Source organism: Brucella intermedia LMG 3301, from assembly GCF_000182645.1.
In the GTDB taxonomy this organism is placed as follows: domain Bacteria; phylum Pseudomonadota; class Alphaproteobacteria; order Rhizobiales; family Rhizobiaceae; genus Brucella; species Brucella intermedia.
The window spans coordinates 1,404,365-1,462,035 of record NZ_ACQA01000002.1 but is presented as its reverse complement, the minus strand read 5'-3'; the positions used below and the strand labels follow the sequence as shown (position 1 = coordinate 1,462,035).

Below are 57,671 nucleotides of genomic sequence, written 5' to 3'. Positions count from 1 at the left end.
TGGTCGTCCCCGTTACCATCCCTCGGTCCTTTTCCTGGAAGGTGCTTCCATTTCATCAACGTGACAGCCGGATTGATCATCCAACTTCAATCGATGCTGAAATGACAGAGTTCAATGTCACTTTTATTACATTTTACTCCTGTCCGGGATGCGAGGACTCCAAAACATGCGGTCCTTAATAGTAAATGTCATTAATATTACATTTTTATTCGCTAATCGATTCACCCAGATATTGCTATTTTAACCCCACGATTTCCTCGCCTCATTCAACCTGGAAATGAGAGATGGATCAGAGTGATCAGGCGCATAAGGACATAACGACTACCATGAGCGAACTTTCCGGTCCCGGTGGCAAGAAGAAGGAAATCCGGCAGCAGGCATTGTTGCAATGGATTGAAAACAGCCATTATGTTTCTCTTGAAGAGATCGCAGAACGGTTCCATGTCACCACCCAGACGGCGCGGCGCGACATTGCGGACCTGGAACATCGGGGCAAAGTCCGGAAACTGCATGGCGGCGTGTCGCAACTGACGCCGCTCGATCCCGTGACCTACCGTCAGCGCAGACATGATCGGGCCGACGAGAAGGTGCGAATTGCCGAAGCTGTCGTCGCGCTCATTCCCGATGGCGCCACCGTTTTCCTCGATACCGGCACAACATGTGAAGCGATTGCCAATGCGCTCGTCAGCAGGGAGCGGCTGCACCTCGTCACGTACAGCTTGCGATCCGCCGCCATCATCAGCGAGAAGACGGATTTCACGCTCGCTGTTCCCGGCGGCTTCGTGCGCCCTATCGATGGGGGAATGTTTCAGGAAGACACACCGGAATTCATTCGGCGTTTCAAATTCGACTATGCAATCATCTCGGTGAGCGGCATCGATGATGACGGCGATCTATGCGATGACGACCATACCGAAGTCGCCGTCGTTTCCGCAGCGCTTGGACAAGCTGCACACAAATTGCTCGCAGTCGACAGCTCAAAGTTCGGCAGGCGCGCCATGGTGAAGCTTGGTTCGGTTCGCGACGTAAGCGCCCTGGTAACGAATGAAACGCCAGCCCCGATTTTGGCCCGCATACTCGAGGAAGCCAATATCCCTGTCATTCTCTCGTGACCAGCGTACCGGTTGGGCACTTAAGCATTGGATGAGTTTTTGGTTCGGCCGACAATCGGGTTGTCGGCCAGCTACGCCTGTGCCGCGCTCACCTTGGTCCGCAGGGCATCGGTCTACACCGGATTAAATCCAGCAAATGCCCGTAAATGACCAAGGTCAGGCAGCCTCACCGCGCCTCAACCAATTTCCAGCCATTGCCGGAGGGATCGCGGAAACTCGCATCGACGCTGCCGAAGCGGCTGATCGGTTCCTGAATGAATTCGACGCCTTTTGCCGCGAATGCCTCATGCGTAGCGTGGCAGTCCTTGACCACCATCACCAGCGGCGGCATCGCGCCCTTCGCGACGACCTCGTCAAGCAATCGCGCGGTCGTCTCATCTACAGTGGGCGGCTGGGGCCGGAACAGCCCAAGCTGGAAGTGAGGCTGGTCCCGGGTGCTGCACTGTCAGCCAGCGGTAGTCTCCGTTCTTGACGTCGGTGTGAACGGCAAACCCAAGTTTTCCTACATAGAAATCAATGGCCTCATCCTGGTCACGCACGTAAATGCCCGCCACCCCTACTCCCTGGTCCATCACTGCTCTCTCCATGACTGCTCTCCTGTTGTCATGGGTTCTGTGTATCAGCCTTATCTTGGCGCCGCTTCTCCGAAACTGCTATTGTGAGGTCCGGGCGATACGCTGCACTGACAAAGCAATGTGGCACGTGCTCCAGCCTGTGCGAACCCGCCCGCTCGCGGGCACGAAGGTCGGAGGGGTTTTCGCCCGTGATATCGCGGAAAACGCGCCCGAACGTTCCGAGGCTTGCCCAACCTGTGATAAACGCGATTTCGATCACCGGTTTGTCGGTGTCACGCAGTAATGCCTTCGCGCGCTCGATGCGCCGCGAGAGGAGATAGCGGTGCGGCGGCACGCCAAATGCGATCTTGAACGCGCGGGCGAAATGAGCCTCCGAGACACCGCTCACCTGCGCCAGCCGGCGCACCGGCCAGGGCTCATGCGAGGCGGCATCCAGCCTGTCTTTGGCCCTGAGCAGGCGGCGCAACAGGGCTGGGTCTTGTCGCGGCCTGTTATTGCTCATCATTCCAGGATTTGCCGGATAGGCTGACGTTGAATATCGATGTCATGGCCGTTTCGAAGTTGTTTGCGTTGTCTGCTGCCAAAGAACGCCAGAATTCCTCTTCAACGGAGACTTGTCTATCGCAAATTATCAAAACCGGCCGATCTATATCCGGATAATATCGTCTACTCCAGTGGGCGTCATTCAAAAACAGGAATGGCAGCAATCAGCCGCCAACTCCCGGTTCCATGAGAAGCGCCCGCTGCTGCCGGGTGATGCGCAGCTGCCGTTGCTGGGGGTCGCTGCGCATCGTGATCGCTATTTCGCGCCAAACTGTTCGATCAGTTCTTCCAGACCGACATGGCCCTGAAAGGCTCCGTTGCCCGGCAAGGCCTCGCCCCTTTCCAGCGCCATTGCATGGATGACAGCGGGATCGGCTTCGATACGGCTTCTCACGGCGGCAAGCTTCGGCCAGCGTGCGGCGTCTGCCACCTGGTGAAAGTCCAGCCAGCGGGCAACCCCAACCAGCAGGGCGTCCGCCAGCGTCGGACGGTCGGCGACCAGAAAAAGGGTGGCACCGATCATTTCTTCAAGCCGGTCGTGCCGCTCGATGACGCGTTCGCCACCCCATCGGGTCAGCGCCGATTTCATCGCAGGGTCAGGCGACTGCATTTCCATCGCAGCCCAAAGCGGGCCGAACATGCCGGTAAAGCCGGTGTTGATGAACCCCATCAGCTGATGCATCCGGTCGGCTTCGCGCGACAACGGATCGAAGCTGATCCGCCGCTCGGTGTCGCGCGCCTCCAACCAGGCGGCGATAGCCATGTTTTCGGTCACGACCCGCCCCTCATCCGTGACGAAGGCGGGCGTCTCGACCCGGCGGTTGATCCGCTTGTAAGCAGGCTCCCGCATCTCGGTCAGCATGTCGACCCGGCACAGCCTGTAAGGCTTGCCCAGCCATTCCAGAGCTGCGACAAGTCCCATGGAGCTTCCGGCCGGGAAGCCATATATAAGGATCGGTTCCATGTTTGGTGTTCTCCGTGATGTCTTCTGATCACGCTGCGCAGCGAAGCCGGACCATAAAACATCGCTCCGCCAAGTAAATTACGCACCTTTTTGTAACCAGGAGCTGCCGATGAAAGACCTTGTTTCCCGCTGCCCGATCGAAGAAGTCATGCAGGTCCTGAGCGGCCGCTGGCCGACCCTGCTCATTTATTATCTTCAGGAAGGGACAAAACGGTTCAGCGATCTTCGCCGGGATAATCCCACGATCTCGCACAAGATGCTCACACTGGAACTGCGCAAGCTCGAAGAGGCCGGCATTGTCCGGCGCACCGAGTTCGGCGGTTATCCGCTTCGTGTCGAGTACGACCTGACGCCAGCGGGCGAAAGACTGGTGCCGCTCATCGATGCCCTCGGCGACTGGTGGGAAAACACGGACGAGAATAAAGCAAGCGACGTGAATGAAGGTAGCGAAGCAGGCGGAACCCACTCAGTTCAGCACCTTTGAACAATCTGCCTCCGAGCGGAAAAGGATTCCGGCGGTTTCGCTTTGCGAACAGTGTTAGCGAACCGCTCGCGGAATGGTCCGGTTCAAGGACCGCCACCCTGTAAACAATCAGGCTTATCGCACAGTTGTCAGAGTTCTTCAGAGGCTTACCAGCGCATGAAAAAGCACGCCTCGGAGACCTCATATCCCGCTCTATATCCCGCTGAAAATTATCGCCTTTTGAAGCCGTATTAAACCTAAAACCCCCTTAGGTTTTGTTCGAGCGACGATCGCAAGGGGGCTTTCGATAGGGATTGGGAGGCGGCGCTGCGCGCTCAATCTTCGGAGGTCGGCAGGACCTGACTGATACTGTCCAAGCTAGCCTGATTTGGTTAAGAAATCCACCCCCTGAAAGCACGAAGCGGGACAAGCAGTAAGGGTGAAACCACTCGCTCCCCTCTTCCGGAGAACAGCGCGTGGCCCCAGCGGCAGAACTTCATAGAAGTGAACCCGGCTCAAAACCGGTGCATGCTGAACGCCCCCTTCACCTTCCGCGCAACGCAGCCTCACCGTCTGGATTGATCGGAGGAACTGCACAGGGGTTATTATTCAATATTGGATTTCAGTCCTTCGTTTCCCGACGCTGGCCGCAGCAGCCCGGACCAATATCGGTTACCGCTATTCGCGGCCCAGTTAACAAGCGGACCACCGCAGACCGTCTTGAACGATCGTATCTACGACGGAGAATGAAGGTGGTGCCGACCAGTGGAGACGCCACGGCCTCCCCTCGGCCTCAGACGACCTTAACACGCGTCTTTTGACACGCCGAAATGGGCAGTTCCCCGCGCCGCTTTGTATCATTTCGGCTTCGCAATGATCACGGCGCCGGAACTTAGCAGAGAATCGGCCGAACAAGCTTTGTCCCCTATAAAGCGATGTCGCTCCGGTGTGGAAACAGGACTCTTCTCGATTGAAATTCCAGGCTGGTTCAGGGTTCCGGTTTATAGACCGCCGTCTAAAACCGATAAAAGATCATAAAAACAAAAGGATAGCAGAACCGGCAGCGAATCGATAAAATTTCGCTTAATTTTAATACCGGCGCTAACTCTTTGTTAATTCGGCTGCCCCTTGCGATAGAATAAGAATCGGACATAATGACGGTATTTAGGCGGTATCAGTTCCAATGCCGTCACTAGGGACACCAAGCAAATGAATATCGCAAATCCGGCAGCAGCCTTGTCGTTTGACGACATGATATTATCGCAAGGGCGCGAGATTTCTCGCAAGCTCAATCTGCTGCGTCACGAAAACTTTCCGCCGGATGCGCGCAAGAACATGCTGCGCCAGTTTTCGATGGCCGAGGCTGCCTATTTCCTCGGTGTCTCTCCCAGCAATCTCAAGAAATTACATCTTGAAGGCAAGGGTGTCGAGCCGACCATTCTAACAGGTGGCCGCCGCGCCTATAGTGGCGAGCAGATTCAGGAACTGCGCCAGTGGCTCGACCAGAACGGCCGCGCCGAAGTGAAGCGCTACGTTCCGCATCGTCGCGGCAATGAAAAGCTTCAGGTCATCGGCGTCGTCAACTTCAAGGGCGGTTCCGGGAAGACGACGACGGCTGCGCATCTGGCGCAGCATATGGCGCTGACCGGCCATCGCGTGCTGGCCATCGATCTCGATCCGCAGGCTTCGCTTTCCGCCCTGCACGGCATCCAGCCGGAACTCGACGAGTTTCCGTCGCTTTATGAAGCCATTCGTTACGATTCCGAAAGGAAACCCATCCGTGAGGTTATCCGGCGGACGAACTTCCCCGGCCTCGACATCATTCCCGCCATGCTCGAGCTGCAGGAATATGAATATGACACGCCGCTCGCCATGCAGAATGGCGGCGAGGGCAAGACATTCTGGAACCGCATCGCGCAAGCTCTCGCCGATGTCGACAGCGATTATGACGTCGTGGTCATCGATTGCCCTCCCCAACTTGGCTATCTGACGCTGACGGCGCTTTCCGCAGCGACTTCGGTGCTGATTACCGTTCATCCGCAAATGCTCGACCTGATGTCCATGTCGCAGTTCCTGCTGATGCTCGGCGATATTCTCAAGACGGTCCGTCAGGCCGGCGGCGCGGTGCAGCTCGACTGGTTCCGCTATCTGATCACCCGTTACGAACCGACCGACGTGCCGCAGGCGCAGATGGTCGGCTTCATGCAAAGCATGCTCGCTTCGCATATGCTCAAGCACCAGATGTTGAAATCGACGGCTATCTCCGATGCCGGTCTTACCAAGCAGACGCTTTACGAGGTTGAGCGTTCATCGATGAATCGCGGTACCTATGATCGCGCCATGGAAGCCATGGAAGCGGTCAATTCGGAAATTCGCGGCCTCGTTCATGAGGCATGGGGGCGTTAGACTGCCGTCTAAAGCGGCGAATATTGAATAAAATCAGGTCTCTGACCGGTTTGAGGATACAGGAATGGCACGAAAGAACATATTTGAAAGCGTTATGCGGGACCAACCGGCGGCTGAACAGGCCTCTCAGCCGGTCGAAAACGTATCGCGCCGGTTCGGTGCCGCCAAATCCCTTTCCGCATCGATTGACGAACTGGCAAAGCAGGCGGCCCAGAAGCTCGATGGCGAAACCATTGTCGAGCTTGATCCCGCACAGCTGGATGTCTCTTTCGTGGCGGATCGCCTGCCTGAAACGGATGACGAGGAATATCGCGAACTTCTGGAAGCCATTCGCGAGCGTGGGCAGGACAGTCCTATCCTCGTGCGTCCGCATCCAGAGACCAGCGGCCGCTATATGATCGTCTTCGGCCACCGCCGTGCGCGGGTTGCCCGGGAACTTGGTATCAAGGTCAAGGCGGTCATCAAGCCCCTCGCCGATCTGGAACATATTCTGAGCCAGGGCCAGGAAAACTCCGCCCGCGCCAATCTGAGCTTCATCGAGCGTGTCTTCTTTGCGGCGCGTCTTGAGGCGCTGGGCTTCGAACGTGAAGCCATACAGGCGGCGTTGACGGTAGATTACCAGACCCTGTCGAAGATGCTGACCATTCCGAAGGCCATTCCGGAGCATATTCTCCTGGCCGTGGGTCCGGCCAAGGGTATCGGGCGTGATCGCTGGCTGGAATTGCGCAAGCTGATCGAAATACCGGGCAAGAAGGATGCTGCGGAAGAACTTCTGGCGACTTCGGCCTTTGAAAAGGCGTCGTCTGTCGATCGTTTCGAGCAGCTCTATGGCTATCTGAAAGGCGGAAAGCAGAAGAAACCCGTCACCAAGGCGGCTCTGCGGCCCGGAACCAGCTGGACGGCTTCTGACAAGTCCGTCAGCGCGGTTATCAAACAGAATGGCAAGTCGGCCACATTGGCGCTCAGTGCCGCCAACGGGCCGCGTTTTGCCGAATGGCTTTCTCGCAATCTGGATGAGCTTTATGCGTCGTTCCGCAACGAGGAGAAGTGAGTAGCGTACTGACCAGCGGCTTTGCTGCGGTCTGATTGTGTAAGGCATGTCTTCCCGAAAACCGGAAACGGAAACGGGAACGGGAACGGGAACCGGTTCGGATTAGGACATGCTCAGTTGAATTTGTAAGAGTGTTTGCGTCGAAACTGTTCAGGAAAAGGAACGAGACAGCAAAAGAAAAAGGCCCCCAAACGTCGCCGTGTGGAAGCCCTTCTCATTGGTTTAGCAGCTAGAGAATCGCAAATCCACGAATCACTGTCAAGTGCTATTAGCGTCATTTCGGCGGGTGGATTTCTTTTGCCTTGTGGAAGGTGAAAGAAAATGGAGATTCAATTGGCCTCGACGCCGTTTGGCAGTCGAAGGATGACGCTTGCCTTGCTGGCAAGTCAACAGAACACACGGCAAATTGCGCCTGGAACGGTTGCCGACAAGTGGCAGCTGCATCGCTGGCTGTGTGAGGCAAAGACGCTGTTCGGCCTGAATGATCGCTCTCTGGCGGTTCTTTCGGCGCTCCTGTCATTCTATCCGGAAACGGAACTGAATACGCAGAGCAGCCTGATCGTGTTTCCCTCCAACAAGCAACTGGCATTGCGCGCCCATGGCATGGCGGATGCGACCTTGCGACGTCATCTGGCTGCGCTGGTCGATGCCGGTTTCATCCTTCGGCAGGACAGCCCGAATGGCAAGCGTTATGCGCGTCGCGCCAAGGGCGGAGACGTGCAGATTGCTTTCGGCTTTTCACTGGCGCCGCTTCTGGCCCGTGCCTGTGAACTGGAAACAGCTGCGGAACAGGTGAGGGCGGGAAAGACTGCATTGCGTGAAATGCGCGAGCAGCTGACCTTGCTGCGCCGCGATATCACCAAGCTTGTCGAATTCGCCGCCGAGGAACAGCTTGCCGGTAACTGGCAGGACATCCGTCACCGCTTTCGCCTGATCGTCGACAGCATTCCGCGCCGTGCGGAGCAGGAAGAGCTGGCAGCTTTGGTCGAATCCTTGCAGGCAATTCGTACGGAAATCGATAACGCATTGAAAATTCATGAAAATGTTCAGAATTTGCGCGGCAATGAATCTCAAAATGAGCGGCAGCAAATTGAATCGAATCCAGATTCCCATTTTGAAAAGGCAACGGCTGAATTTATCGACCAGCGCGTAAATGAAATCACCAGCGCTCCAACAGAACCCACGGTTTCGCTCGACATGGTGCTTCGCTCCTGTCCGGAGATCACGGCCTATGCGGTCAGTTCCATTCGGCATTGGCAGGATCTCGCCAATACGGCAGAGAAAGTACGCTCCTTCCTCGGGATCGATGGAAAGCTCTATGATCTCGCAAAGAAGGTTCTTGGACCCTATAATGCGTCGATCGTGATTGCCTATATCCTGCAGCGCTTTGAGCAAATTCAGTCTGCTGGAGGCTATCTGCGCATTTTGACGGAAAAGGCTGCCAATGGCTCTTTCTCGATAAGGCCAATGCTGATGGCCGCGCTCAATGGACAGGTTCGTTAACCATAAAAAGTCCAGTCAGCATGACAAAACTGAACTGCCTTTTAGGTTTCGTATCGTTCATGAAGTTTAACAAGATCAAGGAACCGTAAAAGAGGCCGGGAAGGCTTCCAACCCGCCTTGGAGGTTCATGGGCTGTTGGCTTTGAACATTGCTTGAGAATTGTCAGCGCCGCTTGTGGAGGCGTCGATCAGGGCCGTCGGGCTACCGCTATAAAACGCGCCGGAAAGCATGGGCGGGGAAGAAAACTCAGTCCAGTGCCTGAAAGCGACGACGACGCGAACGGCGGCGAGGGCGCAATGTGTTGAGGTCCTGCGCCTGGTCAGTCTTGTGACGTGGGGGAGGCGACAGAAGGCGCATGATGAAAAGGATGCAGCACCCGATGGTGAATATCCAGAATATCTCATCGGTGAGATCGTTGATCATGACGCAATCCAGAGCAAACCGCTTGTCCGTTTCAAGACGCGCGAAACAATATTCCGCGATCCATATCGCCTTGCGCAACGGTGGCCAAGTCACGAAGCCGTGCTTTATCGCCGCGCCGGTTATGTTGCCCCTGCGGCGGTCCTGTGGATGATGGCAAATGGCGACAAGGCGCTGGTCGCGCACTTCACGCTGATCTGCGATAGATTGCTCATGCTGCCTTTCACGATCCATTGTTTCCGCCCGGTCCTCGCGGCTGAGTTTCGCGAACCGCAAGACATTCTGAGCTGGTCGCTGACCCGTCCGGGTTTCGTCCGGGCGCGCTCCGTCGCCTGGCTGGAAGTGCGCAATGACGATCTGACACTGGATGTGGACCCGGTGCGTTTGCTTGAGGCGAAACTGGCGGAAGCCGGCTATGGCGAAGCGGTGCAGATGATGACGTCGCGCAACGTGGAGAAGCATCATGTCGCAACACGGCGCTCCGGCGAGGCACATGCCGCCTGCCTTGCCACTGTCGGCCTGACCAATGCGGGGAGGGTGGGGGAACGCGCGCAGATGATTATGCCCGCCGGAACCATCAATCTTCTGGTTCATATCGACAGGCCCTTGTCGGTCGCGGCCCATTTGGAGGCAATGTCGATTGCCGCCGAGGCCCGCACCGCAGCCATCATGGAACTTGGGCTCGATGTCGGCGGCAGGGTCTCGACAGGGACCGGCACGGATTGCATCGCGGTTTCCGCGCCGCCTGGTGAGCGGGGAGACGGGGCATCCTACGCAGGCTTGCATACGGATATAGGCGCCGCCCTCGGTGGCGCTGTCTATGACGCAGTGTCCGAAGGCGGCAGGCTCTGGATGAAAGAGCGGGGCTTTTGACCGATCAGGCTTCTGCGACAGCCTCTTTCGGCTTCAGGCGCAGGATGAGCGGCACCAGAACGAGGGCGACGATCGGGAAAACGAGCCAGTTGATGGTTTCCCAGCCGGAGGAATGCAGGAGCGAGCCGGCAAAGAAGGAAGCACAGGCCACGGTGCCGAACATGATGAAATCATTGGCGCCCTGTGCCTTGCCGCGTTCAGCCGGCGTGTGGCAGTCGGTCACCATGGCGGTCGCGCCGATGAAACCGAAATTCCAGCCGATGCCGAGGAAGATCAGCGCTCCCCAGAAATGGCCGACATCGAAGCCGCCGAGCGCAATGATGGCGGAAAAGGCGATCAACACCAGCCCCAGCGCGGTTATCTTTTCCTTGCCGAAACGGGTGATGAGCCTTCCGGTGAAGAAGCTCGGGGCGAACATGGCAAGCACGTGCCACTGGATGCCGAGGGCTGCATGATCGACGGAATGGCCATGGCCGACCATGGCGATGGGCGCAGCCGTCATCACGAATGTCATCAGTGCATAGGAACAGACGCCGGCGGCCACGGAAAGCATGAAGCGCGGCGAGCGGAGAATTTCGCCGAGAGGACGGCCTGTATCATGGACCACGTTCGGGTCTTTGCGGATCTTAGGCGCACGCAGCATGAAGAGGACGGGGAGGGCGAGCAGGCCCAGAACCGCCTGGCTGAGGAAACTGCCCGCGAACATCGCATCCGGAATGGTATCGCGTGTCCAGATGACGAGCTGCGGCCCGACGATGGCCGCAACGAGCCCGCCGACCATCACCCATGAGATGGCGCGGGCCTTCATGTCGCCGGTCGCCGCATCGGTGGCGGCAAAGCGGTAGCTCTGGACATAGGCGGCATAAAAACCGGCGGTGAGCGTGCCGAGACAGAAGATGAGGAAGGATGCCGCAAAAATGCCTGCGGCTGCGATCACGCCCGCCGAGGCGCCGACAAGCGCGCCGAGCATATAGGCATTGCGGCGTCCGAACTGGCGCATGAAGAAGGCCGCTGGCAGCGTGCCCAGCGCAAGGCCGAGATTGAACAGGCTGACGGGCAGCGTGACGAGGGCGGGATCGGAAGACAGTTTCTGGCCGACCAGGCCACCCAGCGAAATCACGATGGGCGGGCTGGAGGCGCCAAGCGCCTGTGCAATCGTCAGGATAATAATATTGCGCCGTGCGGCCGTCATGTCGGTCATCGTCAACCCCTCAAAGGACGAAATCGGGACGGTTTTATCGGAAAGCGCTTTCGCCAGCAAAATTATTCTACTGGTCCGCAGAATTATTCCTGACAGGTTTTCTTGGCAGCCCGGCATCACGGGAAGGCAAGGACTGTGGCCAAGGACTGGGACCAAGGACTGGGACAATGTCGTCCGTCTGTCATGAACTGCTTCTAATTTGCAGCTTCACTGTTCGATAGGGAGCCAGCAATGTCAGACAATCTTTCCCAGCAAAGTCTGTTCAAGACCAGCCAGTTGGAAGAAGCCGATGCCGATCCGCGCAATCCGTCCGATAACCCCACCATGGGCGAAATCATCAGCCGCCGCTTTTCCCGCCGTGGCTTTCTGCGTGGATCGCTCGCCGTCTCGGCCATTGCGGCAACGGTCAGCCCGCTCGCCCTCATGAGTGCTGGCGATGCGCGCGCCGCATCCGGTTCGGCCTTTTCGTTCAAGGAAGTCGAGGCCGGTGTGGACGCCCATCATCATGTCGCGGAAGGCTATGATGCCGATGTGCTTCTGCGCTGGGGAGACAGGCTTTTCGCTGATGCGCCGGAATTCGACCCGGCGAAACAGTCCGCCGAGGCGCAGGCCCGCCAGTTCGGCTACAATAATGATTATGTCGGCTATATCGCCATCGACGGTTCGCCCGAACACGGGCTGCTGGTCGTCAACCACGAATATACCAATCCGCACCTGATGTTCCCCGGTCTCGTCAAGATCGTCGATGGCAAGGTGGAGCAGGCTCCGCTTTCCAAGGAGCAGGTGGATATCGAAATGGCCGCCCATGGCGGCACGATTGTCGAGATCCGCAAGCAGGACGGCAAATGGCAGCCGGTGCTCGACGGCGCGAAGAACCGCCGTATCACTTCCAATACCGAGATGGTGCTGAGCGGGCCGGTCGCGGGTCATGATCGCGTCAAGACTAATGCCGATCCATCCGGCACCAAGGTCTTCGGCACGATCAACAATTGTGCGGGCGGCGTCACCCCATGGGGCACCTACATCATGGCCGAGGAAAACATCCACGGTTATTTCATTGGTGAACTGCCGGAAGGCCACGCGGAAGCGGCCAATTACAAGCGCATGGGCATTCCCGAAGGCTCGTATGAATGGGGCCGTTTCTACGACCGTTTCGACGTTTCCAAGGAACCGAACGAGCCGAACCGTTTCGGCTGGATCGTCGAGGTGGATGTGTCCGATCCGAACTCCATGCCGAAGAAGCGCACCGCGCTTGGCCGTTTCAAGCACGAGGGAGCGGAATCCATCGTCAGCAAGGATGGGCGCGTGGTCTTCTATCTGGGCGACGACGAACGCTTCGATTATGTCTACAAGTTCGTGACGGCGGGCAAGTTCAACCCTGATGACCGCGCCGCCAATATGGACCTGCTGGATGAAGGCACGCTGCACGTGGCGAAGTTCCATGAGGACGGCAAGGTGGAGTGGATGCCGCTGGTGTTCGGACAGGGTCCGCTCACCGAACAGAACGGTTTCAAGAGCCAGGCCGATGTGCTGATCGAAACCCGCCGCGCTGGCGATCTTCTCGGCGCCACCAAGATGGACCGCCCGGAAGACGTGCAGCCGAACCCGGTCAATGGCCGCGTCTATGTCATGCTCACCAACAATACCAAGCGCAAGGACGATCAGGTGGATGCCGCCAATCCGCGCGCCAAGAACGCCTTCGGCCATATCATCGAGATCGAGGAAGACGGGCAGGATTTTGCCGCCACGACCGGCAAGTGGGAAGTGCTGCTGAAATGCGGCGATCCTTCCGTTGCCGAAGTTGGCGCCAGCTTCTCCACCGATACGACGCGCAATGGCTGGTTCGGCATGCCGGACAATGCCGCCGTCGACAGCGCCGGTCGGCTGTGGGTCGCAACCGATGGCAACAGCAACAAGGATACAGGCCGCACCGACGGGCTTTGGGCCGTCGACACGGAAGGCGATGCGCGCGCAACCTCGAAACTGTTCTACCGCGTGCCGGTGGGCGCGGAAATGTGCGGTCCGCTGTTCGCACCGGACGATGAAACGGCCTTTGTCGCCGTGCAGCATCCGGGCGATGGCGGCGAGGACTGGGACGGTCATGGCCGTCCGTCCTATTATGAGGATCTGTCCACCCGCTGGCCGGACTTCAAGGACGATATGCCGGTGCGGCCTGCCGTGGTGGCCATCACCAAACAGGGCGGCGGCAAGATCGCGGTGTAATACCAAAACTCGATGAGTCAAACTCATCGAGTTTTGGTTAAGCCCGTGCGGCGACTGGGCATTTTCAGGGCGTGATGCGTTAGCATCTCAGCGCCCTGGTAAAATGACCTGATGAGACGGTGGCCCCCGGTGAAAGCCGGGGACCTTCGTCAAAGCTTCATGGAAGCGTCAAGCCAGCGATACAAAGCCAGCCTAATTCCATCCCTGTATTTCCAATCCAACGGGGACTTATCATGATATCGCGTCTTGTCGCCTCTACCATGCTTGCCGGTGCCGTCGCATTGGCGTTTCCGGCCTCCGCTGAAGAAAAGGCTTTTCCCGCAACGCTCAAGGCCCATGCCATCCTGCCGGCGAACACCATCATCGCTGCGCCGGAGGATGCGGCAGAACACCTGAAGACATCCGGCAAGTTCACCACCGCCGACCGCAAGCGCGCCGAGGGCATCGGCACGGTTGAAGGCAAGGACGGCGTGCGCAAGACCGGCCTTTCGGTGCCGTTCGACGGCCAGCCGGTGCAGGGCTTTTCCGGCATCAAGACCATGGAAGACGGCAGCTTCTGGTCGCTGTCCGACAATGGTTTCGGCTCAAAACTCAATTCGCCGGATGCCATGCTGATGCTGCACAATGTCAAGTTCGACTGGGACAAGGGAACGGTGGAGCGCGTAAAGACCGTGTTCCTGAGCGATCCAGACAGGAAGGCTCCGTTTCCCATCGTCATGGAAGGCGCGGAAAAGCGCTATCTGACGGGCGCGGATTTCGACGTGGAATCCATCCAGCCGGTGGCGGACGGTTTCTGGGTCGGCGAGGAATTCGGTCCGTTCCTGTTGAAATTCGACACGGACGGCAAACTCACCGATGTGTTCCCGACTTTCGTCGGCGAGAAGGAAATTGTCTCGCCTGACAATCCGAAGCTCGCTCTGCCCGCCAATCCGAGCCTCAAGCTCCCGGCCTATAATCTGAAGCGTTCCGGCGGCTTCGAAGGTCTTGCCATGTCGAAGGACGGTACGAAGCTTTATGGGCTTCTGGAAGGCCCGCTTTTCGTCGACGGTGCGCCGGAAAAGACCGAGAGCGGCAAGACGGGCCTGCGCGTCATCGAGTTCAGCGTCGCCGACAAGAAGTGGACGGGCCGGTCCTGGCTCTATCCGCTGGCCGAAGGCGGCGAAGCCATCGGCGATTTCAACATGCTGGATGAAACCACGGCGCTGGTCATCGAGCGCGATAATGGCGTCGGCACGGCGGACAAGGCCTGCGCCGATCCGAAGAAGCCGCAGGCAGATTGTTTCGATGTGCCGTCGAAGGTGAAGCGCATCTACAAGATCGCTTTCGACGACAGCAATGTCGGCAAGGACGTGCGCAAGATCGGCTATATCGACCTGCTCGCCATTGCCGACCCGGAAAACAAGCGCCGTCAGGGTGGACGCGAGGGCATTTACGACATGCCGTTCCTGACCATCGAGAATGTGGACCGCGTGGACGAAACGCATATCGTCGTCGGCAATGACAACAATCTGCCGTTCTCGGCAGGCCGCGCGCTCGACAAGGTGGATGACAATGAGTTCGTCCTGCTGGAAGTGGGCGAATTCCTGAAGGCCGAATAGGCCTTCCTCGATTTTCAGCGAGCCGTATGGCGGCCTGTCCCTGCATCGGCAGGCCGCCATTGACCCTGGAGCATTTCCAGTTGGGATTGAATCGCTGGAAATGCTCCATCTCATTGTTTCACGCATTATCCTGCGCAAAACCGCTCCGCACTTTTGCTGGAAATGCTCTGTCTTATCGTTCTCACGCATTATCCCGCGCAAAACCGCTCCACACTTTTGCTGGAAATGCTCTACTTGGTCGTATAGCCGCCATTGACGAGGATGGTCTGCCCGGTCATCCACCAGCCCTCCGAAACCATGAAGCGGATATAGGGAACGATGTCCTCGATATCGGTGAGGCCGGTCTTGGAGAAGCCGGAGAGTGCCGCCGCAGTCCGGTGGTAGGCCACCGCGTCCTCGCCTTCCGCCGGATAGAAGAATGGCGTGTCCATCGGGCCGGGACCAATGGCGGTTACTGAAATGCCGCGTTCGCCGAATTCCTTGGAAGCCGCGCGCGTGAAATGCTCTACCGGGGCCTTGGTGCCTGCATAGGCTGCATAGAACGGCGTGTAGGCGCCCAGCAGCGAGGTTACCAGTGTGCAGATCCTGCCATTGTCGTTGACATGCTTCCCTGCTTCTTTCAGGAAGAAGAAGGCCGACTTGGAATTGACGGCGGTCATCTCGTCATATTCGGCTTCCGAAACTTCGACGATCGGCTTCTTCAAAACCTTGCCCACCGTGTTGATGGCAATGTCGGGACGTCCGATGGCGGCAACCGTATCGGCGAACAGTTTCTCCATCGCACCGGCGGTGGTGAGATCGGCCTGGAAGGAAACCGCTTGCGCGCCTGCGGCCTTCACGGCGGCGACAGTGGCGTCCGCGTCCGCTTTGGACGCTGCGCTGTTATAATGAATTGCGATCGCCTTTGCCCCGTGTTCCGCAAGATCGCGCGCGATCAATCCGCCGAGGTTCTTGGCGCCACCGGCGATGATAACCGTTTTGCCCTTGATGCTGTGGTCCGTCATGGCTTCAACCTTCTTTTCCGATGCGGCTGCGCCATGCAGCCGCTTTCAAATCCGAAGAGTATCGTCTAGGATAGCGCTATAAAGACCGTCATTCTGACAACACCTGTCAGGTTTGACGGACAATGGAGGCAGATTATCTTGGATCGCATCGACCTCTTTCGTATCTTCGCCCGTGTCGTCGAATGTTCGAGTTTTACGCGCGCCGCCGATACGCTCGGCGTGCCGCGTTCCTCTGTTTCGGCGGCGGTTCTCGAGCTGGAGGGGCGCCTCGGGGCGAGGCTCCTCCACCGGACCACCAGAAGCGTGTCGACGACGCAGGATGGCGCCGCCTTCTATGAACGATGCCTGAGTCTGATTGCGGATATGGAGGAAGCGGAAAATCTGTTTCGGAATACCGCGACGCCATCCGGCACGTTGCGGATCGACGTTCCCGGCCGCATCGGACGTCTGATCATCGCGCCAGCCCTGCCCGAGTTTCTGGATGCCTATCCGGAAATCGATATACATCTGGGAGTGACTGATCGCGCCGTCAATCTTGTCGAAGAGAGTGTCGATTGCGTTCTGCGCGTGGGACCATTGACGGATTCCGGGCTGATCGCCCGATCGCTCGGCGAGCTTCCGCTGATCAACGTTGCGAGCCCCGCCTATCTTGAGCGGTACGGTATTCCCGAAACGCCTCATGACCTTTCCGCCCATTGGGCCATCAACTATGCCTCGCCGTCGAGCGGGCGCGTCGAGCCGTGGGAGTGGAGCGAAGCTGGCGCAACGCGATCGATTCCGGTGCGCGGCCGCGTCACCGTCAACAGCGCCGAAGCCTATATCGCCTGTTGTCTTGCCGGTCTCGGCCTCATCCAGATTCCGGCCTACGACGTCAGACGCCATCTGGAAGCCGGCGAACTGATCGAGGTAATGGCCGATATGCGCGCCGCGCCGATGCGAATGACGTTTCTATATTCACACCGCCAGCATCTTTCCCGTCGGCTTCAGGTCTTTGCCGACTGGCTCGAAAAACTGCTGAAGCGGGAACTGCAATCAGGGGCGGAGCCGCATTGACGAACAGGGCTTGGGTGCGCGAGCCCCTTTTCTCTCTGTGCATGGCGACAAGCCCGGCGTGGAAGTTTTGTTTCGGCCCGGTTAAGGTGCCGCGACAAAGCTATGGAGAAAACCGTTGAAGATTTTTATTTTCGGCAGTGTGAATGTGGATGTCAGCGCGCGGATGGCCGCGCTGCCGCGTCCGGGACAGACCGTGAATGCATCGGGCTATGGCATCGGCCTCGGCGGCAAGGGCGCCAACCAGGCGGTTGCGGTCGCAAAGCTTGGCGGTGACATTCGCTTCGTCGGCGCTGTCGGCAATGATGCCTTTGGCGAACTGGCCGTGAAGCAGATGCAGGAATTCGGCCTCAATACCGAAAGCGTGCGCGTGATCGACGGTGTCGATACGGGCATGGCGATCATTCAGGTCGAGGAAGCCGGACAGAACACGATCGCGGTCTGTGCCGGAGCCAATGCGCGCTGGTCGGCTGCAGACATCGATGCCTATGCAGCCGATATTGCCAGGGCGAAGATCACGCTGCTGCAGCGCGAGGTTCCGCATGAAGCCAATCTGGCCGTGGCGAAGGCCGCGCGTGCGGCAGGCGGCAGCGTTCTGCTAGATCCGGCCCCGGTCGGCGATGCAGGCCGCATGGCCGATCTGATTGCGCTCAGCGACATCATCTCGCCCAACGAGACGGAAGCCGCCGAAATCACCGGCATCGAGCCGACCGATCTGGCTTCGGCGGAAGCCGCAGCCCGAAATCTTCTGGAGCGCGGGCCGAAGATGGTCATCGTCAAGCTTGGAAGCCGTGGCGCGCTGCTGGTGACAGCGGACGAGGTGAAACATTTCGCGCCGTTCAAGGTCGATGTGGTGGATACGGTCGCCGCTGGCGACAGTTTCAATGGCGGTTTCGCGGTCGCCTATTCGCAGGACCGTTCCCTGCACGATTGCGTGCGATATGGTTCGGCGGCGGGTGCGGTTGCGGTCACGAGACCGGGTGCGGGAAGCGCCGCGCCGACCGCTGCGGAAGTGGCAGCGCTTCTGCAAAGCCAGACCTGAACCGGCTTTCGCAAATTGTGACGAAGCGAAGATTGGCGGCGATTTGCGCCGCTTTCACGCGATTTGAGCGAAAAAATGCTCGAAAACACCACTTAAAACATGGCGAAGAAACAACGAAATTAAGGCACTCGCGGCTTATTTGTGGCAAAATTGTGATTTGAGACACGATCCCGAAAGGTGGACTTCCGGTTTTCGGGATCGTGTCCTGAAAAAATCAAAGCGTTGCGAGACGCTCGGTCAGCAGTTTGAAGAAGCCGTCTGCATCCACATCCTTGATGAAGAGCGCGTTCTTCGGACGGTCGGTTACTTCCCACCAGTCCACGACCGTCTCACCGATGGTCAGTTCCGAATTGATCTCGATTTCCACATTGCACTCACGTCCGGAATAAAGTTCCGGCTTGATGAGATAGGCGATGACATTGGGGTCATGCAGCGGCCCGCCATCGGTGCCGTACTTGGCTTCGTCATAGCGTTCGAAGAATTCAAGCCATGCGGCGACCACCTCGCCGACATGGGTGCCGATGCCGCGAATGGCGGCGATGCGCTTCTCGGTGGTCAGCACCTTATGGGTGACGTCGAGCGGCATCATGGTGATTTTTATGCCGGATTTGAACACTACCGATGCGGCATGCGGGTCGACATAGATGTTGAATTCCGCCGACGGCGTGATGTTGCCGCCTTCGAAATAACCGCCGCCCATCAGCACGATTTCCTTGACGCGCCCGGCAATCTTCGGCTCGCGGATGAGTGCGGACGCGATGTTGGTGAGCGGTCCGAGCGGGCAAAGCGTGACGGTGCCGGGCTCTTCCTTCATCAGCGTTTCGATAATGAAGTCGACGCCATGCTGTGCCTGCAGCGGCATGGTCGGGGCGGGCAGGTCATAACCGTCGAGACCGGTCTTGCCATGCACGTTTTCAGCCGTCACGAGCGGGCGCACCAGAGGACGGATGGAGCCTGCGAACACTTTTGTGTCCGGCTTCTTCGCCACTTCGCAGATGGTGCGGGCGTTGACTTCGGTGCGCGCTAGCGGGCCGTTGCCAGCCACTGCGGTAATGCCGAGAATGTCGAGTTCCGGGCTTGCCAGAGCCAGAAGAATGGCGACTGCATCGTCCTGACCGGGATCGGTATCGATAATGATTTTACGGGCCATGATGGGTCTTTCTGCGTTAAAGCTTTTCCAGCAAAAATGTGAAGCGGTTTTGCGTCCGGAAAAGCGTAAAAAGATTTAAACTGCGTTGCGCGCCGCATCGACCGTCTGGTCGACAAGTGCGTCGAAGGAGATTTTCGCCGGGCGGCGCATATAGGTGACGATGTCGTCGGCCAGAAGCGGCTTCGACCACCGTTCGGCGATGATGCCGGAGCCGTGCTGGATGGCGATCATGCTGAGAATCTGCGCCGCATTGCAGTCGACGTCATGGCCGATGCCGCAGACGATTTCGAGCGTAAGGTCGAAGTCGCCTTCGCCGAACCAGAGCGCGATGACCTGTGCGGCTGCATTCGGATAGACGTGAATCCAGTTATATTCGGCATATTCCGCATCGCATTTCGCCCATGCATCCTGCCAGTTGCCGGCGGAGCGGCAGGCATCGAGCGCGAAGGCCAGAACCGCACCATATTCGGTCTCGACCGGGAAAAGTGCTGCCGTCGAAACGAGCAGTTCGCGCGTGTCGGAAACAGCAAAGGCGCGCGCCGCCATGACGGCGTTGAAAACTTCGCCCAATATTCCGTTTCCGGCATGGGAGATTTCCGCATCCATCCATGCGAGGCGGGCAGCTTCGCGGGCGCGGCCCGGTACGACCATGCCGCAGATCGTGCCGCGCATCTGTGCGCCGATCCACTCATCGAACGGATTGTCGGACGTCCCGGTTTCAGGCGCGGTGAGGCCGCGCCGCATGTTGGAAAGCGCGATCGCCTCCGCCGACCAGCCAAGCGGGATCAGCGAAGTCCAGCGCTCGGCAATGTCGGCGCTGGTCACGGCAGAACCCTTGTCGCCGAAGGCTTCCAGAAAGGCGATCTCGAAGGTGATGTCGTCATTATAGGTGTTGGGCTCACGCACATAATCGCGGATCGGACCGAAGACCTCGGCGATGTTTTCCGCCGTATAGCCTTCGAGCGCCGTGCCAGCCGCCGCACCGACAAGCTGCGCCATCCAGGCGGCGGCGGTGCGGTCGCGGAAATCATCGGACTGGATGGCATAGAGCACATCGTCGGGCCATTGAACGGCGGCGTCGAACTCGTCCCACGTGCCATAGCGCACGGTTTTTTGCGACGGATGGTTTGGATCGGGACGTGCGGCGCGCATCAGGACGCGCAGGCGCATGTCGATGCGATAGAGCGTCTCGAAGTCGCCGCGTTCAAGTGCGGCGAGCCCGTCGCGAAGCAGTTCTTCATAACGCGCAAGGACAAAGCCCTTGTTTTCCAGCGATTGCAGCGCACCCGCCATCAGGCATTCAGGCGCAGCCGATCCCGGCACATTGCTTTTCCAGAACATGGCCATGAGATCGTCCTGCGCCTTCATGACGGCGCTCGCATCCCAGGTCTGTTCCTCCGCCGTGCGTACCACCGGTTTCGTGTCGCGCAGCAGGTCTCGGGTCAGTTCCCAAGCTTTCATGTCATTCTCGTTTCGATGTTCATTATCAGGATTTCTTCAGCAGGCGGGCGCGGCGCTGGCGCCGCGCCGCATGGACCGTCAGCACGACGACCGGGACGAGATAAGGGATCATCTGCATCAGTTCGAAAGGCAGGCCAAGACTTTGCAGCGTGATGGCAAAACCTTCCGCCGCCGCCAGGACCAGGCTCGCCACGAGCGTTCCCCATGCGGTCCCCTGTCCCATGACTTCCGCCGCAATGGCGATGAAGCCGCGACCGGCGGTCATGTTCTGGGCAAACCAGGTGACATAACCAAGCGACAGATAGGCACCCGGCGGCACCGCCGAAGAGGCCGGACAGGACGAGCGCCATCATCTGCACGCGGCCGGTCTGGATGCCTGCGGCGCGCGCCGATTTCGGATCGACGCCGGTGGCGCGCAGATGCAGGCCGAAGCGCGTGCGCATCATGAGGAGACTGACCGCCGGGACGGCCAGAAGGGCCGCGAAGGTGAGCACATGGATATTGCCGATGAAGGGCACGGGAAGGCTTGGCAGGGCCCCGCTTTTCAGCGCGCCGGACATGCCCTTGTCGCCTGTCGCGAGATAAAGCCCGAGCGTCGTTGCCGCCGCAGCCGCGATGTTGAGCGCGATACCGGTCATGATGAGATCGGTGCCGAGCCGGTTGACCGAAAGCGACATGAGCCAGCCCAGAAGCGCGCCCACGACAAGCGCCGCCAGCAGGCCGATGGCCGGGCTTCCCGTTGCGGCGCTGGCCAGAACGGCGATGAGGGCCGCGACCAGCATCATGCCTTCCATGCCGATATTGAGCACGCCCGCCCGGTCGGAAATCATCACGCCCAGAGCGGCCAGCAGCAATGGTGTCGCCACACGCAGGATCGTGCCGATGAAATGCGGGTCGAAAATCTGTGCAAGAACGGTGCTCATGCCTGTACTCCCGGCTGCACTGCGGCCTGGTCTGCATCGCGATTGCGAAGATTGCGGATCAGCCGCAAGACGGTCGGATGATTGTGAATGACGCTTGCCGTCGCGCCCACCATGATCGCCGCGGTCACCAGCCCCACCACTTCGGTCGGGATGTTCATGTTGCGGGCCAGAAGATCGCCGCCCACCTGCACGAAGCCGAGGAAAAGTGCCGACGGAATGAGCAGGAACGGGTTTTCGCGCGCCAGGATGGCGACGACGAGGCCGGTCCAGCCATAGCCGGGCAGGTCCAGCCAGGCGAAGCGGGCATGAAGGCCCAGCACTTCCAGCGCTCCGGCCATGCCGGCCACCAGTCCGCCGACGATCTGCGCCCGCATGACGATGCGTTTCAGCGGCAGGCCGAGGTGATTTGCAAAGCCGGGGCTTGAGCCCGCAATACGGATATTGAGGCCAGAGCGCGTCCAGTAAAGCCAGATGCCGCCAGCGATGCAGGCAAGAACCGCGATGATCGAGCCGCTGTTGAGGCGCGTCCCGGCAAGCAGGCGGTCGAGCTTGGCGTCCGGGGGTATCTTGAGCGACATCATCCCGCCCGCTGCCGGATCGCGGATGACATAGTTGAGGACGAAGAGGCCGAGAAACAGGAAGGCATAGTTGAGGACGAGCGACGTCACCATTTCCGAGGCGCCGAACCGCAGCCGCAGCGCCGCCGGGATGGTGCAGGCGAAACTGCCTGCGACCGCGCCGCAGAGGATGGCCACCGGCAGCGAGAACCAGCCGAGCGAAGGAAGCAGGACAGCACCCGCCACAGCACCAAGCGCACCGAGGGAAGAAGCCGCTTTCCGCGCCGAGATTGAACAGGCCGGAGCGGAACAGGATGGTGATCGCAAGGCCGGTCAGCATGATCGGCGTTGCCGCCTCCACCACATTGCCCATATGGCGAATGCTGCCGAACGGTCCGAGGAAGAAGGTTTTGAGGATCGCCGCCGGATTGTCCTGCATCAGCGCCAGCGGCACCAGCAGCACCGCCATGATGACGCCGATCACCAGCACGGTCAGGAAGAATGGAATGAGATAGGATATGAATCTGCGCATCAGGCGGCAGCTTTCTGTTTGAGCATGATCTTATCCAAAAACCGTTTTACACTTTTTGGGATCATGCTCGTGTCCCCAGCATATAAGGACCAAGAGCAGCCGGTGTGATGTCTGGTCCGTTTTGCAGAACGGCAACGATGCGTCCGTTGAAGAGCACGACGATGCGGTCGCTCAAGCGCAGCAATTCATCGAGATCGGCGCTGACGAGCAGCACGGCGCAGCCGCCCTGCGCCACTTCGTCGATGCGGCGATGCAGGAAGGCTGCCGCCGAGACATCGATGCCGCGCGTCGGCTGGTCGGCGATCAGGAATTTCGGATTGGTGGCAAGCTCGCGCGCGGCGATCAGCTTCTGCGCATTGCCGCCGGAAAGGGAATCGAGCCGTTCGGTAATCGCGCCCGCCCGCACCGAATATTGCCTTATCATGCCGCTGACGCGGGCCTTGATGGCGTTCCAGCGCAGGAACGGTCCCCGGAAAATCTGCCTGTCGGCGGTAATCGATCCGGCTCCGGCTATCGCGTTTTCGGCGAGAGACAGGCCGGGCGCGCCGCCCTGCGAAAAGCGGTCGGCTGGCAGATAGGCAAGGCCCTGCCTCCGCCAGCTTGCCGTGTCGGCGCGCAGCATGTCCTTGCCGTTGAGGCTGATCGCGCCGCTTGCCGCTTCAGCAAGGCCGGACAGCACGGAAACGAGGCCACGCTGGCCGCTGCCATCGACACCGGCAACGCCGACGATCTCGCCCGCGCCGATGGTCAGGCTCACATCCTTGATGCGGTCAGCCGGATCGGCTGCCCTGGTCGTGACGTCCTTCATGTCGAGAACGGTTTTCATCGCGCCATGCTTGTGGGCGCGTTGCGGTATGTCGACCGCGTGGCCCATCACCATCTGCATGATGGCATCGTCCGGCACGTCGGCGAGCTTTTCGGTCCCGGCGACGGCACCGGCGCGCAGCACCGTCACGTTTTCGGCCAGTTCGCGCACTTCGTTCAGCTTGTGGGAAATGAAGAGGATGGTAATGCCTTCGTCGCGCAGCGATTTCAGCTTGCGCATCAGTTCCTCGATCTCCGGCGGAGAGAGAACGGCGGTCGGCTCGTCGAGGATCAGGAGCCTTGTGCGGCGGGCCAGCGCCTTGAGGATTTCGACCTTCTGCTGGGCGGCGACGGAAAGCGCGCCGGTGATCGCATCCGGGTCGGCGTGCAGGTCGTATTGCTGCATCAGCGCTTCGACCATTTTGCGCGCACCCGCGCGGTCGATCAGCCCGGCCTTCACCGGCTCATGGCCAAGAATGATATTTTCAGTGACCGTCAGGGTCGGCACGAGCGAGAAATGCTGGTGAACCATGCCGATGCCCTTGGCCGCGGCATCTTCCGGCGACCAGGATGCAATATGCTGTCCATCGACGACGATTTCGCCCGCCGTGGCATTTTCGATGCCGAACAGGATTTTCATGAGCGTGGATTTGCCGGCACCGTTCTCGCCGCAAATGGCGTGGATGGAGCCTGCGCGGATCGAAAACGACACGTCGCGAAGCGCCTGCGTGCCGTTCGGATAGACCTTGCTCACATCGCGGAAGGCGACGATTGGGCGGAAGGCGACGATAGCATCGCCGCCTTCATTATTTTCAGCTGGATTTTCCACGGTCAGGGACGAACCTTGTTGCGGATCGCGTTGAGATCCTCGGTGCTCATGCCGAATGCGGTCGGAACCGTGATCTTGCCCTCGGAAATCTCGTCGGAAGCCTTCTTGATGGCGTCCTTCATTTCCTGCGTGGCCATGGAAGCCATGTTGCCATCCTGCACGATGCCGACAGCGCCTTCCTTGAGGCCGAGCGCTTCCGCCTTGCCGAACGGCAGGTCGCCGGCCTTGAAGCGTTCATAGGCTTGCAGCAGGCTGACATCGACATTCTTCAGGACGGAACTGACGACCTGCTTGGCGATGGCCGGATCGCTGTCCTTGAAGATCGCTTCCTGATCGGAATCGACGCCGAGAACATATTTGCCGGTTTCCTTGGCAGCGGAAAGCTGGCCGAGGCCGGTCTGCGAGGCGACGACGAAGCCGAGCGAAACGCCGGAACGATATTGCGCGAGGCCGAGCTCCTTGCCCTTTGCGGCATCCATGAAGGAACCGGCATAGGAGATGGCGATCTTGGCATCGGGCTGGATGGCCTGCGCGCCGGCGATATAGCCGACGAGGAAGTCGTTGATGACCGGAATGTCCATGCCGCCGAGGAAGCCGAGGTTCTTGCCGGTATCGCCGAGCTTGCCTTCCTTCAGCAGAGACGCCGCCAGCATGCCGCCGAGATAGGAACCTTCGTTCTGCTTGTACTGGATAGAATAGACATTGTCATAGCCGCCTTCTTCATAAGGCACGCTCGCATCGTAGAGGATGTATTTCTTGTCCGGATATTGCTGGGCGACCGAGCCGACGGTTTCCGACATCTGGTAGGTGCCGCCGATGATCAGGTCCCAGTCCTGTTCGGACGCATCGAGGAACACCGGCTCCCACTTGGTCGGATCGTCGCCGATTTCGAGAATCTTGGTCTCGACGTCGTCGCCATATTTGTCCTTGATCATCTTCATGCCCTTGGCGGCGCTGTCGAAGAACGACTTGTCGCCAAGCGCGCCATTGATGATGAGCAGGATCTTGTCCTGTGCCTGAGCCGCCGTGGTGGCGAAGGTGCCCATCGCCGTCGATGCGGCAAGGGCAAAGGCAAGGTGGATTATTCCCCGTCTGGTGGATTTGATCACAACAGAACTCCAATATTGTAGCGTTATGGAGATGGATTTTCTGCTTTGGATATTTTGCCCTCCGCCCACAGAACCTCCACACCTGCCAGCGATCAAACGCTGACGGCGGTTGCGAGTCAATCGCCAAACTTTTTGCCCGCTGTGGACAAAGCCGGTCTGTTGCGCACAATGCTCATAAAGCTTTCGTTTATTTCAACAAAGCCTGATTTGGGTGCCGCAGGGTCGGGTCGAACGGATTGAGCCGTTGCGAGATGATGGCCGCTTCCTTGCGCAGAAGTTCGGTCACCGTCTCCTGCCGCTTCTCGGTCAGGCGCGCGGCAAGCGTGCCGATGCTGAGTGCTGCCACTGCCTCGCCGTCGCGGTTGAGGATGGGGACGCCAAGGCCCGCCATGCCGTCGATCATGTTGAAATTGAAAGTGGATGCGCCCGTTTCGCGCACTTCCGCGATCATGATGCGCAAATCGACCTCGTCCACAGCCGACTTGTCCAGAATGCGGGGCATGTTGAAGCGGATGATCGCCTCGCGCTCTTCTTCCGGCAGGAAGGCGAGGATGGCAAGGCTCCCCTGACCGATGCCGAGCGGCACCTTGCCGCCAATATCGCCGGTAAAGGAGCGGATCGGAAACGGCCCTTCCACGCGGTCGAGGCAGACCGCGTCGAAATTGCTGCGCACCAGCAGGAAGACCGTATCGTTGAACGTGGTCGAAAGGCGCAAGAGCGAGGGGCGGGCAATGCTCAATATACCGTCACGCTGGCGCGCCTGCGCCGCCATCGCAAAAAACTCCAGCGACAGGCGATAGGCCTTCTTGTCGGGAAGCTGCTCGACAAGGTTTTCGGCAATCAGCGTCTTCAGCAGGCGGTGCGTCGATGGCTGGCTGAGTTCGAGGTCGCGCGCCAGATCGATGAGCCGCACGCCGTCATCCGTGCTGGCGGCCAGACCTTTCAGGATATGGATCGCCTTCACCAGACTTGAGTTAAGCGCGGCGCCGGATTTCGGATTCTCAGATATATCATCCATAAAATTGCTTCCAAATTCTGCATTTTGAAAGAAATATATAATTTCTTCCGGATTTGAAAATTATAATTTGCATTCCTGCGGATTTTTCCGCCATTTAAAACCGTCGCCAATGGGAAGGTCCGGCAAGGCACTGGAGAAGTGCCCGCAAGCGGATCGGCGGTTTTGCTTGTAATCAAGGGGAACGCTGCGGCTGCGTAAGCGGCCGGACGGTCATGCGTTCAAACGGACAAGCCGGATCAGCGCTTCAAGCGCGGTCAAGCCGCTCCCGCCAGCCAGCCCGACGAAGAGGCGACGTGAGACAACATCACGGCGCTTCCGCTCCCCCGCATATTCCGCGGAAGTCATGCCGAGAGGGAGATGCAATGAGCTTTTTGACCCTGTCCGGAATTTCCCGCCACTACGGCAAGTTCGCGGCTGTCGACAATTTCAACTTGGCGATTGAAAAGGGCGAGTTCATTTCGCTTCTCGGCCCTTCCGGCTGCGGCAAGACCACGACCTTGCAGATGATCGCCGGCCTGGTGACGCCGACGGCGGGCACGATCACGCTCGACGGGCGCGAGATCACGCGCCTTGCCCCCGCCAAACGCGAGCTTGGCGTCGTCTTCCAGAGCTATGCGCTGTTTCCGCATATGACGGTGGCGCAGAATGTGAGCTTCGGCCTCGAAATGCGCAATGTGCCGAAGGCGGAACGCGAAAAGCGCGTGCGCGACGTGCTCGAGCTGGTGCATCTGGGCGCGCTTGCCGACCGTTATCCGCGCGAAATGTCGGGTGGCCAGCGCCAGCGCGTGGCGATTGCCCGCGCGCTGGTCATCAATCCGCCGGTCCTGCTGCTCGACGAGCCGCTTTCCAATCTCGATGCGCAGCTGCGCGAGGAAATGCAGTTCGAGCTGCGCCGCATCCAGCGCACAGTCGGCATCACCACCATCATGGTGACGCATGACCAGGCCGAAGCGCTGTCGATCAGCGACCGCATCGTGGTCATGGAAAAAGGCGTCATCACGCAGGTCGACGCACCCTACAAGCTCTATGAGCATCCGCATAACCACTTCATTTCCAATTTCGTCGGCAAGTCGAACTTCCTCAAGGCACGCGCCGAGGGCGACATGATCGCGCTGGCCGAAACCGCGATCCGCTTCCCCGCCAATGGCAAGCAGGTCTCTGGCGAGCTTTCCGTCTTCATCCGCCCTGAAAAGGTGCAGCTCGTTGCGGCGGGCGAGGGACATATCGCCGGTGAAGTGACGACGCGCTACTTCATGGGCGCGCAGTGGCTGCTCGGCGTGACGACGCCTGCCGGCCAGCTTTCCGTGGCGCTTCCCAATCTCGGCAATCCGCCGCCATCCGAAGGCACATCGGTCGGCCTTAGCTGGAACCACGAGGATTGCCGCATCCTCACCGCAGGGGTGAACTGAGCATGTCGGCCGTCACCTCACAGGATGTATCCGCCGCGCCCAAGGGGCAGCGCGATCTGACGCCGCTTTTTCTGGTCGGGCCGTCGACGCTCCTGTTCTTCGCGCTGGTGCTGCTGCCGCTCGGCCTTACCGTGCTGCTGTCCTTCAACAGCTACAGCTACGACAAGGGCATCGAGAACGTCTACACGCTTGCCAATTATATGCAGGTCCTGAAAGACCCCTATTACCTCTCGATCTTCTGGCGCACGCTGAAGCTGGCGCTGATCACAACCGTCATCACGGTGCTGGTCGGCGTGCCGGAAGCCTATATTCTCTCCAACATGCGCAAGCCATGGCGCTCGATCTTCCTGCTGGTCATCATCGGCCCGCTTCTGGTTTCGGTCGTGGTGCGCACATTCGGCTGGAGCATGCTGCTGGGCCGCAATGGCCTGGTGAACAGCGCGCTCGAAATGGTGGGCCTGCCGACGACGCAAATCCTCTACAGCGAAACGGCGATTGTCATCGGCCTGGTGCACATCATGCTGCCATTCATGGTGATCCCCGTCTGGACCGTGCTGCAAAAGCTCGATCCGGCGGTGGAAGCCGCAGCGCTGACGCTCGGCGCATCGCGCCTGACGGCGCTTCGCCGCGTGGTGTTTCCGCAGGCCGTCCTTGGCATCCTGTCGGGCAGCCTCATCGTGTTTGCGCTTTCGGCCAGCTCCTTTGCCATTCCGGGCCTCCTCGGCGGGCGTCGTCTCAAGATGGCGGCAACCGTCGTCTATGATGAGTTCCTGATCGAACTGAACTGGCCGCTTGGCGCCGCCATCGCCATTATCGTTCTGGTCGCCAATCTGGTGATCATGATCGCCTATAACCGCCTGCTCGAAGGGCAGGCCAAGAAGAAGCTGGGATAGAGCCATGACGAAGAACGGTCCTTTCGCCCTTTTCTTCCACACGCTGATCGTCATCTTCATGCTGGCGCCGATGGTCGTGGTGTGCCTTGTGGCCTTCACGCCGGAAAACACGCTGACCATGCCGTGGAGCGGCCCCAATGCGGGCCTGTCGCTGCGCTGGTTCGAGGCCGTGTTCGCGCATAATGATTTCATGGCCTCCTTCTATAACAGCGTGCAGCTCGCCTTCTTCTCGGCAACGATTTCCACGCTTCTGGCCGTGCCTTCGGGACTGGCGATCGCGCAGTATAATTTCCGTGGCCGCGATGCGCTGAACGCGCTTTTCCTGTCGCCGCTCATCATTCCCCATCTGGTTCTGGGCGTCGCGTTCCTGCGCCTGTTCTCGCTGATGGGCTTTACCGGCTCCTTCGTCTGGCTGGTCGCGGCGCATTCCATCGTCGTCACGCCCTATGCGCTGCGCCTGATCCTCGCTTCGCTCGGCAGCATGGACCGCAATGCGGAAAACGCGGCCCGCACCCTCGGTGCGGGCGAATGGACGGTGTTCCGCCGCGTCACCCTGCCATTGCTCCTGCCGGGCCTGTCCGGCGGCTGGCTGCTTGCCTTCATCAACTCGTTCGACGAACTCACCATGTCGATCTTCGTCACCTCGCCATCCACGGTCACGCTGCCGGTGCGCATGTATATGTATGCCAGCGAATCCATCGACCCGATGATGGCCGCGGTTTCAGCCCTGATGATCCTCGTCGCCACCGCAACCATGATTATCATCGATCGCATGTTCGGTCTCGACCGGCTGCTGGTGGGCAAGGGCTGAGCAGGCAGACCATGACGATCCCGGTTTCTTCTTCGGCGGCTCAGTTCCGCAGACGGTATCGGCTGGCCGAACAGCCGGTCAGTTTCTCGCTCGACGGCGTGCGCTTCGAGGGTCGTCGCGGCGATACCGTGCTGACTGCCATTCTGTCGGTGCAGGGCAAGTTGCGTCATACCGAGTTCACCGGCGAGCCGCGCGCGGGCTTCTGCCTCATCGGCGCATGTCAGGATTGCCACGTCATGACGGACGAAGGTTACAGGCTTCGCGCCTGCACCACCCTTCTGGAAGACGGCATGGCCTTTGTCACGGAGCCTGCGAAATGAGTGCGGTGCTCGATCCGGTTATCGTTGGCGCAGGTCCGGCGGGTGTTCGCGCCGCCGAAACGCTGGTCCGGGCGGGTCTCCGGCCCATCGTGCTCGACGAGGGGTTCCGTTCCGGTGGGCAGATCTATCGCCGCCCGCCGCTCGATGACGGGCGCAGCTATCGCAGCCGCTATGGTTCGGAAGCGCACAAGGCCGAAGCGCTGCACAAGAGCTTCGACGCATTGCGCGACGCAATCGACTATCGCCCGGAAACGCTGGTCTGGAATATTTCGCGCGGGGAAACCGACCGGCTCGACCTGCTGACCGATGGCGTTCACGGCCAGTTGCCCTACAGCCATCTCATTCTGGCCACCGGCGCGACCGACCGGGTTCTGCCGTTCAAAGGCTGGACCAGACCCGGCGTCTATACGCTCGGCGCATCGCAGACGGCGCTCAAGGCGCAAGGCTGCACGGTTGGCGAACGCGTGGCGTTCATGGGGTCCGGCCCGCTGCTTTATCTAGTGGCCTGGCAATATCATCATGCCGGGGCGAAGGTTGTGGCGGTGCTGGACACAGCGCCTCTCGCCTCCAAATTTCATCTGGCCCATCTGGCATTTTATGCCCCGCGCATCGTGGCGCTCGGCGCTTATTACGGCCTGCGCCTGAAGCTCGGCGGCGTGCCGATCCACTACAATGTGCGGCCCGACGAGGTGCTGGGCGAGGGGCATGTCGATGGCATTCGCTTTCGCTCGGCCGGGCGTGTGCGCGAGGTTGAGTGCGATGCGCTGGCTTATGGTTTTGCCTTGCGTCCCGAAACCCAGCTTGCCGATCTCGCCGGTTGCGATTTCCGCTTTGAAGAACGCGACCGCGCATGGCTCCCGGCTGCCGACAGGCTTGGCCGCACGAGCCGCATCGGCGTCTATGTGGCGGGCGACGGTGCAGGCATTGCCGGTGCAGATGCAGCCGAAATTCGCGGGCAACTGGCCGCAATCGCCTTGCTGCGTGATCGGGGCCTGCCGTTTGACGAAGGTGCTGAACGCGCTCTTCTCGCAAAGCTTGATCATATCTATCGCGAACGCCTGATCGTCGAAAAAGCCTTTCCGTTCCCGCGTGACTGGTTCGACACGATTGCTGGCGACGTCACGCTCTGCCGTTGCGAGGAAATCGCGCTGCGCGACGCGCAGGCCGCGATCCGTCAGGGTGATGTGCGCGAGATCAACCGGCTGAAGGCACTCACCCGCGTCGGCATGGGCCGTTGCCAAGGCCGCATGTGCACGGCAGCGGCGGCGGAACTTCTGGCGTCGGTGCAGGACAAGACGCCCGCCGAAGCAGGTCGCATCCGCGCTCAGGCGCCGGTCAAGCCGATCCCGCTCGGGTTCGGCGCTCGAGCCGGGGAGGGCGCTTCGTCATGACAAGGCGTCTTCAGGCCGATGCGGTCATTATCGGTGGCGGGATCGTCGGCGGCTCGGCAGCGCTTTTCATGCGCCGGGCCGGCCTGTCGGTCATCCTGCTCGACAAGGGCTTTTGCGGTGCGCAGGCAAGCGGCGTCAATTATGGCGGCGTGCGCAGGCAGGGCCGCGCCCCTGAACAATTGCCGCTTGCACAACGGTCGCATGAATTGTGGGCGCGCCTGCCGGAACTCATCGGCATCGACGGCGAATATGTCCGCAGCGGTCATTTGAAGCTTGCCCGCACGGAAGCGCATTTCGCAAGCCTTGAAGCCTATGCCGCGAAGGTCAGGCCGCTCGGGCTCGATGTCGAGCTGATCGGCGGCAATGCGATCCGCGAACGTTTTCCATGGTTGCCGGGCGATGTGGCGGGCGCCTCGCTCTGCGCGGAGGATGGCCATGCCAATCCGCGTCTGGTTGCGCCTGCCTTTGCCCGCGCGGCATTGGCGGCGGGGGCAAAGGTGCTGGAAAACACGCCGGTCATCGAAGCGCGAGAGACCGGCGACGGCTTTGCCATTCTGGCAGGCGGTGGCTCACCGACTGACACGATCGAAATCCGCTCGCGCCTCCTGTTCAACTGCGCCGGTGCCTGGTCGGACCGGTTCGCAGCCTCTTTCGGCGAGCCGGTGCCGCTCCAGCGCATCTATCCCTCGATGGTCGTTACCGAGCCGATGCCGTTTCGCCTGCCGATGAGCCTTGGCGAAGAGGGCGGCGGTTTCTATGGCCGTCAGGTCACGCGCGGCAACTATGTCATGGGCGGTGGGCGCGGCGCGCCGCTTGAAAACCCGGACTTCTCGCGCCCTTCGGTCAATGCCGCCTCATCCGTGATGCTGCGTGCCATCGAACTGTTCCCGCATCTGAAAAATGCCCAGGTTATCCGCTTCTGGTCTGGCACTGAATCGGAAATGCCGGACGACAATCCGGTCATCGGGCCAAGCAGCCGGGTCGACAATCTCTTTCACGCCTTCGGCTTTTGCGGCGCCGGTTTCCAGACCGGCCCGGCTGTGGGCGCCATTCTTTGCGATCTCGCCGTAAAGGGCGAGACGGAAACGCCGATCGATGCCTTCCGCATCGACCGGTTCGATATGAACTCAAACCACAAAGGGGAGTAGCATGAAGTACATCACCAAAACCGGCCTGTTGGCGCTCGGCCTGTCGGCAGCCTTCGCTTCGGCCGCATCGGCTGAAACCAAGACGCTCTATATCGGCATGAATGGCGGCAATATGGAGAAGGCCTATACCGAGCATGTCCTGCCGGAATTTGAAAAGGCCAATGACGTCAAGGTCGTTGTCGTGCCGGGCACCTCGGCGGATATTCTCGCCAAGGCGACCGCGCAGAAAGACAATCCGCAGATGCATGTCATGCTGCTCGACGACGGCGTCATGGTGCGCGCGATCAATGCAGGCCTGTGCCAGAAAATCTCCGACGATCCGGTTCTGGCCGACATCCAGCCTGCCGCGCGCCTCAAGGACGACATGGCCATCGGCGTCGATATGGGCATGACCGGCATTGCCTATAACAAGAAGCTTTTCGACGAAAAGGGCTGGGCCGCCCCGACTTCGTGGATGGATTTCGCCGACGAAAAATATGCGAATGCCGTTGTGTTCCAGTCGGCTTCTGCCTCGACTTTCGGCCTGCATGCCTTCCTGATGTTCAACCGCATTCAGGGTGGCGACGACAAGAACCTCGAGCCGGGCTTCGAGAAGTTCCCCGACATGATCGGCAAGAACGTTCTGGAATTCATCCCGTCCTCGGCCAAGATTTCGGAAATGGTGCAGACCGGCGAAGCGGCGATCTTCCCGCTGACGCCAACCGGCGTCAACAACCTGAAGGACAAGGGCATTCCGGTTGAATATGCGCAGCCCAAGGAAGGTTCCGTGGTCCTCGCCGTGACCGAATGCGTGCTCGCAGGCAACAGCGAGCCGGAGCTGAGCCAGAAGCTTGCGCATTATCTGCTTTCCGCCGATGCGCAGAGCAAGGCGCTCGACCATGGCAACGTCATCCCGTCGAACCAGAAGGCCAAGGCCGGCTCGCCGGAAGCACAGGCCAAGCTCGACGCCTTCAACGGTTACATGAAGACCGCCAAGACGCTCGACTGGGACGCCGTCAACGAAGGCCGCCAGCAGCTCAACAGCCGCTGGAACCGCACCATCGAAAAGTAAGATCGATATCGTGATCCGAAAAGGCCCGCGCCGGGAGACCGGGGCGGGCTTTTTGCTGCAGGACCGCTTACGCATCGCCTGCCGATATTGTAGCTTGCGCGCAAATCATCCGGCAAATCGATGCAACGGGGCAAGCGTGAGAAAAGCGGCAGCACTCGCATTATCTGGAATTCTGGTGGCGGCACCCGCGCTTGCCGAAGACAACTGGAAGCCCGTCGAGGAAATCAAGTTCTATGCCATCGCCGGGAAAACCGGCCCGGAACTTTATGAATCCATCGGCGAGCGCGGCCCGAAGATCGGCGGCGGCAAAACCCGCGTCATCGCCCATACCAGCTATGTGCTGACCTGGGACCGGCAGTTCGACCGCTCCAACAATGCCTGCACGATCCTGTCGGCCACGCCCAAACTGAAGATCACCTATACGCTGCCGAAGCCCGCGCAGAAACTGACCTCGCCGGTGAAGGAACATTGGGAAACCTTCTATGAAGGCATCCGCAGGCATGAGCTTGTGCATGGCGACCACGCCAAGGACATGACGCGCGAGATCGTGCGCCGGACCGTGGGCCTGTCGGTTCCTAACGACCCGAAATGCCAGAAGATCCGCAAGGTGCTGATCAAGGAAATCACCGATATGGTCGATGTGCAGCGCGCGCAAGGCCGCGCCTTCGACCGGGTGGAGATGGGCAATGGTGGCAACGTCCACCAGCTGATCCTGGCTCTGGTGAACGGCGGCTGATTTTCTCCATTGGAGCGCATTCCGAAACGTGTGAAACGGTTTTCGGAAAAGATGCGCGTCAAAACAAATGCTTGAAGCGGTTCCGGCAATTCCTTTTTAACCGGAACCGCTCCAGCCTGCGTTGCGCTCCAAAACCTGCAATTTTGAACCAGATGGAACATTCGTGACAGCCGCGCAATGAAGGGTTTTCATGCGTTTGTTCAAACAGAACCCGTTGACATCCTAACCAGTTAGTACATTTTAGAAAACAGCGCAGCCGATCATGCATTCCGTTCCGAGGTGGAGGACCGAGGTGGAGGACCGAGGAGGAGCGGATTGCAGCTTGCGACAGGGCACTGCCGGGAACCGGACGGATTTCTGACACGCCTTTAGTTGCGATGGCCGGCGCGGACAGCGGGAAAGTATAGTCGCCGCCGGATGCATGGGCATCCTGCAAGGATGCGGTGCTGCTTTCTCTCGAAACCCGAAAAGGGACAGCGGTCCGCAAGCGATGCGCCCAGAGGAGGGCCGAAGGAGGCCGAGGGGAGGAACGTGAAAGCTTTAGTCGATTTCTATTTTACGGCGGCGCGGTTCGCCATTGCCTGCCTACTTGGCTGCATGGTGGTGCTCGTGTTCGGCAATGTGGTGCTGCGCTACGCCTTCAATCAGGGCATAACGGTTTCGGAAGAGCTGTCGCGCATCTTCTTCGTCTGGCTTACCTTTCTGGGCGCGGTCGTCGCCATGCGCGACCATGCGCATCTGGGCGTGGATTCTTTGGTACGCCGCTTGTCGCCTGCGGGCGCGCGCATTGCGCTGGTCGCAGGCCACATCATGATGTTCGGCGCGACCTGGCTGGTTCTTTCGGGAAGCTGGACGCAGACCCTCATCAATATCCCGACGCTGGCCCCTGCGACGGGCATGTCGATGGGCTGGTTTTACGGCGCGGGGCTGGCCTTTGCCGTGCCCGCGCTCCTCATCATCGCGTGGAACGGCTTCGGCATCGCGACCGGGCGCATCGATGTCGCCAGCACGCATTTCGTGACGGACAGCGAGGAGCATGTCACACCCGTCCCGACCGATGAAGATCGCAAATAGGGCGCGCTGACAATGACCTTGCTCATCTTTCTTGCCGCCCTTCTGGTTCCGATGGCGCTCGGCGTTCCGGTGGCCTTCGCGCTCATCATCAGCGGCGCGGCGCTGATGATGTATATGGATCTGTTCGACGCTCAGATCGTGGCGCAGAACGTGCTGAACGGCGCGGACAGTTTTCCGCTGATGGCCGTCCCGTTCTTCCTGCTTGCGGGGGAAATCATGAATGCGGGCGGCCTTTCGCGCCGCATCGTCAATCTGGCGCTGGTCATGGTGGGCCATGTGCGCGGCGGTCTCGGCTTCGTCGCGATCTTCGCGGCCTGCGTGATTGCAAGCCTTTCGGGTTCGGCGGTCGCTGACGCGGCGGCGCTCGGCGCATTGCTGTTTCCGATGATGCGCAATGCCGGACATGAGCCGGGCCGCGCCGCCGGGCTGATCGCCTCGGCTTCGATCATCGCGCCGATCATCCCGCCATCCATCGGCTTCATCCTGTTTGGCGTGATCGGCGGCGTTTCGATCACCAAGCTGTTTCTGGCGGGTATTTTTCCCGGCCTGATGATTGCCGTGGCGCTGTGCGTGACATGGTTCATCCTTGCCCGCCGCGAACAGTTCGACCTGCCGAAGAAGGCCGCGCCCGGTGCGCGGATGCGGGCTTTCCTCGACAGTATCTGGGCCCTGATGCTGCCGGTCATCATCATTGTCGGCCTTCGCTTCGGCGTGTTCACGCCGACGGAAGCGGGCGTGGTCGCCGCCGTCTATTCGCTGTTCGTGGCAACCGTGATCTATCGGGAACTGCCGCTTTCCCGGCTCTATCCGGCCATGGTGGACGCTGCGAAGACGACCGCCGTGGTGATGTTCCTCGTTGCCAGCGCCAGCGTTTCGGCCTGGATGATAACCGTTGCCGATGTGCCGGGGGAACTCGCCGATCTGGTGCGACCCCTGATGGATAACCAGACGCTTCTGCTGCTTGCCATCATGCTGATGGTTGTTCTCGTCGGCATGGCGATGGACATGACCCCGACGATCCTGATCCTGACGCCGGTGTTGATGCCGATCATCAAGGAGGCAGGCATCGATCCGGTCTATTTCGGCGTGCTGTTCATCATCAACAATTCCATCGGCCTCATCACCCCGCCTGTCGGCACGGTGCTGAATGTGGTGTGCGGCGTCGCGCGCCTGCCATTCGAAAAGGTGATGACGGGCGTGCTGCCGTTCCTGATCGCGCAGCTGGTGGTGCTTTTCCTGATGGTGCTGTTTCCGCAGCTGGTGACGGTGCCGATGGGCTGGTTTCATTGAATCAAGAACGGGGGCCGCGTGATGCGGCCCTGAAGACATTGAAATAACGAGTGGGAGGAAGACATGAAGAAAATACTGAAGACAATGGCATTGGGCATGGTTCTGCCGCTGGCCCTGATGACGACCACGGCCATGGCCGAAATCCGTTCGCAGACCATCAAGTTTGCCGCCGCCAACAGCAAGGGCCATCCGCAGGTCACGGGCATGGAGAAATTTGCCGAGCTGGTGAAGGAAAAGAGCGGCGGGCAGATCAATGTGAAACTGTTTCCCGGCGGTGTGCTGGGCAGCGATCCGCAGACGCTTTCCGGCTTGCAGGGCGGCGTGGTGGAAATGACGGTAATGAATGCGGGCATCCTGTCCAGCACCGTCAAGGCATTCGAGGCTGTCGATCTGCCATTCCTGTTCAACAGCGGCGAGGAAGCCGACAAGGTCATGGATGGCCCGTTCGGCACCAACCTCCTGAAGCGCCTGCCCGATACGGGGCTGGTCGGGCTTGCCTATTGGGAACTCGGTTTCCGCAACCTGACCAACAACCGCCATCCGGTCGCGAAACTGGAGGATATTGCCGGGCTGAAGATCCGCACCCTGCAATCGCCGGTTCCTGTCGCCCTGTTCAATACGCTTGGCGCCAATGCGGTGCCGCTGCCCTATACCGAGCTTTACACGGCGCTTGAAACCGGCACTGTCGACGGGCAGGAAAATCCAAATGCCAACATCATCAATGCCAAGTTCTATGAAGTGCAGAAATATCTGACGCTGACGCGCCACCAGTACAATCCGCAGATCGTGATGATCAGCAAGAAGTTCTGGGATCGCCTCAACGATGAGGAAAAGGCGGTGATCGAACAGGCGGCGGTCGAGGCGCGCGATTATCAGCGCAAGGTTTCGCGTGAGCAGGATGCAATCGCACTCGACGAGATCAAGAAGACGGGCATGCAGGTGACCGAACTGACGCCGGAAGAAACCGCGCGCCTGCGCGATGCGGTAAAGCCGATCATCGACAAGTTCAGTGCCGAAATCGGTGCGGAAACCGTCAATGAGCTGTTTGCCGAATTGAAGAAGGTTCGCGGCGGAAATTAAAACAGTACGGTGCAGGCCGATACTGAATGAAACGGTTCCGGGCGGGTTTGCCCGGGACTGGCAGGAAACTCCGGTCAGGCCGGAGACAGGAGCGTGACATGAAGACTTCGATAGCAACCGTCTCCATCAGCGGCGATCTCCAGCAGAAACTGGGAGCCATCGCCAAGGCCGGTTTCGACGGGGTGGAGATTTTCGAGAATGATTTTCTCACCTTTGACGAAAGCCCCCGTCAGGTGGGCCAGATGGCGCGCGACCTGGGGCTGGAGATCACGCTTTTCCAGCCTTTCCGCGATTTTGAAGGCATGCCCGAACCTCTACGCAGCCGCACTTTCGACCGCGCCGAACGCAAGTTCGACCTGATGCAGGAGCTGGGCACCGATCTCGTTCTGGTCTGCTCCAACGTGTCGCCAGCTGCCATTGGCGGCATTGACCGCGCCGCGGATGATTTTCGCGAGCTTGGCGAGCGGGCGGCGCGGCGCAATCTGCGCGTCGGTTACGAGGCGCTCGCCTGGGGCCGCCATATCAGCGACCACCGCGATGCATGGGAGATCGTGCGCCGCGCCGACCATCCCAATGTCGGGCTGATCCTCGACAGTTTTCACACGCTGGCGCGCAAGATCGACGTGAATTCGATCCGCTCCATTCCGAAGGACAAGCTTTTCATTATCCAGATGGCGGATGCGCCTCTGATCGACATGGACCTGCTTTACTGGAGCCGCCATTATCGCAACATGCCGGGCGAGGGCGACCTGCCGGTGCTGGATTTCATGCGCGCGGTGGCCGCGACCGGCTATGACGGCTATTTCTCGCTGGAAATCTTCAACGACCAGTTCCGTGGCGGATCGCCCGCCATGATCGCTGCCGACGGACGCCGTTCGCTGATCTATCTTGGCGATCAGGTTCGCCGGGTCGAGCCGGACAACAGGCTGACGGTCCCCGCCATGCCGCCCCGCGCAAAGGTGCACCGGGTCGGCTTTGTCGAGTTTGCCACCCATGCCGAAGATGCAGAGCGACTGGTGGCCGCTGTCGGCGCGCTGGGCTTCAGGCTCGCTGGCAGGCATCGTACGAAAGAAGTGGCGCTCTACCGGCAGGGTGACATCAATCTCGTCATCAATACCGATACGCGCGGCTTTGCAAGCTCGGCCTATGCCGTTCACGGCACCGCAGCCTATGCAATGGGGCTCGTCGTGGACGATGCGGCGCAAGCCCATGCGCGCGCCGTTGCCATGGGTGCGGAGAATTTTGAACAACCGCTCGATCCGGGCGAAATCGCCATGCCCGCCATTCGTGGCGTTGGCGGCGGGCTGGTCTATTTTCTTGACGAAAAGACCGATCTGGCCCGCATCTTCGATATCGAGTTCGAGCCGGTTGCAGGCAATGAAACGGGTGCCGGTGTCGGCCTCACCCGCATCGATCATGTTGCCCAGACGATGAAGTTCGATGAGCTTCTGACCTGGCTCCTCTTCTATACCTCGCTCACGGAATCGCGGAAATCGCCCATGGTCGATATCGTCGATCCGGGCGGCGTCGTTCGCAGCCAGGTGGTGGAAAACGATGAGGGAACGCTGCGCATCACGCTCAACGGCGCGGAAAACCGTCGCACACTGGCCGGTCGCTTCATCGCCGAAACCTTCGGCTCGGGCATCCAGCATCTGGCCTTCGCCACGGACGATATCTTCGCGACGGCTGCGGCCCTGCGCGACAACGGCTTTCACACGCTGGAAATCTCGCCGAATTATTACGACGATCTGGAAGCGCGGCTCGGTCTCGACCCGGAATTCACCGACCGGCTCAAGGCTGCGAACGTGCTTTATGACCGCGACGAGAGCGGCGAATATTTCCAGCTCTATAGCCCGACCGACGATCAGGGCTTCTTTTTCGAAGTCGTGCAAAGGCAGAGCTACAAGGGGTATGGCGCGGCCAATGCGATCTTCCGCATTGCGGCGCTGCGGCGCTACATGCGCCCGGCGGGCATGCCGAAAAGTGCAGCGGCACTTTGATCGCTGGGGGAGAGGAAACCATGGCAAAGGCGCTCGCCAAGGCGCAGACGCGCAAGAACGACCCGGATGCAACGCGGGAAAATATTCTCGACGTTGCGGGGCGGGAGTTCGTGGCATCGGGGTTTTCCGGCGCCCGCGTGGACGAGATCGCGGCGCAGACCCGCACGTCCAAGCGCATGATCTATTATTATTTCGGCAGCAAGGAGGGGCTTTATCTCGCCGTGCTGGAACGCGCCTATGGAAAGATACGTGCGCTGGAAAGCTCGCTGTCGCTCGACGATCAGGACCCGGAATCCGCCATGCGCAGTCTGGTGGAAAGCACTTTTGACCATGACGACGCCAATCCGGATTTCGTGCGGCTGGTCGCGGTGGAAAACATTCACCGCGCCGAACACATGGAGCGCTCCGATGTCCTGTCGCGCCAGAATGTGACCATTCTGGAAACGATCGAGAAAATCCTCGAACGCGGGCGCGAGCAGGGCGTTTTCCAGCGACGCATTTCCGCGCTCGACCTCCACATGCTGATCAGCGCGCAGTGCTTCTTCCGCGTGTCCAACAGGCACACATTCGGCGCGATCTTCGGCACCGACCTCATGGCCTCAGACGTGAAGGCGCGGCATCGCCGCCTGATCAGCGACACGATCATCGCCCTTTTGAAAAGCCCGGAATAGCGGGGGTCGGCGCGCCGTCCGATCCTGTGGAGAATGGAATTGAGAAGTGAAGTGACGAAACGCCGTATTCATGTGGGCCTGATCGGCGCGAATATCCAGCGTTCGCTCTCACCGGCGATGCATATGCGGGAAGGCGAGGCGGCGGGTCTCGCCTATCGCTACGACATTATCGATCTTGCCGAGAAGGGGCGTTCAGCCAGCGATCTGCCCGCGCTTGTCGCGGAGGCGGAGGCTGCGGGTTTTTCCGGTCTCAACATCACCCACCCCTGCAAGCAGGCGGCGGTGGCGCTGGTCGATGAACTTTCGCCCCATGCTTTTGCCCTGCAATCGATCAACACGGTGGTGTTTTCCGATGGCAGGCGCATCGGCCACAACACCGACTGGTGGGGCTATGCGGAAGGGTTTCGTCGCGGCCTGCCGGGTGCGTCGCTTGCGCGTGTGGTGCTGCTCGGTGCGGGTGGGGCCGGGGTCGCCGTTGCCTACGCGCTCGCCGAGATGGGGGCGCTGGAAGTGCACATCTTCGACCTCGACGCCGCGAAGGTCGATGCGGTCATCGGCAAGCTCGTTGCGGTGCAGCCGCAATGCAGTTTCATTGCAGGTTCCGATCTCGCGGGAACGCTGGCGGGGGCATCTGGTCTGGTCCACGCGACGCCAACGGGCATGGATGCGCATCCCGGCCTGCCGCTCGCGCCCGCGCTGGTACAGCCTCACCTCTGGGTTTCCGATATCGTCTATTTTCCATTGCAGACGCCGCTGGTTCGGCTTGCGAAGGAGCGCGGATGCCGCGTGCTCGACGGCGGCGGGATGGCTGTGTTTCAGGCGGTCGGCGCATTCGAGCTCTTCAGTGGCATCAAAGCCGATCCGGACCGGATGCTTGCCCATTTCGCGCAGTTGCAGGCGCGGAACTAGAGCAATAAAGGATCTTCAAAAATGGACGCAAGGATAAGTTTCCGGATTCTACGCTAACGACTCTGGTCTCCAGCGCCGCTATCTTCAATCATCTGGTAGAGCAAGCATAAATCACCGAACGGCACGTTTCTATTCAAGCGTGTTGATGAAGATGCTTTGTGTTTTTGCGGGATCGCTTGTTGAAGAATTGGCGTTGGAGGTTCTCGTGAGTATAAACTTCAGATCATCGGGTATATCTGCCACGCGCATGTCGACGCGGCGCATCCTTGTCGCCGGTGGCGCGGGGTTTCTTGGCTCTCATCTTTGCGAACGTCTTCTGAACGAAGGAAACTTCGTCGTCTGCGTCGATAATTTTTCGACCGGACGGCTTGAGAACCTGCGCAATCTCCTGCGTTACGACACGTTCAGCTTCGTTCGCCACGATATCGTCAACCCGATCGATCTGCCGGTGGACGAGATCTACAATCTGGCATGCCCGGCTTCGCCGCCGCATTATCAGGCTGATCCGGTGCATACGATGAAGACGAGCGTCATCGGCTCGCTCAACCTGCTTGAGCTTGCAGCACATTACCAGGCCCGGATTTTTCAGGCATCGACTTCGGAAGTCTACGGCGATCCGCAGACGCATCCGCAGCCGGAAGCCTATTGGGGCAATGTCAATTCCTTCGGTCCCCGGTCCTGCTACGACGAAGGCAAGCGCTCCGCCGAAACGCTGTTCTACGATTTTCACAAGCAGTATGGCGTCGATATCCGCATCGTGCGCATCTTCAACACCTATGGCCCGCGCATGCGGCCCGACGACGGGCGCGTCGTGTCGAACTTCATCGTTCAGGCCCTCAAGCGTGAAGACATCACCATCTATGGCGACGGCTCGCAGACCCGCTCCTTCTGCTATGTCGACGATCTGATCGAAGGCTTCAGCCGGCTGATGAACAGCCAGGTCCGCAAGCCCGTCAATCTGGGCAATCCGGGAGAGTTCACCGTGCGTGAACTCGCCGAGCAGATCATTGCACTGACCGGTTCGTCATCGCGGATCGTCTATCGTCCGCTGCCGACCGACGATCCGCGCCAGCGCCGTCCCGACATCATGCTCGCCAAGCGCGAGCTTGGCTGGGAACCGCAGATAGCGCTTGTCGAAGGGCTGAAGCAGACGATCGCCTATTTCGAACGCCAGCTTGTCAGGCCGACGGGCGAGCTTTTCGAGGTGGCGAGATGACACGGCCGACCATACTCGTCACCGGCGGTGCAGGCTTCATCGGAAGCCATACGGCGAAGCTTCTGCATGAGAGCGGATTCTCGCCGGTCGTCTATGACAACCTGTCGACGGGTCACCGGTCTTCCGTTCGCTGGGGCGAGTTTGTCGAGGGCGACACGCTTTCCCAGGATCAGCTTGTCGCTGCCATCACGAGCTTTGATCCGGCAGCCATCATCCACTTTGCGGCCTCGGCTTATGTGGGGGAATCCGTCACGGACCCCGCGAAATATTATCGCAACAATGTCGGCGGCATCCAGTCCGTTCTGGAGGCGAGCCGCCTGACGGGCGGACGCCCTGTCATCTTTTCATCGAGCTGCGCCACCTATGGCATTCCGAATGCGCTGCCGATCCGCGAGGGTGAAATGCAGCGCCCCATCAACCCCTATGGGCGCACGAAGCTGATCGCCGAACATATGCTGGCCGACTATTCGGCAGCCTATGGCTTGCCCTATGCGGCACTGCGCTATTTCAACGCCTGCGGCGCCGATCTGGATGGCGAACTGGGCGAAAGGCACGATCCCGAAACCCATCTGATACCGCGCGCCATGCTGGCTGCGGCGGGAAAGGCGGATTGCCTCGAAGTTTACGGCGATGATTACGAAACGCCGGATGGCACCTGCATCCGCGACTATATTCATGTCGTCGATCTGGCGCGGGCGCATGTGCTTGCGGTCGAACATCTTCTGAATGGCGGTGGAAACCTCGTTCTCAATCTGGGAACCGGGCGCGGAACATCCATCAGGGAAATCGTGGATGCGATAGACCGGCTGACCGGCCGCAGGGTGCCCGTCGAAATGCGGCCGCGCCGGGCGGGCGACCCGCCCGTGCTTTATGCCGATCCATCGGAGGCTGCGGCAAAGCTCGGCTTCCGCACGCTCCATTCCGATCTCGATACGATCATCCGCACGGCTGCGCCCTTCTTTGGGCTGGAGATGCGGACATGACACGGCGCGAGCTTCACCCAGTCACTGGTGGCGATACAGGCGAAACGGAACCCTTGCTGACGCCCATCTTCACTGGCCGCAAGCGGGTGGAGTATGTGGTTGGCATTGTCCTCTGGGCCCTCGCCCTCGCCTATTTCTGGCAATGGTGGCTCATCAGCGCCACGCCCAATCACCTTGCGGGTTATATTCTGGTGACGGCGCTCCTGGCCTGGATCACGATCCTGCCGCTTTATTTCATCACCATTTTCTTCCACGCGGCGCGCCCCACCGGCCCGCTTCGCATCCCTGCTGGAAGCCGCGTTGCCATGGTCGTCACCAAGGCGCCGTCTGAGCCGTTCGAGGTGGTGGCTGAAACCTTGCGCGCCATGCTGGCGCAGGATGTGCCGCACGATACCTGGCTTGCCGATGAGGACCCTTCGCCCGCGACGCTTGCCTGGTGCCGGGAACATGGCGTGTACGTTTCCACGCGCAGGGGACGTGCCGATTATCATCGGCAAAGCTGGCCGCGCCGCACCCGGTGCAAGGAAGGCAATCTCGCCTTCTTCTACGATCACTATGGCTATGAGCGCTATGATTTCGTGTCGCAGCTCGATGCCGATCATGTGCCTGAGCCGGGCTATCTCTTCAACATTCTGCGGCCCTTCGCCGATCCCGCGGTTGGTTATGTTTCCGCGCCAAGCATTTGTGATCGCAATGCGCATGAAAGCTGGTCGGCCCGCGGGCGTCTCTATGTGGAAGCCAGCATGCATGGCTCGCTGCAGGCCGGTTACAACGGAGGCTTTGCCCCGGTCTGCATCGGCTCTCATTATGCGGTACGCACGGCAGCGCTGAAGGAAATCGGCGGCCTTGGACCCGAACTGGCCGAGGATCATTCCACGACCCTGTTCATGAATGCGCATGGCTGGCGCGGCGTTCATGCGCTGGATGCCATCGCCCATGGCGACGGTCCACGCACCTTTGCCGATCTTGTGACGCAGGAATTCCAGTGGTCGCGCAGCCTCGTGATGATCCTGTTGCAATATACGCCGAAGCTGATCGGTCGCTTGCCGCTGCGCCTGAAGATCCAGTTTCTGTTCTCGCAGCTTTGGTATCCTCTCTATGCTTTCTTTCTGGCGCTGACATTCGTTCTGCCGATAGCCATTCTGGCTTATGGTGATAATTTCGCCAGCGTTACCTATCCCGCTTTCCTGATGCACTTCATGCCGCAATCGCTCGTGATTTTGGCGCTGGCATTCTGGTGGCGGTCGAGCGAGACGTTCCGCCCTGTCGACGGCAGGATTTTCAGCTGGGAAGCGATGCTGTTCCTGCTGGCACGCTGGCCCTGGGTTCTGGCTGGAACCTTCGCAGCCTTCCGTGACTGGCTGACCGGTTCCTTTGTCGATTTTCGTGTCACGCCGAAAGGCTCATCCGAGGTCGATCCGGTGCCACTGCGGGTGATCGCGCCCTATGCGCTGATCTCCGGTGTGTCCATTCTGCCTGTCCTCGTGGTCAGCGGTGCCGATCAGACGCGAGGCTTCTTCATCTTCGCCATCATCAATGCGTGTTTCTACCTGTTCCTGATGGCGATGATCGTCATCCAGCACACGCGGGAAAATCAGGTGCGCATGACGAACCGCCTCTATCGGCCGGCAATGGCATGCAGTTTCACGGCGCTGGTGGCGTTGACAGGCTTCACCACTGCCGAACGCGGGCGCGACGGCATCGAGGCTCTGAGCTGGGGCACAAAAAGCTTCACGCTCTTTGACGACCGCTTCTCGGTTGCAGGGGCTGGCAGAGGCGGGCGCGACGTTCACCGGACAGTCTTCAACCCACGCTGGCGCACCGGTGCGCCCAGCGCAGTAAACTAGGCGAAAGAGGCGCGACGATTATGAAGATCGCTGTCATCGGTACGGGCTATGTCGGATTGGTCAGTGGCGTGTGTTTCGCGGCCTGGGGACACGAAGTCGTCTGCGTCGACAAGGACGAGCGGAAGATCGTCCGGCTGGAACGCGGCATCGTGCCGATCTACGAGCCGGGGCTGGAGGAGCTGGTGGAACGCAACTTCGCCTTTGGGCGGCTCCGTTTCACGACCGATCTGGCGGAGGCCGTCAAGGGCGCGTCGGTTGTCTTCATTGCCGTGGGAACGCCTGCGCGCGCTGGCCACGGGGATGCCGACCTGTCCTTCGTCTATATGGCCGCTCGTGAACTCGCGCCGCTGATCGACGATCATAGCGTCGTGGTGATCAAGTCCACCGTTCCGGTCGGCACTGGCGATGTGGTGCAGAAGATCATCGGTTCGGTCAAAAGGCCGGGAAGCTTCTCCGTCGCATCCAATCCGGAGTTTCTGCGCGAGGGCGTGGCCATTAGCGATTTTCTGGAGCCGGATCGCGTCGTGATCGGCGTCGAGGATGAGCGCGCGCGCTCCATGCTGGTCACCCTTTACGCTCCGCCGCTCGAACCCCGGCAGACGCCGATCCTCATCACGCAGCGGCGGACGGCGGAACTCATCAAATATGCCGCCAACGCCTTTCTCGCCACCAAGATCACCTTCATCAACGAGCTGGCGGATCTGTGTGAGGAAGTCGGCAGCGATGTCAGCGAACTGGCGCTCGGCATGGGGCTGGACAAGCGTATCGGGACGAGTTTCCTGAATGCGGGGCCGGGTTATGGCGGCTCCTGTTTTCCGAAGGATACGCTTGCGCTTCTGCGCACCGCCCAGGACCACGGGGTGGCCCTGCGGCTGGTCGAGGAAACGGTCACGGTCAATGAAGCGCGCAAGCGCCGCATGGCGCTGAAGGTGCTGGATGCGCTTGGCGGCAGCGCCGAAGGCCGCACGATTGCCATCCTCGGCCTGACGTTCAAGCCCGACACGGACGACATGCGCGACGCACCGTCCATTCCACTTGTCGAGACCTTGCAGCGTTTTGGCGCCAGCATTCGCGCCTATGATCCGGCGGGGATGGAGAATGCCCGCCGCCTTCTCAGCGACGTCGAGTTCCATGACGACCCCTATGACTGCCTGAACATGGCCGACGCCGCCGTGGTCGTGACCGAATGGGACAGTATTCGCAAGCTCGACCTCGTCCGGATGAAGCAGACCATGCGGGACCCGGTAATCATCGACCTGCGCAATGTCTTTTCACCGGCGATTGCCGGGAGCCTGGGTTTCCGGATTTCGACAATCGGCCATCCTGTTCAACAGCGGCAGGAAAGAAGAGCAACAAACGTTCTGCCGCAGGCGCGCATCCGTCAATCGCAAGAACCTTTGACGGGTGCGCGCAACCTCAAGGTCGTGGGAGGTTCAAATGAAACATTTGAAGTTTGAGGCGAAGTTTGGGGCGATGTTTGAGGGTGGGCGGACCCTCTCGTTGCGGAGCAGGCGCGTTCTGCCATTCCTCATCGTGCTTGCCGGGATCAGCGCGCCAGCCGGTGCGTCGCCATCCGCAAAGGATGGGCTGCCCGACGGCGCTCGCCCGATGACGCCCGCCGAGCTTTACATGCTCTATCACGACAAGAGCTGGCAGTGGACCGATGGTTCCGGGCGCATGGAAAGCCAGAACCGCCGGTTCACCGCGCGGGTCGATGGCGAGAAGGGCAAGGTCTGGGCCGAAGGCCGCTGGCGCATCACAAGGTCGGGGCAGATGTGCTTCGATGCGAAGTGGCATATGGATGAGGGTGTATTCCCCAACAAGACCTGTTTCTCCCACCGCATCGCCGGTGGGACCATCTATCAGAAACGAGAGCCGGACGGCGTCTGGTATGTCTTCCGCCATGCGGGCGGAAACAAGGATGACGAGGCGCGCAAGCTCATCTCCATCGAAACGATAACACCGGACAGGGAAGCGTTGAATCTGGCGCTGCCCGTTGCCCAATCGCCAACGCAATAAAGGAGGCGGCGATGAAAACCTCATACAAACTAGCAACAGCCATTCTTTGCGGCGCGCTGCTTTCAACAGCCGTCTACGCCGCCAGCGGTGTTTCGGGGTGCCACTGTCGACACCCGCAGCATGTTCCACGACAAGCGCCCGGTCATCACTCCGCAATCCATCACCTTCGGAGCCTATGATCCGCACGGGGATTTCACCAACGATCCCAATTCACGCATCGAGCATCTGTTCCTGCCGTGGGAGGATGTGGACCTGACGAGCCTTTCGGCGGCGGACGCCTATGCGCAGGAACGGGGCCGCGAACTGCTGATCACCGTGGAACCGTGGTCGTGGGCACGCGACTGGCGCGTGGCGCCGGACGATCTGCTGAGCGGCATTGTGGGTGGCCGTTACGATTCAAACATGGCCGCGGTCTGCTCCGCTGCCTCGAAGCTGAAGAGCCCGGTCACCATTCGCTGGGCGCAGGAAATGGACGACAAGACAGGCCAGTTCACCTGGTCCTACTGGCCTGCGCAGGGCTATATCCGCGCCTATCAGCATGTCGTCAATGTCTGCCGCAAATCCCTGCCGCACGCCAAATATATGTGGTCGCCAAAGGGGGAGGAGGGGCTGGACGCCTATTATCCGGGCGATGGTTATGTCGACGTGATCGGCCTTTCGGTATTCGGTTACGAGCCCTACGACATGCTGGAACTGGGACGGCCATCCACCTTCGTGGAACGCGCCAAACCGGGCTATGACCGGGTGGTGGGTTTCAAGAAGCCGATTGTCATTGCCGAACTCGGCTATGAAGGAAGCGACGCCTATGTCCGCGCCTGGGCGCAGGAAACCAACAAGCCGCAGGCCGAATTTCCCGCGCTGACCGCGGCGGTCTACTTCAATGACCGCGAAGTCTATCCGTGGCCACGTGGTGTGGGACGGCCCGACTGGCGGGTTGCAAACCATCCGCTTGACTGATCCGGCGAAGCGAGTGCGGTCCGGATGAGAAACCGCTTCGCACCTTTGCTGGAAATGCTCCAACGTCTGAACAGGATTACGACAATGTTTTCGATCCGTTTTAGAACCGTCAGCACGACACAGTCCGTTTTCCGGGCTGCACTCCCTTTGGCCGTGCTTCTTGTGGCAAGTGCTGCGGAAGCAGCGCCGAAGCCGAAGGCCGACGATCCGGTCGCCATCGAGGCTGCGGCGGCATCGCCCCTGTCAGCCACGGCGCTTGAGGCGCTTTATTCCGGCAGAACATGGAAATGGAAGGATGGCGGCGGCTATTTCTCCGCCGACAGGCATCGTTTCACGGCCTGGTCGCAGAAGGGCCGGGCATGGTCCTATGCCGAGGGGCGCTGGTATGCCACCGACAACGGCAAGCTCTGCCTGCAGGCCTATTGGGTCAACAAGATGAGCGGCGGCGGTGACACGACCTGCTTCCTCCATCGCGAGAAGAACGGCGTCATCTACCAGAAGCGCTCGCTGGGTGGCACATGGTACGTGTTCCGCAACAATCCACAGCGCCCGACCGACGAGGCCGCCAAGCTCCTGCGGGGCGACCGCATAAGCAAGGGACTGGCGCGCATGAAAGCCGATGCGAGCTGATCGCGAGGCGAACATGCCGGCTCGCCGATCTGTATGGAGTTCCGGCGAGCCGGTGTGACTGGCGCGTTGCGCGCTTCACCCTAGTTGCGGTTGAAGCAGCGGGATTTCTGCCCGAAACCGCTCGGCGTGCACACAAGGGACGTACCGCTCGCATATTGCGAGGCGGAAACCTTCATGACTTTCGCCGATCCCGGCTTGTTGTAGCGAACCTGCCCGTTTGTCTCGACCTTGGCACGATAAACGGAAATCGTTTCGCTTTTCTGCTTGCGGGCATCCTTGGCTTCTGCACCCGCCGTCAGGCATAATGAAGCGGAAAGTCCAACCACTATAGCGGCAGCCCATTTCAAGCTTTCGCGGCGCACAGTATATGCAAATACATTGTTCATGCGATTGCCTCCGGTTGTTATTACCGTGCTTTCTATCGGATGCGTTTTAATATTCTGGCCGGATTTTCATGAAAATTTTCATCAAATGGGATGCAATGATCTTCCGTCACAGACCAATTCCGGTCAGTTCCGGGCGAAGGCGGAAAAGCAGGTCTTCGCTGTGCATGAGGATACCGGCTGCCGCTTCCAACGGATAGCTGACAGATAATGTTCCGGCTTATTTTGATTTTATACGCGCAAATGCTAATATCACGCCATGGTCTTGGGATGCGGTCTGCGCGCCCTGGCCCCCGGTTTGGTTTTGGGAGTTGCCGTGACATCCCCGAGCGACAAGGCCACGAGTGATCTGAAGCCGGAATTTGTGGAGCGCCGCCAGTCAGCGCGAGTGCCGCTTGCGAGGCTTGGAGAAGAAGCCCGAAGCACCAATATTCTGGCCCCGCTGGTCTTTACGACCGAACAATTGGACCGCTCCGCGCAGTTTTCCGCATGGCAGCAGCATGTGGCTCCCCTCTATGATGTGCGCTTGCCGGAAGGCGTCACTGCCCGGGACGGCTTTGCCGTCAGCCAGAAAGTCTGGGACCTGCGTGGGATGCTGCTGATCGAACAGGCAGCCCCTCCGTTCAGTTACGAGCGCACACCGGAAAAAGTTCGCTTCAGCCCCATTGATCACTGGCAGATCAGCTTCCTGCGCAGTGGCCGCTCGTGGACCTCCGTGGATGGCCGGGTGGCGGAAAACGAACCCGGCATGATCAACATCCGTTCGTTCGGCTACCCGTTTCGCGGTCGGGCGCTCGCGACCGAAGCCGTGCTGCTGATTATTCCGGTCGACCAGTTCGCGGGCCTCGGCGGCATGCCGGAAGCCTGCAACAATGCGACGCTCGGAGGCTATCGCGCCAAGCTCCTCATCGATTTCGTATCGACAATCCAGACCGGGCTGGACCGCATAACAGCCGAAGACCTGCCAGAATTGCGCGACGCCTTGCGCCAGCTCGTGTTCGACACCATCGTTCCGCTGGTGAGGGAGAGCGATGCGAACGCGCACGGCGCTTCTCTGGGGCTGATGACCCGCGCCCGGCGTTTTATCCAGAAAAACCTCATGTCCCGCGATCTCACGCCCGATGCGCTCAGCAGGGAGCTGGCGATCTCGCGCACGCATCTCTATCAGCTGTTCGAGGGCTCGGGCGGTGTGCTCAACTATATCCGCCAGAAGCGGCTGTTCGCGGCGCATGAAATGCTGGCCGATGCCTCGGAAAACCGCAAAGTGTCGGATATTGCGCAATTGCTGGGCTTCGAGACCGCGGCCAATTTCACGCGGGCTTTCACGCAACATTTCGGCTACAGCCCCACCAATGTCCGCAAAGCCCTGCCGCGAAATGACGGCACCGGCGACAGCCAGTCCGATGCGAACCGCTCCGTTACATTCGCCCACCTGTTACGCACCCTGGCCATGTTCGACGCATGACGGCGTAAACGCACGGGGTTTGCGCTCCGGCTATTCCTGATCAGGCATAAGTGCAAAATGTTTCATATTCTTGTCGAGTGCCACCCACTCATGCTTCGACTGCTCGAATATCGATAGGGAGGGTGGTGGAAACGCTGGGTCGGCAAACAGGCCGACGCCCACCCCTATCAAGGACGGGGCACCTTCTGGCAGCCAATAGACCGTTGAGCCGCAGCTTGGGCAGAAATGCATCCGAACCTTTGCGGCCGCTTTCGGCTGTCCGAACGAATTCCGTCGATTGACCAGAAATTTCAACACAACCTCCCGAGTAGAAGGCATTCGCACTGAACGGCGCGCCCGTCCTTCGCTGGCAGGCGAAGCAGTGACACAGGGCCGTCAGTTTGGGCGGTTCGTGAGGTGTTACTTTCAGATTTCCGCAAGCGCATTGAGCATAGGTCATCGATTTCTCCTGCATGTGAGATTGCATCGTGGGGAAGGGGAGATGATCGGAAAGGAGCTCGGAAAGGTTCTGAAACCGGCTGCAACTGTGGCAGCGCCTGAACCGAATATTGCATATTATTATTATCGTTCAACGCCTGATCGGCAAGCTGAAATAGAGCCAATTTCTTACACTTGCTTTTGGGAAAGATTTTGCAGACGCTGTGGTCTTGCCTCCCATCGGGGAGGACACAAGGGAGGAAAGACATGCAGCATTACAGACTGAAATCGCTTTCCCTTGCCGCGGCCATTGCCGTTGCAGGTCATCTGCCTTCAGCTTATGCGGCATCGCCAGCCCCGGCCGAAGGCCAGAACGGCATGGTGGTCACGGCACAGCATCTCGCCTCGCAGGTCGGCATCGATGTGCTTAAGAACGGCGGCAATGCCGTCGATGCGGCAGTTGCGGTCGGCTACGCGCTGGCGGTCGTTTATCCGACGGCCGGCAATCTCGGCGGCGGCGGTTTCATGACGATCCGCTTCAAGGACGGCAAGAGCACCTTTCTGGATTTTCGAGAGCGCGCGCCGCTCGCCGCCACCAAGACCATGTATCTGGACAAGGATGGCAAGCCGGTCGATGGCGCCAGCACTGAAACCTATCTCGCCATCGGTGTACCAGGTACGGTGGCTGGCCTTGAGGAAGCACGCGAAAAATATGGCACCCGCAAGCGCGAGGAGTTGATCGACCCGGCGCTGAAACTCGCCAAAAATGGTTTCACACTTGAACTGGGCGATATTCTCTCCTTTGCCGATGGCAACGAAAGACTGGCGAAAGACCCGGCAGCAGCGAGTATCTTCCTGAAAGACGGCAAGCCGCTTCCCCTGGGTGAAAAGCTTGTCCAGCCGGATTTGGCAAAGTCGCTTTCAGCCATTTCGGAAAAAGGCCCGGCAGCCTTCTATCAGGGCGATATCGCCGATCTGATCGTCAAGTCGAGCAAGGAACATGGCGGCATTCTCGCCAAGGCCGATTTCGAGCAATACAAGGTTCGAGAGCTGGAACCGGTCAAGTGCAGCTATCGCGGCTACGATATCGTGTCCTCGCCGCCGCCTTCCTCCGGCGGACTGATCATCTGCGAAATCCTCAACGTGCTGGAGGGTTATCCGATTTCCTATCTCGGCTATGGCTCGGCGGAAACCACGCGTTTGATGGTGGAAGCGATGCGCCATGCCTATGTGGACCGCAACACGGCATTGGGCGACCCTGATTTCATCGATAATCCAATCGAGAAGCTCACCAGCAAGGCCTATGCCGCAGAAATCCGCAGTCGTATCGACCCTTATCGCGCCGGTGTCAGCGAAGCACTGAAACCAGCCGAATTCAAGGAATCCAACGAAACAACGCATTATTCCATCGTGGACAAGGACGGCAATGCTGTCGCGGTGACCTACACGCTGAACGGTTCGTTCGGCACGGCCAAGGTGGCCGAAGGCACCGGCATTCTGCTCAACAACGAGATGGACGACTTCACCATCAAGCCGGGCGTGGCCAATCTCTATGGTCTCATCCAGGGCGAAGCCAATGCCATCGAGCCGCGCAAGTCACCGCTTTCCTCGATGAGCCCGACCATTGTGTCGAAGGATGGCAAGCCGTTCATGGTTATCGGTAGTCCCGGCGGTTCGCGCATCATCACGATCACGCTCGAGGCAATCATGAATGTCATCGATCATGGGATGGACATTCAGGAGGCGATTGACGCCCCGCGCATCCACCACCAGTGGCTGCCTGATCGGGTCTATATGGAAGCGAACGCGCTTTCGCCCGATACGATCCGGCTGCTGACCGGCATGGGCTATACAGTCGGCGAGGACCATAACTGGCCGGTCTGGGGCGAGGCGGCAGGCATTCTCGTCGGCGGCAAGAACATGGCGGCCATCGAAAAGGGCGGCGACAACCGTTATTACGGCGCCATAGACAGCCGTGCCGTCGCTGGTGCCGCCATCGGCTATTAGAGCGGTTCCGTTTGCTGGAAATGCTCTAACCCGGACCACTCCGGCGCCTGATCGTTGAAACGAGGAGACGAGACAATTCACGTCTCCTCAGCATCTGAACTATAGCGGATCAACCGGCGTTTTTGCCGTTGATCCGCGCAGTCTTCAGAATCTCGATGACCATTTCGGAGGCCTTGTTGAGCGAACCGACCGGCAGGAACTCGTAGATCGAGTGGAAGTTGTGCGCGCCGCAGAACAGGTTGGGGCAGGGCAATCCTTTTTCCGAAAGCACCGCGCCGTCATAACCGCCACGCATCGGCAGCGGCGTCGGCTCAACACCTATTGCCTTCATGGCGTCCAGCGCCAGCGCGACCGGATAACGATTTTCGCCTTGCAGGCTCTCGGCTGCGTTGCGGTAGACGGCCTTGTAGTCCACGTGAACCGTACCCTCGCCATGGAGCTGGTTGAAGCTTGCGGCGAGGTTTTCAATGAAGACGCGGCGCGCCTCATATCCGTCCTTCGTGAAATCGCGGATATCGATGACAAGGGTTGTCTCGGCTACGGACCCCTGAATGCCCTTCGCCCAATAATAGCCCTCGGTGCCTTCCGTATATTCGGGACGCTCGCCTCCCGGCATCATCGCGATGAATTGCTGGGCGTAGAGAATGGCATTGCGCAACTTGCCCTTGGCCGACATCGGATGCGCCGGCTGGCCCTTGAAGGTGAGGCGGAACTCACCGGCATTCCAGTTCTCATAAACGATCTCGCCAACCGCACAGCAGTCGAGCGTATAGGCGAAATCGGCATTGAGGGAAGCGACGTCGAGGGCCTTGGCGCCAAGCAATCCGATTTCCTCATCGGGCACGAAAACGACCTTGACCGTACCGTGCTCGATTTCGGGATTGCCGGTCAGCACCTGCATGGCATGCATGATCTCGGCGATGGCGGATTTGTTGTCGGCCCCCAGCAGGCTGGTGCCGTCCGTCACGATGATCCTGTCACCGACATAGCGTTCGAGTTCAGGAAACTCGGCGAGCCGCATGGTAGCGCCGGTGGCCTGGTTGAGCACGATATCGCCGCCCTGATAATCGACGACATGAGCGCGGGTGTCGGTCGTATATTCGCTCGACGTATCGAGATGGGCGACCCAGGCAATTGTCGGAAACCGCTGGTCACCGTTTGGGACATTGGCAGGCAAGGTGCCGACGACGATCGAGTGGTCACGCTCTTCAACCTCCATGCCCATGGCGCGCATTTCGCTGGCGAGCAGCTTTGCGAGATCGGTTTGTCCGGCGCTCGACGGGAGTTTCCCCGCATTGGGTACGGCGGTCGTGTTGATGCGGGTATAGGCTAGAAAGCGGTCTACGATATCCATGTCATTCTCTCGAATATTGGTCAGATGCGGCCCCGGATTCAGCCGGGGCCCAAAGAAGATAGCGGGCGTTCAAAGCGCGCTTCGATCTGGTTGAATCCGATCGGCGCTCTGAACCTGTCATTCTGGAGCATGATCCTGATCGATCCCGTTCACTCGGGTCGGATCATGCTCCATGCCCACCAACCGGAGTTCATCGCCGGTCATCCGGCCAGTCATCCGGCAAGCGGGGACAAGCCTTATTCCTCGATGTCGACGTCTTCAAAGAGATAGCCGCCAAAGGGATCGATGCGGAAATCCCGGACCTTCTTGCTGATCGGCTGCTCGACGATCTGATGGGCGATCGTCAGCCACGGCGCCTGTTCCTTGAACACGACCTGCGCCTGTTCGTAGAGCTTGGTGCGCTCGGCCTGATCCGTCGTCAGCTTGGCCGCCTGAATGAGCTTCTCGAAATCCTGATCGCACCAGTTGGCGCGATTGGCGCTGCCGATGGCCTTGCAGCTCAGAAGCGCGGCGAGGAAGTTGTCGGGATCGGCAATGCCGCCGGTCCAGCCAAGCATGACGGCGCCATCGCGGTCCTTGTCCAGCGAACGCTTGAGATATTCGCCCCAGTCATAGGTAACGATTTCGGCCGTTACGCCCACCTTGGCGAAATCGGACTGGATGAGTTCGGCAGCGCGGCGCGCATTGGGCATATAGGGCCGCTGCACCGGCATGGCCCAGATTTTCATCTTGAGGTCCTTGACGCCTGCCTCGTCGAGCATCTTGCGCGACTGTTCGGGATCGTAAGCGTCGTCCTTGACGTTCTTGTTGTAGCCCCAGACGCTTGGCGGCAGCGGATTGACCGAAGGGACAGCCGAGCCCAGATAGACCGCATCGATGATCGCGGCCTTGTTGACCGCCATGTTCAGCGCCTTGCGGACACGCACATCGTCAAACGGCTTCTGCTGGGTGTTGTAGGCGAGGAAGGAGAGGTTCAGCCCTTCCTTGTGCAGCATTTCGACAGCCGGATCCTTCTTCATCTCCGCAATGTCGGCCGGGTTCGGCGCGGCAATGACATGGCATTCGCCGGACTTCAGCTTCTGGTAGCGCACAGCCGCATCCGGCGTGATCGCGAAGATCAGATTGTCGATCTTCTGCTTGCCCGCCCAATAATCGGGATTGGCCTGATAGCGGATGGCGCTATCCTTCTGATAGGCGACGAACTGATAGGGACCGGTTCCGACCGGCTGCTGGCTGAACTCGGGAATGCGGCCTTCCGCGACGAGCTTGTCGGCATATTCCTTGGACTGGATGACGGCAAATGTCAGCGACAGCGTGGAGATGAACGTCGCTTCCGGATGCGCCAGCACGAACTTGACGGTGTGATCGTCGATCTTTTCGATCTTCTCGATCAGGGAAGGAAAGGAGTAGGCCCCGAACTGCGGCCACGTGCCCTGATTATAATAGGGATTGTCCTTGTTTCCCTGGCGGTCGAACGTGAAGATCACGTCATCTGCATTGAATTCGCGCGTCGGGGTGAAGAAGCTTGTGGTGTGGAACTTCACGCCCTTGCGCAGATGAAACGTATATTCCTTGCCATCGGCGGAAACGTCCCAGCTTTCCGCAAGGCCGGGCTCCAGCTCGGTCGAGCCGCGCTTGATCTTGATGAGCCCGTTGGACACATTGCGCGCCGAAGCATCATAGACGGCGCCGGATGTCGTCTGCGCCGCGTCGAACATTTCGGGAGATGCCTCGGAGCAATAGATCAATGTCTTGGCGAAGACCTGTCCAACTGCCGTGCTGTTGAGCGCAGCCGCGACCAGCGCGGCTGAAAATAGTTTTCCGTATGTGTTCATGAGGCTGCATTCCCTTGCTGACGACGCGACCGACCTTCGGTGGTGTGTTGTTCAGTATCGACTTTTCCAGATGATTCTAAACAGCGGTGCGATTTTTATATGAGCGCGCAAAGCTGCGTGAAGCAAGCCGGTCTTTGGAGTTCCGGCCGCTAATTCGCTATTACCGGGCTTGCGGGACGGCATTTGCCAGCGGTGGGAAACTCCAATAGTTTTGCACCTGCCGATCGAATGATAAACATAGCCGATGCGATATTCTGCCTGGGCAGGCTGATACCGGGATGCAATTCATGAACTTCAACAACAGAAGCACCCGGGGAAATTTCCGCTCTGCCCTATTGCCGTTTTTCGTGTGGCTGCTGTTCAATCTCGTGGCGATGGGCGGCCTTGTGATCTACCAGCGCGCCGCACTTTTGTCCGAGCTTCAGGCCGCCAGTTTCACGTTGCACCGCGAGGCCTCGCAGCGCGCAGGCCAGCACGATGCCCATCTGACCGCGCTTTCCACGATAGCCCAGTCCAAGGCGCGAACCGCCGATGTTTCGCAGAACGATGTCTTCCTCGAAGTGGCGGCGACGATCACCCGGTTCTATCCGCGCATCGACGAAATTCAACTGGTGCCGATGGACCCGGCTCTGCCCGTGGCCGGCACCAGAGCGCTGGAACCGGAGCTGGCCGACACCATACGGGCGGCCGTCCGTTCCTACCGCGGCCTGCCGGAATTGCTGGCGCCATCCGCGCGGCCCGGCCACTACATGATGGTAAAACGCAGCCCCAATACCGACAATCCGCATGACGGTCTCACATTGTCGATCGATGCGGGGAGCCTCATCGGTTCCGACGATGCGTTCTGGAGCGGCAAAGGTGTCGCGCGACGCATCCTCATGCCCGATGGCACGGTTCTTTTCAGCCAACCGGCCTCCTTTGACGATGTCGATTTCTCCAAGAAGCTCGGCAGTGCCTCGCAGCCGTTGCTTTTCCAGACTGCGCTTGCCATGAGCTGGGGCGACCTGCTGCCGTTTGACCAGCTGATACCGCTTCTCATCCTCACCAACCTGTTGTTCTTCGGCGGATTGATCATCGTTCGCCAGACGCAACGCACCCGCCATGCGGAACGCCGCGCGGAGCTGAGCGGCTTCGAGGCGCGGCTCGCCCATGCCTCGCGGGTCAATACGATGGGCGAGATGGCAAGCGGCATGGCGCATGAGCTGACGCAACCCCTGACCGCCCTTCTTGCCGGCGCGCAGGCAGGGCGCCGCCTGTTGAGCCGCAACAATACGGCGGCTCTCGCCGGAGCGCTGGACGATATGGTGGAACAGGCGCGCCGGGCATCCGCCATTCTGGACCGCCTGCGCAACTGGTCTCGTCCG

48 protein-coding genes and 4 pseudogenes (2 of these 52 running past the window's edge) are annotated in these 57,671 nt (G+C 59.8%); 34 read left to right on the top strand and 18 right to left on the bottom strand.

What is annotated here, in order from left to right:
* Positions 1-19 carry the 5' end (the start) of an autotransporter domain-containing protein gene (locus OINT_RS19365; protein WP_006469599.1) on the bottom strand. Its footprint begins 3,581 nt before the window's first position, so only the first 19 of its 3,600 coding nucleotides appear in the window; it begins with the start codon at positions 17-19; its stop codon lies off the left edge, out of view.
* Between the two features lie 265 nt (positions 20-284).
* On the opposite strand from OINT_RS19365, the gene OINT_RS19360 reads away from it, so the two are divergent.
* On the top strand, positions 285-1,112 hold the full coding sequence (locus OINT_RS19360) for a DeoR/GlpR family DNA-binding transcription regulator (protein ID WP_006469598.1): 828 nt from the start codon (positions 285-287) through the stop codon (positions 1,110-1,112).
* Between the two features lie 166 nt (positions 1,113-1,278).
* On the opposite strand, the gene OINT_RS24195 is transcribed toward OINT_RS19360, so the two are convergent.
* The 4 genes from OINT_RS24195 to OINT_RS19345 all read right to left on the bottom strand — a co-directional run bounded on the left by OINT_RS24195 (position 1,279) and on the right by OINT_RS19345 (position 3,194).
* Entirely contained in the window at positions 1,279-1,473 is a 195-nt protein-coding gene (locus tag OINT_RS24195; protein ID WP_006469597.1) for a VOC family protein, read from the bottom strand.
* 13 nt (positions 1,474-1,486) lie between these two features.
* The gene (locus tag OINT_RS24390) at positions 1,487-1,684 is read right to left on the bottom strand and encodes a VOC family protein (RefSeq protein WP_328284851.1); all 198 of its coding nucleotides are present in this window, start codon (positions 1,682-1,684) and stop codon (positions 1,487-1,489) included.
* 31 nt (positions 1,685-1,715) lie between these two features.
* A complete protein-coding gene (locus OINT_RS19350; protein ID WP_006469595.1) occupies positions 1,716-2,192 on the bottom strand; it encodes a helix-turn-helix transcriptional regulator in 477 nt (158 codons plus the stop codon).
* A gap of 294 nt (positions 2,193-2,486) precedes the next feature.
* The gene (locus OINT_RS19345) at positions 2,487-3,194 is read right to left on the bottom strand and encodes a glutathione S-transferase family protein (RefSeq protein ID WP_006469593.1); all 708 of its coding nucleotides are present in this window, start codon (positions 3,192-3,194) and stop codon (positions 2,487-2,489) included.
* Between the two features lie 109 nt (positions 3,195-3,303).
* On the opposite strand from OINT_RS19345, the gene OINT_RS19340 reads away from it, so the two are divergent.
* The 5 genes from OINT_RS19340 to OINT_RS24190 all read left to right on the top strand — a co-directional run bounded on the left by OINT_RS19340 (position 3,304) and on the right by OINT_RS24190 (position 9,910).
* The gene (locus tag OINT_RS19340; RefSeq protein ID WP_006469592.1) at positions 3,304-3,678 is read left to right on the top strand and encodes a winged helix-turn-helix transcriptional regulator; all 375 of its coding nucleotides are present in this window, start codon (positions 3,304-3,306) and stop codon (positions 3,676-3,678) included.
* A gap of 1,188 nt (positions 3,679-4,866) precedes the next feature.
* Entirely contained in the window at positions 4,867-6,063 is a 1,197-nt protein-coding gene (gene repA, locus OINT_RS19335) for a plasmid partitioning protein RepA (protein ID WP_006469591.1), read from the top strand.
* Positions 6,064-6,127: 64 nt separating this feature from the next.
* Positions 6,128-7,114 (top strand): plasmid partitioning protein RepB, encoded by a 987-nt coding sequence (repB, locus tag OINT_RS19330; protein ID WP_006469590.1) that lies wholly within the window; start codon positions 6,128-6,130, stop codon positions 7,112-7,114.
* A gap of 321 nt (positions 7,115-7,435) precedes the next feature.
* Positions 7,436-8,617, top strand: a complete 1,182-nt coding sequence (repC, locus tag OINT_RS19325) for a plasmid replication protein RepC (protein WP_006469589.1) — start codon at positions 7,436-7,438, stop codon at positions 8,615-8,617.
* Between the two features lie 570 nt (positions 8,618-9,187).
* Positions 9,188-9,910, top strand: a complete 723-nt coding sequence (locus tag OINT_RS24190; protein WP_312968136.1) for an adenosylcobinamide amidohydrolase — start codon at positions 9,188-9,190, stop codon at positions 9,908-9,910.
* 4 nt (positions 9,911-9,914) lie between these two features.
* Here OINT_RS24190 and OINT_RS19315 read toward each other — a convergent pair whose 3' ends face one another.
* Positions 9,915-11,111 (bottom strand): MFS transporter, encoded by a 1,197-nt coding sequence (locus OINT_RS19315; RefSeq protein WP_036564788.1) that lies wholly within the window; start codon positions 11,109-11,111, stop codon positions 9,915-9,917.
* A 231-nt stretch (positions 11,112-11,342) separates the two neighbouring features.
* Between OINT_RS19315 and OINT_RS19310 the strand changes: the two genes are divergently transcribed.
* Together OINT_RS19310 and OINT_RS19305 are read left to right on the top strand one after the other, a co-directional pair.
* A complete protein-coding gene (locus OINT_RS19310; RefSeq protein ID WP_006469586.1) occupies positions 11,343-13,334 on the top strand; it encodes a PhoX family protein in 1,992 nt (663 codons plus the stop codon).
* A 233-nt stretch (positions 13,335-13,567) separates the two neighbouring features.
* Positions 13,568-14,932, top strand: a complete 1,365-nt coding sequence (locus tag OINT_RS19305) for an esterase-like activity of phytase family protein (protein WP_006470774.1) — start codon at positions 13,568-13,570, stop codon at positions 14,930-14,932.
* A gap of 230 nt (positions 14,933-15,162) precedes the next feature.
* Here the strand turns inward: OINT_RS19305 and OINT_RS19300 are convergent, their stop codons facing one another.
* Positions 15,163-15,936 carry an SDR family oxidoreductase gene (locus OINT_RS19300; protein WP_006469584.1) on the bottom strand — a complete coding sequence of 258 codons (774 nt, stop codon included), beginning with the start codon at positions 15,934-15,936 and terminating at the stop codon, positions 15,163-15,165.
* Between the two features lie 138 nt (positions 15,937-16,074).
* Between OINT_RS19300 and OINT_RS19295 the strand changes: the two genes are divergently transcribed.
* Both OINT_RS19295 and rbsK read left to right on the top strand, forming a co-directional pair.
* On the top strand, positions 16,075-16,989 hold the full coding sequence (locus OINT_RS19295; protein WP_006469583.1) for a LysR family transcriptional regulator: 915 nt from the start codon (positions 16,075-16,077) through the stop codon (positions 16,987-16,989).
* A gap of 163 nt (positions 16,990-17,152) precedes the next feature.
* On the top strand, positions 17,153-18,028 hold the full coding sequence (gene rbsK / locus OINT_RS19290) for a ribokinase (protein WP_235691713.1): 876 nt from the start codon (positions 17,153-17,155) through the stop codon (positions 18,026-18,028).
* Between the two features lie 214 nt (positions 18,029-18,242).
* Here the strand turns inward: rbsK and OINT_RS19285 are convergent, their stop codons facing one another.
* The 7 genes and pseudogenes from OINT_RS19285 to OINT_RS19255 form a co-directional block, all read right to left on the bottom strand.
* The gene (locus OINT_RS19285; RefSeq protein ID WP_006469581.1) at positions 18,243-19,178 is read right to left on the bottom strand and encodes a nucleoside hydrolase; all 936 of its coding nucleotides are present in this window, start codon (positions 19,176-19,178) and stop codon (positions 18,243-18,245) included.
* 75 nt (positions 19,179-19,253) lie between these two features.
* Positions 19,254-20,639 carry an ADP-ribosylglycohydrolase family protein gene (locus OINT_RS19280; RefSeq protein WP_006469580.1) on the bottom strand — a complete coding sequence of 462 codons (1,386 nt, stop codon included), beginning with the start codon at positions 20,637-20,639 and terminating at the stop codon, positions 19,254-19,256.
* Positions 20,640-20,664: 25 nt separating this feature from the next.
* Positions 20,665-21,562 (bottom strand): annotated as a pseudogene (locus tag OINT_RS19275) (ABC transporter permease).
* Positions 21,559-22,651: pseudogene (locus tag OINT_RS19270) on the bottom strand (ABC transporter permease). Before OINT_RS19270 ends, OINT_RS19275 begins: the two co-directional pseudogenes overlap by 4 nt.
* A gap of 61 nt (positions 22,652-22,712) precedes the next feature.
* Positions 22,713-24,284, bottom strand: coding sequence for an ABC transporter ATP-binding protein (locus tag OINT_RS19265; protein WP_006469577.1), 1,572 nt, complete (start codon positions 24,282-24,284; stop codon positions 22,713-22,715).
* 2 nt (positions 24,285-24,286) lie between these two features.
* Positions 24,287-25,393 carry a BMP family ABC transporter substrate-binding protein gene (locus OINT_RS19260; protein ID WP_006470777.1) on the bottom strand — a complete coding sequence of 369 codons (1,107 nt, stop codon included), beginning with the start codon at positions 25,391-25,393 and terminating at the stop codon, positions 24,287-24,289.
* Positions 25,394-25,580: 187 nt separating this feature from the next.
* Entirely contained in the window at positions 25,581-26,411 is an 831-nt protein-coding gene (locus OINT_RS19255; protein ID WP_006469575.1) for an IclR family transcriptional regulator, read from the bottom strand.
* A 362-nt stretch (positions 26,412-26,773) separates the two neighbouring features.
* Between OINT_RS19255 and OINT_RS19250 the strand changes: the two genes are divergently transcribed.
* From OINT_RS19250 to OINT_RS19150, 21 genes and pseudogenes are all read left to right on the top strand, one after another.
* Positions 26,774-27,820 carry an ABC transporter ATP-binding protein gene (locus OINT_RS19250; RefSeq protein ID WP_006470778.1) on the top strand — a complete coding sequence of 349 codons (1,047 nt, stop codon included), beginning with the start codon at positions 26,774-26,776 and terminating at the stop codon, positions 27,818-27,820.
* A gap of 2 nt (positions 27,821-27,822) precedes the next feature.
* Entirely contained in the window at positions 27,823-28,713 is an 891-nt protein-coding gene (locus tag OINT_RS19245; RefSeq protein ID WP_006470779.1) for an ABC transporter permease, read from the top strand.
* A 4-nt stretch (positions 28,714-28,717) separates the two neighbouring features.
* Complete coding sequence (locus tag OINT_RS19240) at positions 28,718-29,524, top strand: ABC transporter permease (protein ID WP_006469572.1); 807 nt, start codon at positions 28,718-28,720, stop codon at positions 29,522-29,524.
* 11 nt (positions 29,525-29,535) lie between these two features.
* A complete protein-coding gene (locus tag OINT_RS19235) occupies positions 29,536-29,844 on the top strand; it encodes a (2Fe-2S)-binding protein (RefSeq protein ID WP_006469571.1) in 309 nt (102 codons plus the stop codon).
* The gene (locus tag OINT_RS19230; protein WP_006470780.1) at positions 29,841-31,235 is read left to right on the top strand and encodes an FAD/NAD(P)-dependent oxidoreductase; all 1,395 of its coding nucleotides are present in this window, start codon (positions 29,841-29,843) and stop codon (positions 31,233-31,235) included. The genes OINT_RS19235 and OINT_RS19230 overlap by 4 nt, the downstream gene beginning before the upstream one ends.
* Positions 31,232-32,383 carry an NAD(P)/FAD-dependent oxidoreductase gene (locus tag OINT_RS19225; protein WP_006469569.1) on the top strand — a complete coding sequence of 384 codons (1,152 nt, stop codon included), beginning with the start codon at positions 31,232-31,234 and terminating at the stop codon, positions 32,381-32,383. The genes OINT_RS19230 and OINT_RS19225 overlap by 4 nt, the downstream gene beginning before the upstream one ends.
* 1 nt (position 32,384) lies before the next feature.
* On the top strand, positions 32,385-33,434 hold the full coding sequence (locus tag OINT_RS19220; protein WP_006469568.1) for an ABC transporter substrate-binding protein: 1,050 nt from the start codon (positions 32,385-32,387) through the stop codon (positions 33,432-33,434).
* Between the two features lie 136 nt (positions 33,435-33,570).
* Entirely contained in the window at positions 33,571-34,170 is a 600-nt protein-coding gene (locus OINT_RS19215) for a DUF922 domain-containing Zn-dependent protease (RefSeq protein ID WP_022569311.1), read from the top strand.
* A gap of 531 nt (positions 34,171-34,701) precedes the next feature.
* Entirely contained in the window at positions 34,702-35,244 is a 543-nt protein-coding gene (locus OINT_RS19210; RefSeq protein ID WP_006470782.1) for a TRAP transporter small permease, read from the top strand.
* Positions 35,245-35,256: 12 nt separating this feature from the next.
* Positions 35,257-36,534 (top strand): TRAP transporter large permease subunit, encoded by a 1,278-nt coding sequence (locus OINT_RS19205; protein WP_006469565.1) that lies wholly within the window; start codon positions 35,257-35,259, stop codon positions 36,532-36,534.
* A 63-nt stretch (positions 36,535-36,597) separates the two neighbouring features.
* On the top strand, positions 36,598-37,614 hold the full coding sequence (locus tag OINT_RS19200) for a TRAP transporter substrate-binding protein (protein WP_006469564.1): 1,017 nt from the start codon (positions 36,598-36,600) through the stop codon (positions 37,612-37,614).
* 98 nt (positions 37,615-37,712) lie between these two features.
* Positions 37,713-39,614, top strand: a complete 1,902-nt coding sequence (locus OINT_RS19195; RefSeq protein ID WP_039853390.1) for a bifunctional sugar phosphate isomerase/epimerase/4-hydroxyphenylpyruvate dioxygenase family protein — start codon at positions 37,713-37,715, stop codon at positions 39,612-39,614.
* Between the two features lie 20 nt (positions 39,615-39,634).
* Positions 39,635-40,285 (top strand): TetR/AcrR family transcriptional regulator, encoded by a 651-nt coding sequence (locus OINT_RS19190; RefSeq protein ID WP_006470784.1) that lies wholly within the window; start codon positions 39,635-39,637, stop codon positions 40,283-40,285.
* Between the two features lie 33 nt (positions 40,286-40,318).
* Positions 40,319-41,194: a shikimate dehydrogenase gene (locus OINT_RS19185; RefSeq protein ID WP_006469561.1), complete on the top strand. Its 876-nt coding sequence runs from the start codon at positions 40,319-40,321 to the stop codon at positions 41,192-41,194.
* 247 nt (positions 41,195-41,441) lie between these two features.
* The gene (locus OINT_RS19180) at positions 41,442-42,410 is read left to right on the top strand and encodes a UDP-glucuronic acid decarboxylase family protein (RefSeq protein WP_006469560.1); all 969 of its coding nucleotides are present in this window, start codon (positions 41,442-41,444) and stop codon (positions 42,408-42,410) included.
* Positions 42,407-43,393, top strand: coding sequence for a UDP-glucose 4-epimerase GalE (gene galE / locus OINT_RS19175; RefSeq protein ID WP_006469559.1), 987 nt, complete (start codon positions 42,407-42,409; stop codon positions 43,391-43,393). Before OINT_RS19180 ends, galE begins: the two co-directional genes overlap by 4 nt.
* Positions 43,390-45,240: a glycosyltransferase family 2 protein gene (locus OINT_RS19170; RefSeq protein ID WP_006469558.1), complete on the top strand. Its 1,851-nt coding sequence runs from the start codon at positions 43,390-43,392 to the stop codon at positions 45,238-45,240. The genes galE and OINT_RS19170 overlap by 4 nt, the downstream gene beginning before the upstream one ends.
* Positions 45,241-45,260: 20 nt before the next feature.
* Entirely contained in the window at positions 45,261-46,697 is a 1,437-nt protein-coding gene (locus OINT_RS19165; protein WP_006469557.1) for a UDP-glucose dehydrogenase family protein, read from the top strand.
* Positions 46,678-47,259 (top strand): DUF995 domain-containing protein, encoded by a 582-nt coding sequence (locus OINT_RS19160; RefSeq protein ID WP_006470787.1) that lies wholly within the window; start codon positions 46,678-46,680, stop codon positions 47,257-47,259. The genes OINT_RS19165 and OINT_RS19160 overlap by 20 nt, the downstream gene beginning before the upstream one ends.
* Before the next feature lie 11 nt (positions 47,260-47,270).
* Positions 47,271-48,216 (top strand): annotated as a pseudogene (locus OINT_RS19155) (glycoside hydrolase family 26 protein).
* An 84-nt stretch (positions 48,217-48,300) separates the two neighbouring features.
* Positions 48,301-48,846, top strand: coding sequence for a DUF995 domain-containing protein (locus OINT_RS19150; protein WP_022569387.1), 546 nt, complete (start codon positions 48,301-48,303; stop codon positions 48,844-48,846).
* Positions 48,847-48,926: 80 nt separating this feature from the next.
* Here the strand turns inward: OINT_RS19150 and OINT_RS19145 are convergent, their stop codons facing one another.
* Complete coding sequence (locus OINT_RS19145; RefSeq protein ID WP_006469554.1) at positions 48,927-49,232, bottom strand: hypothetical protein; 306 nt, start codon at positions 49,230-49,232, stop codon at positions 48,927-48,929.
* Positions 49,233-49,545: 313 nt separating this feature from the next.
* On the opposite strand from OINT_RS19145, the gene OINT_RS19140 reads away from it, so the two are divergent.
* Positions 49,546-50,694, top strand: coding sequence for a helix-turn-helix domain-containing protein (locus OINT_RS19140; RefSeq protein WP_036564795.1), 1,149 nt, complete (start codon positions 49,546-49,548; stop codon positions 50,692-50,694).
* 30 nt (positions 50,695-50,724) lie between these two features.
* On the opposite strand, the pseudogene OINT_RS19135 reads toward OINT_RS19140, so the two are convergent.
* Positions 50,725-51,133: pseudogene (locus tag OINT_RS19135) on the bottom strand (GFA family protein).
* Positions 51,134-51,378: 245 nt separating this feature from the next.
* On the opposite strand from OINT_RS19135, the gene ggt reads away from it, so the two are divergent.
* A complete protein-coding gene (ggt, locus tag OINT_RS19130) occupies positions 51,379-53,118 on the top strand; it encodes a gamma-glutamyltransferase (RefSeq protein ID WP_006470789.1) in 1,740 nt (579 codons plus the stop codon).
* A 109-nt stretch (positions 53,119-53,227) separates the two neighbouring features.
* Here ggt and pepT read toward each other — a convergent pair whose 3' ends face one another.
* Entirely contained in the window at positions 53,228-54,472 is a 1,245-nt protein-coding gene (pepT, locus tag OINT_RS19125) for a peptidase T (RefSeq protein WP_006469550.1), read from the bottom strand.
* 236 nt (positions 54,473-54,708) lie between these two features.
* Positions 54,709-56,307 (bottom strand): ABC transporter substrate-binding protein, encoded by a 1,599-nt coding sequence (locus OINT_RS19120; protein WP_006469549.1) that lies wholly within the window; start codon positions 56,305-56,307, stop codon positions 54,709-54,711.
* Between the two features lie 287 nt (positions 56,308-56,594).
* Here OINT_RS19120 and OINT_RS19115 point away from each other — a divergent pair, with 287 nt between their 5' ends.
* On the top strand, positions 56,595-57,671 hold the 5' portion of the coding sequence (locus OINT_RS19115) for a sensor histidine kinase (RefSeq protein WP_036564797.1). Its footprint extends 474 nt past the window's final position; the window shows 1,077 of its 1,551 coding nt (coding positions 1-1,077); it begins with the start codon at positions 56,595-56,597; its stop codon lies off the right edge, out of view.

What these genes read in the sequence shown, in the direction of transcription:
- OINT_RS19190 (WP_006470784.1), top strand. Translation starts at nt 39,635, where the DNA reads ATGGCAAAGGCGCTCGCCAAGGCGCAGACGCGCAAGAACGACCCGGAT.
- OINT_RS19230 (WP_006470780.1), top strand. Translation starts at nt 29,841, where the DNA reads ATGAGTGCGGTGCTCGATCCGGTTATCGTTGGCGCAGGTCCGGCGGGT.
- OINT_RS19180 (WP_006469560.1), top strand. Translation starts at nt 41,442, where the DNA reads ATGTCGACGCGGCGCATCCTTGTCGCCGGTGGCGCGGGGTTTCTTGGC.
- OINT_RS19170 (WP_006469558.1), top strand. Translation starts at nt 43,390, where the DNA reads ATGACACGGCGCGAGCTTCACCCAGTCACTGGTGGCGATACAGGCGAA.
- pepT (WP_006469550.1), bottom strand. Translation starts at nt 54,472, where the DNA reads ATGGATATCGTAGACCGCTTTCTAGCCTATACCCGCATCAACACGACC.
- OINT_RS19120 (WP_006469549.1), bottom strand. Translation starts at nt 56,307, where the DNA reads ATGAACACATACGGAAAACTATTTTCAGCCGCGCTGGTCGCGGCTGCG.
- OINT_RS19300 (WP_006469584.1), bottom strand. Translation starts at nt 15,936, where the DNA reads ATGACGGACCACAGCATCAAGGGCAAAACGGTTATCATCGCCGGTGGC.
- OINT_RS19345 (WP_006469593.1), bottom strand. Translation starts at nt 3,194, where the DNA reads ATGGAACCGATCCTTATATATGGCTTCCCGGCCGGAAGCTCCATGGGA.
- OINT_RS19245 (WP_006470779.1), top strand. Translation starts at nt 27,823, where the DNA reads ATGTCGGCCGTCACCTCACAGGATGTATCCGCCGCGCCCAAGGGGCAG.
- OINT_RS19310 (WP_006469586.1), top strand. Translation starts at nt 11,343, where the DNA reads ATGTCAGACAATCTTTCCCAGCAAAGTCTGTTCAAGACCAGCCAGTTG.
- OINT_RS19285 (WP_006469581.1), bottom strand. Translation starts at nt 19,178, where the DNA reads ATGGCCCGTAAAATCATTATCGATACCGATCCCGGTCAGGACGATGCA.
- repB (WP_006469590.1), top strand. Translation starts at nt 6,128, where the DNA reads ATGGCACGAAAGAACATATTTGAAAGCGTTATGCGGGACCAACCGGCG.
- OINT_RS19205 (WP_006469565.1), top strand. Translation starts at nt 35,257, where the DNA reads ATGACCTTGCTCATCTTTCTTGCCGCCCTTCTGGTTCCGATGGCGCTC.
- OINT_RS19240 (WP_006469572.1), top strand. Translation starts at nt 28,718, where the DNA reads ATGACGAAGAACGGTCCTTTCGCCCTTTTCTTCCACACGCTGATCGTC.
- OINT_RS24190 (WP_312968136.1), top strand. Translation starts at nt 9,188, where the DNA reads ATGATGGCAAATGGCGACAAGGCGCTGGTCGCGCACTTCACGCTGATC.
- OINT_RS19160 (WP_006470787.1), top strand. Translation starts at nt 46,678, where the DNA reads ATGAAACATTTGAAGTTTGAGGCGAAGTTTGGGGCGATGTTTGAGGGT.
- OINT_RS19255 (WP_006469575.1), bottom strand. Translation starts at nt 26,411, where the DNA reads ATGGATGATATATCTGAGAATCCGAAATCCGGCGCCGCGCTTAACTCA.
- OINT_RS24390 (WP_328284851.1), bottom strand. Translation starts at nt 1,684, where the DNA reads ATGGACCAGGGAGTAGGGGTGGCGGGCATTTACGTGCGTGACCAGGAT.
- OINT_RS19200 (WP_006469564.1), top strand. Translation starts at nt 36,598, where the DNA reads ATGAAGAAAATACTGAAGACAATGGCATTGGGCATGGTTCTGCCGCTG.
- OINT_RS19165 (WP_006469557.1), top strand. Translation starts at nt 45,261, where the DNA reads ATGAAGATCGCTGTCATCGGTACGGGCTATGTCGGATTGGTCAGTGGC.
- OINT_RS19340 (WP_006469592.1), top strand. Translation starts at nt 3,304, where the DNA reads ATGAAAGACCTTGTTTCCCGCTGCCCGATCGAAGAAGTCATGCAGGTC.
- repC (WP_006469589.1), top strand. Translation starts at nt 7,436, where the DNA reads ATGGAGATTCAATTGGCCTCGACGCCGTTTGGCAGTCGAAGGATGACG.
- OINT_RS19305 (WP_006470774.1), top strand. Translation starts at nt 13,568, where the DNA reads ATGATATCGCGTCTTGTCGCCTCTACCATGCTTGCCGGTGCCGTCGCA.
- ggt (WP_006470789.1), top strand. Translation starts at nt 51,379, where the DNA reads ATGCAGCATTACAGACTGAAATCGCTTTCCCTTGCCGCGGCCATTGCC.
- rbsK (WP_235691713.1), top strand. Translation starts at nt 17,153, where the DNA reads ATGGCCGCGCTGCCGCGTCCGGGACAGACCGTGAATGCATCGGGCTAT.
- OINT_RS19150 (WP_022569387.1), top strand. Translation starts at nt 48,301, where the DNA reads ATGTTTTCGATCCGTTTTAGAACCGTCAGCACGACACAGTCCGTTTTC.
- OINT_RS19225 (WP_006469569.1), top strand. Translation starts at nt 31,232, where the DNA reads ATGACAAGGCGTCTTCAGGCCGATGCGGTCATTATCGGTGGCGGGATC.
- OINT_RS19350 (WP_006469595.1), bottom strand. Translation starts at nt 2,192, where the DNA reads ATGATGAGCAATAACAGGCCGCGACAAGACCCAGCCCTGTTGCGCCGC.
- OINT_RS19250 (WP_006470778.1), top strand. Translation starts at nt 26,774, where the DNA reads ATGAGCTTTTTGACCCTGTCCGGAATTTCCCGCCACTACGGCAAGTTC.
- OINT_RS19315 (WP_036564788.1), bottom strand. Translation starts at nt 11,111, where the DNA reads ATGACCGACATGACGGCCGCACGGCGCAATATTATTATCCTGACGATT.
- repA (WP_006469591.1), top strand. Translation starts at nt 4,867, where the DNA reads ATGAATATCGCAAATCCGGCAGCAGCCTTGTCGTTTGACGACATGATA.
- OINT_RS19195 (WP_039853390.1), top strand. Translation starts at nt 37,713, where the DNA reads ATGAAGACTTCGATAGCAACCGTCTCCATCAGCGGCGATCTCCAGCAG.
- OINT_RS19280 (WP_006469580.1), bottom strand. Translation starts at nt 20,639, where the DNA reads ATGAAAGCTTGGGAACTGACCCGAGACCTGCTGCGCGACACGAAACCG.
- galE (WP_006469559.1), top strand. Translation starts at nt 42,407, where the DNA reads ATGACACGGCCGACCATACTCGTCACCGGCGGTGCAGGCTTCATCGGA.
- OINT_RS19145 (WP_006469554.1), bottom strand. Translation starts at nt 49,232, where the DNA reads ATGAACAATGTATTTGCATATACTGTGCGCCGCGAAAGCTTGAAATGG.
- OINT_RS19185 (WP_006469561.1), top strand. Translation starts at nt 40,319, where the DNA reads ATGGAATTGAGAAGTGAAGTGACGAAACGCCGTATTCATGTGGGCCTG.
- OINT_RS19235 (WP_006469571.1), top strand. Translation starts at nt 29,536, where the DNA reads ATGACGATCCCGGTTTCTTCTTCGGCGGCTCAGTTCCGCAGACGGTAT.
- OINT_RS19360 (WP_006469598.1), top strand. Translation starts at nt 285, where the DNA reads ATGGATCAGAGTGATCAGGCGCATAAGGACATAACGACTACCATGAGC.
- OINT_RS19220 (WP_006469568.1), top strand. Translation starts at nt 32,385, where the DNA reads ATGAAGTACATCACCAAAACCGGCCTGTTGGCGCTCGGCCTGTCGGCA.